This is a genomic window from Streptomyces sp. NBC_00122 (assembly GCF_045160845.1).
Taxonomy (GTDB): Bacteria; Actinomycetota; Actinomycetes; order Streptomycetales; family Streptomycetaceae; genus Streptomyces.
Genome location: NZ_CP108191.1, coordinates 2,817,893 through 2,865,000 on the forward strand (window position 1 = coordinate 2,817,893; position 47,108 = coordinate 2,865,000).

General features: G+C 68.8%; 41 protein-coding genes and 5 rRNA genes (2 of these 46 running past the window's edge). 23 read left to right on the forward strand and 23 right to left on the reverse strand.

Features of this window, described 5'->3' with window-relative positions:
* The 5 genes from OG737_RS13250 to OG737_RS13270 form a co-directional block, all read left to right on the forward strand.
* On the forward strand, positions 1-420 hold the 3' portion of the coding sequence (locus OG737_RS13250) for a response regulator transcription factor (protein WP_328926397.1). The gene continues 408 nt to the left of window position 1, outside the view; only the last 420 of its 828 coding nucleotides appear in the window; the start codon falls outside the window, past its left edge; its stop codon occupies positions 418-420.
* A 23-nt stretch (positions 421-443) separates the two neighbouring features.
* Entirely contained in the window at positions 444-1,466 is a 1,023-nt protein-coding gene (locus OG737_RS13255) for a LacI family DNA-binding transcriptional regulator (protein WP_328926398.1), read from the forward strand.
* A gap of 139 nt (positions 1,467-1,605) precedes the next feature.
* Positions 1,606-2,790, forward strand: coding sequence for a S1C family serine protease (locus OG737_RS13260; RefSeq protein ID WP_405921544.1), 1,185 nt, complete (start codon positions 1,606-1,608; stop codon positions 2,788-2,790).
* 51 nt (positions 2,791-2,841) lie between these two features.
* Positions 2,842-3,576: a response regulator transcription factor gene (locus OG737_RS13265; RefSeq protein WP_328930329.1), complete on the forward strand. Its 735-nt coding sequence runs from the start codon at positions 2,842-2,844 to the stop codon at positions 3,574-3,576.
* Between the two features lie 5 nt (positions 3,577-3,581).
* The gene (locus OG737_RS13270) at positions 3,582-5,021 is read left to right on the forward strand and encodes a HAMP domain-containing sensor histidine kinase (RefSeq protein WP_328926400.1); all 1,440 of its coding nucleotides are present in this window, start codon (positions 3,582-3,584) and stop codon (positions 5,019-5,021) included.
* Here OG737_RS13270 and OG737_RS13275 read toward each other — a convergent pair.
* Together OG737_RS13275 and OG737_RS13280 are read right to left on the reverse strand one after the other, a co-directional pair.
* Entirely contained in the window at positions 5,001-5,876 is an 876-nt protein-coding gene (locus tag OG737_RS13275; protein WP_405921545.1) for a phosphatidylinositol-specific phospholipase C, read from the reverse strand. The two genes, OG737_RS13270 and OG737_RS13275, sit on opposite strands and share 21 nt — an antisense overlap.
* A 78-nt stretch (positions 5,877-5,954) precedes the next feature.
* Positions 5,955-6,524: a TetR/AcrR family transcriptional regulator gene (locus tag OG737_RS13280; protein ID WP_405921546.1), complete on the reverse strand. Its 570-nt coding sequence runs from the start codon at positions 6,522-6,524 to the stop codon at positions 5,955-5,957.
* Between the two features lie 123 nt (positions 6,525-6,647).
* Here OG737_RS13280 and OG737_RS13285 point away from each other — a divergent pair, with 123 nt between their 5' ends.
* The gene (locus OG737_RS13285) at positions 6,648-7,433 is read left to right on the forward strand and encodes an alpha/beta hydrolase (RefSeq protein ID WP_328926403.1); all 786 of its coding nucleotides are present in this window, start codon (positions 6,648-6,650) and stop codon (positions 7,431-7,433) included.
* A gap of 114 nt (positions 7,434-7,547) precedes the next feature.
* On the opposite strand, the gene OG737_RS13290 is transcribed toward OG737_RS13285, so the two are convergent.
* Positions 7,548-9,362 (reverse strand): bifunctional metallophosphatase/5'-nucleotidase, encoded by a 1,815-nt coding sequence (locus tag OG737_RS13290; protein WP_405679599.1) that lies wholly within the window; start codon positions 9,360-9,362, stop codon positions 7,548-7,550.
* Between the two features lie 169 nt (positions 9,363-9,531).
* Between OG737_RS13290 and mshD the strand changes: the two genes are divergently transcribed.
* The 7 genes from mshD to pstB all read left to right on the forward strand — a co-directional run bounded on the left by mshD (position 9,532) and on the right by pstB (position 18,363).
* Positions 9,532-10,464: a mycothiol synthase gene (gene mshD, locus OG737_RS13295; protein ID WP_328926405.1), complete on the forward strand. Its 933-nt coding sequence runs from the start codon at positions 9,532-9,534 to the stop codon at positions 10,462-10,464.
* Between the two features lie 295 nt (positions 10,465-10,759).
* Positions 10,760-13,039 carry an RNA degradosome polyphosphate kinase gene (locus tag OG737_RS13300; protein ID WP_328926406.1) on the forward strand — a complete coding sequence of 760 codons (2,280 nt, stop codon included), beginning with the start codon at positions 10,760-10,762 and terminating at the stop codon, positions 13,037-13,039.
* Positions 13,020-13,967, forward strand: a complete 948-nt coding sequence (locus tag OG737_RS13305; RefSeq protein ID WP_405921547.1) for a CHAD domain-containing protein — start codon at positions 13,020-13,022, stop codon at positions 13,965-13,967. Before OG737_RS13300 ends, OG737_RS13305 begins: the two co-directional genes overlap by 20 nt.
* Positions 13,968-14,211: 244 nt before the next feature.
* Complete coding sequence (gene pstS / locus OG737_RS13310) at positions 14,212-15,348, forward strand: phosphate ABC transporter substrate-binding protein PstS (protein WP_328926408.1); 1,137 nt, start codon at positions 14,212-14,214, stop codon at positions 15,346-15,348.
* 136 nt (positions 15,349-15,484) lie between these two features.
* On the forward strand, positions 15,485-16,474 hold the full coding sequence (pstC, locus tag OG737_RS13315) for a phosphate ABC transporter permease subunit PstC (protein WP_328926409.1): 990 nt from the start codon (positions 15,485-15,487) through the stop codon (positions 16,472-16,474).
* A complete protein-coding gene (gene pstA, locus OG737_RS13320; protein WP_405679595.1) occupies positions 16,474-17,556 on the forward strand; it encodes a phosphate ABC transporter permease PstA in 1,083 nt (360 codons plus the stop codon). Before pstC ends, pstA begins: the two co-directional genes overlap by 1 nt.
* Before the next feature lie 30 nt (positions 17,557-17,586).
* Positions 17,587-18,363, forward strand: coding sequence for a phosphate ABC transporter ATP-binding protein PstB (pstB, locus tag OG737_RS13325; protein WP_328926411.1), 777 nt, complete (start codon positions 17,587-17,589; stop codon positions 18,361-18,363).
* 237 nt (positions 18,364-18,600) lie between these two features.
* Here the strand turns inward: pstB and OG737_RS13330 are convergent, their stop codons facing one another.
* Both OG737_RS13330 and OG737_RS13335 read right to left on the reverse strand, forming a co-directional pair.
* The gene (locus OG737_RS13330; RefSeq protein WP_328926412.1) at positions 18,601-19,599 is read right to left on the reverse strand and encodes an inorganic phosphate transporter; all 999 of its coding nucleotides are present in this window, start codon (positions 19,597-19,599) and stop codon (positions 18,601-18,603) included.
* Between the two features lie 5 nt (positions 19,600-19,604).
* Positions 19,605-20,225, reverse strand: a complete 621-nt coding sequence (locus tag OG737_RS13335; RefSeq protein WP_008742369.1) for a DUF47 domain-containing protein — start codon at positions 20,223-20,225, stop codon at positions 19,605-19,607.
* Positions 20,226-20,441: 216 nt separating this feature from the next.
* Between OG737_RS13335 and OG737_RS13340 the strand changes: the two genes are divergently transcribed.
* A complete protein-coding gene (locus tag OG737_RS13340) occupies positions 20,442-20,756 on the forward strand; it encodes a metal-sensitive transcriptional regulator (RefSeq protein ID WP_030009310.1) in 315 nt (104 codons plus the stop codon).
* A gap of 22 nt (positions 20,757-20,778) precedes the next feature.
* Here OG737_RS13340 and OG737_RS13345 read toward each other — a convergent pair whose 3' ends face one another.
* Together OG737_RS13345 and OG737_RS13350 are read right to left on the reverse strand one after the other, a co-directional pair.
* Positions 20,779-20,976 carry a hypothetical protein gene (locus tag OG737_RS13345; RefSeq protein WP_328926413.1) on the reverse strand — a complete coding sequence of 66 codons (198 nt, stop codon included), beginning with the start codon at positions 20,974-20,976 and terminating at the stop codon, positions 20,779-20,781.
* Positions 20,977-21,096: 120 nt separating this feature from the next.
* Positions 21,097-21,930, reverse strand: coding sequence for a hypothetical protein (locus OG737_RS13350; protein WP_405921548.1), 834 nt, complete (start codon positions 21,928-21,930; stop codon positions 21,097-21,099).
* Positions 21,931-22,385: 455 nt separating this feature from the next.
* Between OG737_RS13350 and OG737_RS13355 the strand changes: the two genes are divergently transcribed.
* The gene (locus OG737_RS13355; protein ID WP_328926415.1) at positions 22,386-22,640 is read left to right on the forward strand and encodes a hypothetical protein; all 255 of its coding nucleotides are present in this window, start codon (positions 22,386-22,388) and stop codon (positions 22,638-22,640) included.
* A gap of 166 nt (positions 22,641-22,806) precedes the next feature.
* Here OG737_RS13355 and OG737_RS13360 read toward each other — a convergent pair whose 3' ends face one another.
* The 4 genes from OG737_RS13360 to OG737_RS13375 all read right to left on the reverse strand — a co-directional run bounded on the left by OG737_RS13360 (position 22,807) and on the right by OG737_RS13375 (position 26,461).
* Entirely contained in the window at positions 22,807-23,535 is a 729-nt protein-coding gene (locus OG737_RS13360) for a phosphatase PAP2 family protein (protein ID WP_328926416.1), read from the reverse strand.
* A gap of 205 nt (positions 23,536-23,740) precedes the next feature.
* Positions 23,741-24,748, reverse strand: coding sequence for a bifunctional lytic transglycosylase/C40 family peptidase (locus OG737_RS13365; RefSeq protein WP_328930331.1), 1,008 nt, complete (start codon positions 24,746-24,748; stop codon positions 23,741-23,743).
* A 213-nt stretch (positions 24,749-24,961) separates the two neighbouring features.
* A complete protein-coding gene (locus OG737_RS13370; protein WP_405679584.1) occupies positions 24,962-25,756 on the reverse strand; it encodes a thioesterase family protein in 795 nt (264 codons plus the stop codon).
* 96 nt (positions 25,757-25,852) lie between these two features.
* Entirely contained in the window at positions 25,853-26,461 is a 609-nt protein-coding gene (locus OG737_RS13375) for a LysE family translocator (protein ID WP_405679582.1), read from the reverse strand.
* Between the two features lie 63 nt (positions 26,462-26,524).
* On the opposite strand from OG737_RS13375, the gene OG737_RS13380 reads away from it, so the two are divergent.
* The gene (locus OG737_RS13380; protein ID WP_405679580.1) at positions 26,525-27,019 is read left to right on the forward strand and encodes a GNAT family N-acetyltransferase; all 495 of its coding nucleotides are present in this window, start codon (positions 26,525-26,527) and stop codon (positions 27,017-27,019) included.
* 2 nt (positions 27,020-27,021) lie between these two features.
* Positions 27,022-27,858 carry a pentapeptide repeat-containing protein gene (locus OG737_RS13385; RefSeq protein WP_405679578.1) on the forward strand — a complete coding sequence of 279 codons (837 nt, stop codon included), beginning with the start codon at positions 27,022-27,024 and terminating at the stop codon, positions 27,856-27,858.
* Between the two features lie 30 nt (positions 27,859-27,888).
* On the opposite strand, the gene OG737_RS13390 is transcribed toward OG737_RS13385, so the two are convergent.
* Positions 27,889-29,043 carry an alpha/beta fold hydrolase gene (locus OG737_RS13390; protein ID WP_405921549.1) on the reverse strand — a complete coding sequence of 385 codons (1,155 nt, stop codon included), beginning with the start codon at positions 29,041-29,043 and terminating at the stop codon, positions 27,889-27,891.
* 316 nt (positions 29,044-29,359) lie between these two features.
* Between OG737_RS13390 and OG737_RS13395 the strand changes: the two genes are divergently transcribed.
* The 6 genes from OG737_RS13395 (at position 29,360) to OG737_RS13420 (ending at position 36,413) form a co-directional block, all read left to right on the forward strand.
* Positions 29,360-29,668, forward strand: coding sequence for a hypothetical protein (locus OG737_RS13395; RefSeq protein ID WP_008742356.1), 309 nt, complete (start codon positions 29,360-29,362; stop codon positions 29,666-29,668).
* 73 nt (positions 29,669-29,741) lie between these two features.
* A complete protein-coding gene (locus tag OG737_RS13400; RefSeq protein ID WP_405921550.1) occupies positions 29,742-30,548 on the forward strand; it encodes a hypothetical protein in 807 nt (268 codons plus the stop codon).
* Positions 30,538-31,857: a hypothetical protein gene (locus OG737_RS13405; RefSeq protein WP_405921551.1), complete on the forward strand. Its 1,320-nt coding sequence runs from the start codon at positions 30,538-30,540 to the stop codon at positions 31,855-31,857. Before OG737_RS13400 ends, OG737_RS13405 begins: the two co-directional genes overlap by 11 nt.
* The gene (locus OG737_RS13410) at positions 31,854-33,416 is read left to right on the forward strand and encodes an SCO6880 family protein (protein ID WP_328926424.1); all 1,563 of its coding nucleotides are present in this window, start codon (positions 31,854-31,856) and stop codon (positions 33,414-33,416) included. The genes OG737_RS13405 and OG737_RS13410 overlap by 4 nt, the downstream gene beginning before the upstream one ends.
* Before the next feature lie 19 nt (positions 33,417-33,435).
* Positions 33,436-34,857: an ATP-binding protein gene (locus OG737_RS13415; protein WP_328926425.1), complete on the forward strand. Its 1,422-nt coding sequence runs from the start codon at positions 33,436-33,438 to the stop codon at positions 34,855-34,857.
* 2 nt (positions 34,858-34,859) lie between these two features.
* Positions 34,860-36,413, forward strand: coding sequence for a type VI secretion protein (locus OG737_RS13420; protein WP_405921552.1), 1,554 nt, complete (start codon positions 34,860-34,862; stop codon positions 36,411-36,413).
* On the opposite strand, the gene OG737_RS13425 is transcribed toward OG737_RS13420, so the two are convergent.
* From OG737_RS13425 to OG737_RS13475, 11 genes are all read right to left on the reverse strand, one after another.
* Positions 36,410-36,832: a hypothetical protein gene (locus tag OG737_RS13425; protein WP_328926427.1), complete on the reverse strand. Its 423-nt coding sequence runs from the start codon at positions 36,830-36,832 to the stop codon at positions 36,410-36,412. The genes OG737_RS13420 and OG737_RS13425 overlap by 4 nt on opposite strands.
* On the reverse strand, positions 36,829-37,401 hold the full coding sequence (locus OG737_RS13430) for a GNAT family N-acetyltransferase (RefSeq protein ID WP_328926428.1): 573 nt from the start codon (positions 37,399-37,401) through the stop codon (positions 36,829-36,831). Before OG737_RS13430 ends, OG737_RS13425 begins: the two co-directional genes overlap by 4 nt.
* Before the next feature lie 136 nt (positions 37,402-37,537).
* Positions 37,538-37,654 (reverse strand): 5S ribosomal RNA (gene rrf / locus OG737_RS13435).
* A 76-nt stretch (positions 37,655-37,730) separates the two neighbouring features.
* Positions 37,731-40,853: ribosomal RNA gene (locus OG737_RS13440) — 23S ribosomal RNA — on the reverse strand.
* A gap of 284 nt (positions 40,854-41,137) precedes the next feature.
* Positions 41,138-42,662, reverse strand: a 16S ribosomal RNA gene (locus OG737_RS13445).
* Together the 16S, 23S and 5S rRNA genes form the textbook arrangement of a ribosomal RNA operon.
* A gap of 519 nt (positions 42,663-43,181) precedes the next feature.
* Positions 43,182-43,775, reverse strand: coding sequence for a GNAT family N-acetyltransferase (locus OG737_RS13450; protein WP_405921553.1), 594 nt, complete (start codon positions 43,773-43,775; stop codon positions 43,182-43,184).
* Entirely contained in the window at positions 43,772-44,719 is a 948-nt protein-coding gene (locus OG737_RS13455; protein WP_405921554.1) for a MerR family transcriptional regulator, read from the reverse strand. The genes OG737_RS13450 and OG737_RS13455 overlap by 4 nt, the downstream gene beginning before the upstream one ends.
* Before the next feature lie 67 nt (positions 44,720-44,786).
* Positions 44,787-45,077 carry a hypothetical protein gene (locus OG737_RS13460; protein ID WP_328926431.1) on the reverse strand — a complete coding sequence of 97 codons (291 nt, stop codon included), beginning with the start codon at positions 45,075-45,077 and terminating at the stop codon, positions 44,787-44,789.
* A complete protein-coding gene (locus OG737_RS13465; RefSeq protein ID WP_328926432.1) occupies positions 45,074-45,430 on the reverse strand; it encodes a hypothetical protein in 357 nt (118 codons plus the stop codon). The genes OG737_RS13460 and OG737_RS13465 overlap by 4 nt, the downstream gene beginning before the upstream one ends.
* 116 nt (positions 45,431-45,546) lie before the next feature.
* Positions 45,547-45,663, reverse strand: a 5S ribosomal RNA gene (gene rrf / locus OG737_RS13470).
* A gap of 76 nt (positions 45,664-45,739) precedes the next feature.
* Positions 45,740-47,108 (reverse strand): 23S ribosomal RNA (locus OG737_RS13475) (it continues 1,754 nt past the right edge of the window).

Genomic DNA, 47,108 nt, shown 5'->3' on the forward strand with positions numbered 1-47,108 from the left:
GCGACGTACTCCGCCAAGCTCAAGGGGCGGGTGCTGGACCTCACCTTCAAGGAGTTCGAGCTGCTCAAGTACCTCGCGCAGCACCCGGGCCGGGTCTTCACCCGGGCCCAGCTGCTGCAGGAGGTGTGGGGCTACGACTACTTCGGCGGTACCCGGACGGTCGACGTGCACGTACGGCGGCTGCGCGCGAAGCTCGGTCCCGAGCACGAGTCGCTGATCGGCACGGTCCGCAACGTCGGCTACCGCTTCGTCACGCCGGAGAAGGTCGAGCGGGCCGCGGCGGAGGCGGCGGCGAAGGCAGCGGCGAAGGCCGCCGCACAGACGGGCGCGCAAACGGGCGCGCAGACCGGGGCGGCCGTCACCCAGTCGGCGGAAGACCCTGTGAGCATCCAGTCGGCAGGACGCCCTGCCCAGAGGTAGGTCACCCCGCGTAGACTTCGCGCGTGGCCAAGGTGACGCGGGATGACGTGGCGCGACTTGCGGGTACCTCTACCGCCGTCGTGAGCTACGTCATCAACAACGGACCCCGGCCGGTTGCCCCGGCCACGCGCGAGCGTGTCCTCGCCGCGATCAAGGATCTGGGCTACCGCCCGGACCGGGTCGCCCAGGCGATGGCCTCGCGGCGCACCGATCTCATAGGCATGATCGTCCCCGATGCCCGTCAGCCGTTCTTCGCGGAGATGGCGCACGCGGTCGAGCAGGCCGCCGCCGAGCGCGGAAAGATGGTGCTCGTCGGGAACTCCGACTACCGCGACGAGCGCGAGGTCCACTACCTGAGGGCCTTCCTCGGGATGCGGGTTTCGGGCCTGATCCTGGTCAGCCAGGGCATGAGCGAGCGCGCGGCGTCGGAGATCGAGGCGTGGGACGCCCGGATCGTGCTGCTGCACGAACGCCCCGAGGCCATCGACGACGTCGCGGTGATCACCGACGACATCGGCGGCGCGCAGCTCGCGACCCGGCACCTGCTGGAGCACGGGCACGCGTACGTGGCATGCATCGGCGGGGTCGAGAACACCCCGTCGGTCGGCGACCCGGTCGCGGACCACGTCGAGGGCTGGAGGCGGGCGATGCTGGAGGCCGGCCGCTCGGTGGAGGGCCGGCTCTTCGAGGCCCCGTACAACCGCTACGACGCCTACACCGTGGCCCTGGAGGTGCTGTCCGGCCCGGACCGCCCGCCGGCGATCTTCTGCGCCACGGACGACCAGGCCATCGGCGTGCTGCGGGCCGCGCGCGAGCTGCGGATCGACGTGCCCGGGGAGCTGGCCGTCGCCGGCTTCGACGACGTGAAGGAAGCGGCCCTGACGGACCCGCCCCTCACCACCATCGCCTCGGACCGCCCGGCCATGGCCCGCGCGGCGGTGGACCTGGTCCTGGACGACGCCCTGCGCGTGGCCGGCTCCCGCCGGGAACGGCTCAAGCAGTTCCCGTCGGCGCTGGTGATCCGCCGGTCCTGCGGCTGCCGTTAGGGCGTCGAGCCGGACGGCATGCCCGGCCCGGTCGGCGCCGGGCACCTCCGCCGGGATTCATATCGGGCATACGCGGTTCTGTCGGGCTTCTCAGCGGGGACTCAGGAAGCTCTCATGAACCGCGGACAGAGTCATCACCATGACCGACAGCTTCCGCCGCGAAGGCGAGTACCCGCAGGAGAACCGCCCGACCCGGCCGGCGCAGGGCGCCGCGGCAGGCGGCTACCCGCCGCCGCCCGTGTACCCGCCCGCCGCGCCGGGGTGGCACGAGGCTCACCAGCCCCCGGTCGTCATCCAGGGGGAGACCGTCCCGGCGGCCCCGACGGCCCAGGTCCCCGCGACGCACGCCGCCCCCCGCGCCAAGCGGCCGGTCGCGCTGCTCGCCGCCGTCGCCCTCGCCGCGGCCGTGGTCGGCGGCGGCACCGCGGCCGCCGTCCAGCAGCTGATGGGCTCCCACGACGCCGCCGGGGGCCGCGGCGTCAACGGCACCAACGTCTCGCAGTCCAGCAACGGCACCGTCGCCGGCGTCGCCGAGCAGGTCAGCCCCTCCGTGGTCCGCATCGACACCCGCACCGGCTCCGGCCAGGGCACCGGCTCCGGCATCGTCGTCACCGCCGACGGCGAGGTCGTCACCAACAACCACGTCGTCAGCGGCGCCACCGAGATCCAGGTGACGATGAGCGACGGCAAGAAGTACAAGGCCAAGATCGTCGGGACCGACCCGGGCAAGGACCTGGCCCTGATCAAGCTGGAGGGCGCTGGGGGTACCTCCCAGGCCGAAGGCCTAGGGGGAAGTCTCCGGGCCGCCAAGCTCGGCGACTCCGGCAGCCTGAAGGTCGGCGACCAGGTCGTCGCCATCGGCTCCCCCGACCGCCTCACCGGCACGGTCACCAGCGGCATCGTCTCCGCACTCGACCGCGAGGTGAACGTCCCGAAGTCCGAGCAGCGGTCGCCGCAGCGCCAGGGCGGCAACGGCGGCTGGCCGTTCTCGTACGACGGACAGCAGTTCAACGGGAACACGGGGTCGGAGACCACCTCGTACAAGGCCATCCAGACGGACGCCTCCCTCAACCCCGGCAACTCCGGCGGCGCCCTCGTCAACCTGAACGGCGAGATCGTGGGCATGCCCTCCGCGATCTACTCCCCGGCCGGCGACAGCTCCACCGCCGGCAGCGTCGGCCTCGGCTTCGCCATCCCGGTCAACACGATCAAGGCCGACCTGGACTCCCTCCGCAAGGGCGGCCCCGGCGGCACCGGCACCGGCACGGGCTCCGGGAGCAGCCGCTCCGGCAGCGCCGCCAACGGCTTCGGCACCTCCTACTGAGACCCTGGATCCTGGTACGTGCCACCCGAAAACCACCCCTGGGGGACCGAGATGAATCCGGCCGAAGGCGACCAGCAGCGGATCCTCGTCGTGGACGACGAGCCGGCCGTACGCGAGGCCCTGCGCCGCAGCCTCGCCTTCGAGGGGTACGCCGTACAGACCGCCGTCGACGGGCTCGACGCCCTCGACACGGCGGACTCGTACGCCCCCGACCTGATCGTCCTGGACATCCAGATGCCCCGGATGGACGGCCTCACGGCGGCCCGCAGGCTGCGCGCCGCAGGCAGCGTCACCCCGGTCCTGATGCTCACCGCCCGCGACACCGTCGGCGACCGCGTCACCGGCCTCGACGCGGGCGCCGACGACTACCTCGTCAAGCCCTTCGAGCTCGACGAGCTCTTCGCCCGCGTCCGCGCCCTGCTGCGCCGCAGCTCCTACGCCGTCCCGCAGGCCGGCGAGGTGGCCCACGAGAACGCGCTGACCTTCGGCGACCTGCGCATGGACCTCACGACCCGCGAGGTCACCCGGGCCGGGCGCCCGGTGGAGCTGACCCGTACCGAGTTCACCCTGCTGGAGATGTTCCTCGCGCACCCGCGCCAGGTCCTGACCCGCGAACAGATCCTCAAGACCGTCTGGGGCTTCGACTTCGAGCCGAGCTCCAACTCCCTGGACGTCTACGTGATGTACCTGCGCCGCAAGACCGAGGCCGGCGGCGAGCCGCGCGTGGTCCACACCGTGCGCGGGGTGGGCTACGTCCTGCGCGCCGGCGAGAGCGGGCCCGAGTGAGCCGCATGAACCCGGCCGCCAGATTCCGCGCCCTCCCGCTGCGCTCCCGCCTGGCGCTGCTGGTCACGGTGGCGGTGGCGCTCGCGGTGGCCGCGGTCGCGGCGGTGTCCTGGGTGATGGTGCGCACCCAGCTCCGCAACCAGCTGGACCAGTCCCTGCGGGCGACGAACCCGAGCGAGCAGGTGGTCCGCCGCCTGAACCAGGGCTGTGCGTCGCCGCCGGCCCAGGCTCAGCCGGACATCGCCGGAAACCTCAACCCGACGGTCCAGATCCTCGCCGCCGACGGCAGTCACTGCTGGGTGAGCGGCCGGACCGACCTGCCGGTCACCCAGACCGACAAGGACGTGGCGGCCGGACGCCTCGGCCGGGTCCTGCACGACGAGACCACGGACGACGGCGTCGGCATGCGCGTCTACACCATCCCCGCGCGGGCCCAGCCCGGCGGCCCGCTCTTCGCGATCGCGGTCGCCAAGCCGCTCGCCGACATCGACAAGCCGCTGTCCACCCTGGCCTGGATCCTGCTGTTCGTCTCCGGCATAGGCGTCCTCGGCGCGGGCGCGGCCGGGCTGTGGGTGGCCCGTACGGGGCTGCGGCCGGTCGACGAACTCACCGGCGCCGTCGAGCACATCGCCCGGACCGAGGACCTGACCGTACGGATCCCCGACGAGGGCGACGACGAGATCGCCCGCCTGTCGCGGTCCTTCAACTCGATGACGGCGGCCCTGGCCTCCTCCCAGGAGCGCCAGGCGCAGCTGATCGCGGACGCCGGGCACGAGCTGCGCACCCCCCTCACCTCGCTCCGTACGAACATCGAGCTGCTCGCGCGCAGCGAGGAGACCGGCCGGGCCATCCCGCCCGACGACCGCAGGGAGCTGCTGGCCTCGGTCAAGGCGCAGATGACGGAGCTGGCCGCGCTGATCGGGGACCTCCAGGAGCTGTCCCGCCCGGACGCCGTGTCCCCGGGCCCGCTCCAGGTGGTGGCCCTGCACGAGATCGCCGGGGCCGCTCTGTCCCGGGCCCGGCTGCGCGGTCCGGAGCTGAGCTTCAGCTCCGCCCTGGAGCCCTGGTACGTACGGGGCGAGGCGGCGGCCCTGGAGCGGGCCGTGGTCAACGTCCTGGACAACGCGGTGAAGTTCAGCCCGCCGGGCGGCGCGGTCGAGGTGACGCTGCGGGCCGGCGAGCTGACCGTACGGGACCACGGTCCGGGCATCCCGGCCGAGGACCTGCCGCACGTCTTCGAGCGGTTCTGGCGCTCCCCGTCGGCCCGTGCCCTGCCCGGCAGCGGCCTGGGCCTGTCGATCGTGGCCCGTACGGTGGCACGCGCGGGCGGGAGCGCCGAGCTGCGGGCGGCGGCCGGCGGCGGCCCGGGCACGGAGGCGGTGCTCCGCATCCCGGGGGCGCCGACGCCGCCGCCGCCCGAGCCGTCAGTTGTGCCGGATCAGTGAGGCGACGAGGCCGGAGCGGGTGTTCGGGAAGTCCATCGGGACGATCCCGAGCCCGGTCCGGCCGGCCAGCTCCCCGCCGTCGACGAAGGCGTGGACCTGCGGGCCCAGCCGGTCGGAGTTCCAGCGGGGCGGCATGTACGCCGAGGTGCTGGTGTAGTTCACGAAGAGCTTGCCGGGCTGCTGGACGGCCTTGCGGAAGTGGTTCTCGATCTTGCCGCGCTTGGCGAACGGTTCGGCGTTCCAGTCGTCCTGGATGTCGAAGACGTTGCCGTCCCCGTAGCGCAGGCCGGGCAGGCCGCCGTTGTCCGCGAGCAGGACGACCTTGCCGCGGGCCTGGCCGAGCGAGGGCAGGGTGTCGGCGATCCGGAACAGCGGGCGCCAGCCGCGGTGGTCGAGGTAGTCGTCGAAGACGGCGCGGAAGGTGGCGTCGCTGTCCGTCGAGTACTCCTGCTTGAGCCGCATCAGCACGGTCTCGGTGGGATGCGCGGCGAGGAAGTTCCAGCAGGCCACGAGCACGTCGCCGAACATCAGGTTCTGGAAGAAGGACCCGTGGTGGATGGCGAAGGAGCCGCCCGCCACGCGGCAGCGGACGTCGAGGAACCGGATGCCCGAGTCGAGCTGTTCGGCGATCGAGGTGTTCTGGCAGGCGACGTAGAGCCCGCCCTGGCGGGCGCCGGAGTCGTGCGTGCCGGGGATGGTCATCCGCTGGAGGGCGGTGGAGTCGGCCAGACCCGCCATCCAGTCCTGGGTGCCCAGCGTGCCGGCGGCGGCGGGCGTCGCCACCGCCGTCCCGATCACCGCCCCCGCGCCCGCCGCGGCCGCTCCGATCAGAAATGCCCGACGATCCAGTGCCATGCCCGCCCCTTTGCCGACCCGGTTGGTGGCACCGGATTATGGCGTGCGGCACCGGGCTTTACTACCCGTCGGTAGAGGTCAGCTTTCTAGCAACTCGGCCATCCTGCGCAGCCCTTGGGCGAGCTCACGGCCGTTCGGGGCCTGCTCCGGGTCGGTCAGGCTCTGCACCATCACCCCGGTCAGCAGCGCGATGTGCAGCGAGCCGAGGGCGCGTACGTCCTCCTCGGTGACCTCCTCCTCGGACACCCCGGCCAGCACGGCGGCCACCATGCGCCGGTTGCGCCGCTGCCCCTCGGCCAGGATCGCGAGCAGCTCCGGCTGGGACTGCGCGTGCACGAAGGCTTCGACGGAGGCGGTCCAGAGCCAGCGCATCTCGCCGAAGTCCCGGATCTTGCGGTCCCAGGTGTCGGCGTACCGCTCCTCGGCGGTGTCCCCCTGTCCGCGCAGCCGGCCCGACCCGGCGGCCCACTCCTCCATGGCGTCGAACAGCGCCTGGTTGAGCAGGGCGTCGCGCGATCCGAAGTGGTAGCCGATCGCGGCCATGCTCACGTTCGAGGCCGTGGCGATATCGCGCACGGTCGTGCGCAGATAGCCCTTCTCCTCCAGGCAGCGCCGGGCTCCGGCCAGCAGGTCCTCGCGATTTCCCATGCCGGGATCGTATCCGCGCCCCCCTTTTGGGCAAGCGCGCTAGACGATCGTATTGCGCGCTTGCCCAACTCCTGGCAAGCTGATGACCGACCCACCGACCAGCGCCCAGGGGAGAGCAACGCCATGCGCCACGAGCTGAAGATCGACGACCGCACGCTGTCCTACGTGGACTTCGGCGGCACCGGCCGCCCGCTGCTCGCCCTGCACGGCGGGATGTCCGAGGGCCTCGCCTTCGCCGGCCTGGCCGAGCACCTCGGCGACACCTGGCGGGTCATCGCCCCCGACCAGCGCGGCCACGGCGACTCCGACCGCGCCCCCGAGTACACCCGCGAGGGCTACGTCGGCGACGCCGTCGCCCTGCTCGACCACCTGGGCCTCGACGCCCCCGTAGCCCTCCTCGGCTACTCCCTCGGCGGGCTCAACGCCTACCACCTGGCCGCCGCCCACCCCGGCCGGATCGCGGCCCTCATCGGCATCGACGCCGGCGTCGAGATCAACCCGAACACCGAGGGGGCCCTCTTCGGCTTCCTCCGCGGCATGCGGTACACCGCGCCCACCCGCGAGGAACTCCTCGGCGCGGCCGGGCCCGTGGGCTCCCTGTTCGTCGCCCAGGCCCTGCGCCCGCTCCCCTCCGGCGAGGGCTGGCGGCTGCCGTTCCACCCGCAGGACATGCTCGACTCCATCGAGGCCTGCCGCGGCGACCACTGGAACGCCTGGCTCGCGAGCACCTGCCCGGCCGTACTGATCCACGGGACCCGCAGCCAGGGCCTCCCGCAGGGCACGGCCGACGCGATGGTCACACGGCGCCCCAAGACCTCGTACACCCCGCTGGACGGGGACCACTTCGTGCCCTTCACCGACCCGCAGGGCGTCCACGAGGCCGTCGCGGCGTTCCTGTCGGCCCTCTGACCGCCCGTCCGACCGCTCCGGTACGGGGGTGCGGAGCGGGGTACGGAGCGGGAAAGCCGGAGGGGCGGCGGGCCGACGGGCCCACCGCCCCTCCGGGCGTGCTGTACGCGGGTGTTACTTGACGACCGTGATCCGGCCCGGCGCCGGCGGGGCGATCGGGCTCGTCGCCGTCGACTTCGCCAGGAAGGCGTTGAAGCACTCCAGGTCGGGCGCGCCGACCAGCTTGTTCTTGTGCTCCTTCAGGACGGTGAAGCCGTCACCGCCGCCCGCGAGGAACTCGTTCATCGCGACCCGGTAGGTCTTGGCGGGGTCGATCGCCGCGCCGTTCAGCTTCACCGAGTCCACGACGATGCGGTCCGTACCCGTCTTCGTCATGTCCAGGGTGTAGGTGAAGCCCTTCGACACCTGCAGGATCTTCGGGTTCGGACCGTTGACCGGCCCGCTGACCTGCTGCTGGAGCGCGGTGATCAGCTGCGCGCCGGTCAGGTCCACGATGTTCATCAGGTTGTTGAACGGCTGGACCGTGTAGGACTCGCCGTACGTCACGACACCGTCGCCCTCGGCCCCCGAGGCCTTGTACGCGAGGTCGGCACGGATGCCGCCCGGGTTCATGATGGCCAGCTGCGCGCCGCCCTTGTCTGCCGGAGCCAGCGCTTCGAGCTGCGCGTCGGCGATCAGGTCGCCCAGCGGCTTCTCGTACGCCTCCGAGCCGCGGCCCGGGATGTCCGCGGAGATGAAGCCCTGCGGGCGGTTGGCGACCGGCGCCGCCAGCGCGCTCCAGCGCTGGATCAGCTCGGTCATGTCCGCGGCCTTGGGCTGGTCCCGGGTGACGACCTTGTTGACCGGCTTGGGCGCGCTGACCGGCGTACGGACGATGTCCTTGGTCTGCCGGTCGTAGGTGAGGGCGGTGTCCGTGAACAGCCGGCCGTAGGAGGCGGCCGAGGTCACCATGCGCGGGTTGCCCGCCGGGTCGGGGATGTTGCAGGCGTACGCCTGGTGCGTGTGGCCGGTCACCAGGGCGTCGACCTTCGGGTCCACGTTCTTGGCGATGTCCACGATCGCGCCCGAGATGCCGGCGCCGGCGCCCGGGGCGTCGCAGTCGTAGTTGTAGGCACCGCTCGCGGGCAGACCGCCCTCGTGGATCAGCGCGACGATCGACTTCACGCCCTGCTTGTTCAGCTCGGCGGCGTACTTGTTGATCGTCTCGACCTCGTCGCCGAACTTGAGGCCCTTGACGCCCTCGGCGGTCACGACGTCCGGAGTGCCCTCAAGGGTGACGCCGATGAAGCCGATCTTCACGTCCCCCTTCTTCCAGATGAAGGTGGGGTTCATCAGCGGACGCTTGGTCTTCTCGTCCGTGACGTTCGCGGCGAGGTACTTGAACTCGGAGCCCGTGAACTCCTTGCCCATCTCGAAGCAGCCCTCGACCGGGTGACAGCCGCCGTACGCCATGCGGCGCAGCTCGGTCTTGCCCTCGTCGAACTCGTGGTTACCGACGCTGGTGACGTCCAGCTTCAGCTTGTTCAGCGCCTCGACGGTGGGTTCGTCGTGGAAGAGACCGGACAGCATCGGGCTGCCGCCGATCATGTCACCGGCCGCTGCGGTGACGGAGTATTCGTGGCCCTTGCGGGCTTCGCGCAGGCTGGTCGCGAGGTACTCGACCCCGCCCGCGGGTATGGCCTTGGTGGTGCCGTCGGCCTGACGTTCGGTCACATTGCCGGAGGAGCCCTGCGGGGGCTCGAGCGTGCCGTGGAAGTCGTTGAACGACAGCAGCTGCACGTCGACGGTCCGGCTCTTGGCGGCACCGCCACCACTCGCGGCTCCGGCCGGCAGTGCGGCGGCGACCATCGCCCCGGCCCCGGCCGTGACGGCGAGGGCGGTGAGGGTCAACCGGCGGGCGCGGAGGTGCCGTTGTGGCGTCGCTGACATTTATTCCCCTTTGCGGACAGCGAGACAAACTTGGGAGGTCCGCCGCAGCCTATTGTCAACGCGCGTAGCACGACAGGGGGTAGCCGGTATCGAGCTGGTTACGCGCAGAAGACGGATCGCCGCTGGGGCGCACTCCGCCATGCACCCCCGGCGGTCGTAGGCTCGGGGTATGACTGACGCAGCAGCAGCGGCCCTGGAGCCGGGACGGCAGATCGAGACCCTCGACGAGCTGACGGAAGAACAGGCAGAAGCCGTGCTCGCCCTGATCGAGGACGCGGCGCGTACCGACGGGACCACGGCCGTGTCCGAGCAGGGGCGGCTCCAGCTGCGCGGAGGGCCGCGCGAGGGCATCCGGCACTTCCTGCTCACCGAGAGCGGCCGGCTCGCCGGATACGGGCAACTGGAGGACACCGACCCGGTGGAGGCCCCGGCCGCCGAGCTCGTCATCCACCCGGCGCTGCGCGGGCGGGGCCACGGACGGGCGCTCGGCACGGCCCTGCTGGCCGCCTCCGGCAAGCGGATCCGGGTGTGGGCCCACGGCGGCAAGTCGGCCGCCCGGCACCTGGCCCAGGTGCTCGGCCTGACCCTCTTCCGCGAGCTGCGCCAGCTGCGCCGGCCGCTCGGCCCGGACGCGGGCCCGCTGCCGGAGCCGGTGTTCCCGGCGGGTGTCACCGTACGGACCTTCGTGCCCGGCACCGACGACGCGGCCTGGCTCGCGGCGAACGCGGCCGCCTTCGCCCACCACCCCGAGCAGGGCGCGCTGACCCAGCGGGACCTGGGCGACCGGATCGCCCAGCCGTGGTTCGACGCCAAGGGCTTCTTCCTCGCCGAGCGCGAGGGAGAGCTGGTCGGCTTCCACTGGACGAAGATCCACACGGCCGAGCAGCTGGGCGAGGTCTACGTGGTCGGCGTACGCCCCGGCGCCCAGGGCGGCGGCCTCGGCAAGGCCCTCACGGCGATCGGCCTGCGCCACCTCGCCGCGGCGGGCCTGCCGACGGCGATGCTGTATGTGGACGCTGACAACCCGGCGGCCCTCGCCGTCTACGAGGGCCTCGGCTTCACCACCCACGAGGTCGACCTGATGTACCGCACGGAGAGCTGAGCGGTGCCGCGGCGCCGGATCCGGCCCCGCCCGGGCCCGTCCCCGCAGGTCCCCCGGAGCCCGGGGGAGGGTCCGGGGGCGGCGCCCGCGGCGACAGCGCCGCACCGGCACACGCTCCGGCACGCCCCACGCCCGCCAGGACGCAGTCGTGCACCCCGGCAGACCCGGGAAGCCACACGCCATTAACCGGGCATTCAGACGCGCTTGCGACCCTCCCCGCATGTACCCCCGACTCCGACTGACGGCCGACACTTCCGACGCGCCTGTCCTCCCGCTTGCGCGGAAGAATGGAGTCATGAGCCACAAGTCCAGCGCAGGCCCCACCGAGGTCCCCGCCCAGCACCCGTCTCACACGTCCGGCGCCACAGGCAACACGGCCGCAGGCAACACGGCCGTCACCGGCGCACACGCGCGGATAGGCTCCATCTCCGCGCACCGCCCGCACGTCGATCTCGAGCCCGATCTCGACGCCGACCTGGACGCCTACGACGACAAGGACGGCGGCGAGCTCCCGCCCGGCCGCTTCCTGGACCGCGAGCGCAGCTGGCTGGCCTTCAACGAGCGGGTGCTGGAACTCGCCGAGGATCCGACGACCCCGCTCCTGGAGCGCGCCAACTTCCTGGCGATCTTCGCGAGCAACCTCGACGAGTTCTTCATGGTCCGCGTGGCAGGCCTCAAACGGCGCATCGCGACCGGCGTCGCCACCCGTTCGGCCTCCGGCCTGCAGCCCCGCGAGGTGCTGGACCTCATCTGGACCCGCTCGCGCGAGCTCATGGCCCGCCACGCCGCCTGCTTCCAGCAGGACATCTCCCCGGCGCTGGCCGAGGAGGGCGTCCACCTCATCCGCTGGCCGGACCTCACCGAGAAGGAGCAGGCCCGCCTCTTCACGCTGTTCCGCAACCAGATCTTCCCGGTGCTGACCCCGCTGGCCGTGGACCCCGCGCACCCGTTCCCGTACATCTCCGGCCTCTCCCTGAACCTGGCCGTGGTCGTGCGCAACCCGGTCAGCGGCCACCGCCACTTCGCCCGCGTCAAGGTCCCGCCGCTCCTCTCCCGCTTCCTGGAGGCCTCCCCGCACCGGTACGTCCCGCTGGAGGACGTCATCGCCGCGCACCTGGAGGAGCTGTTCCCCGGCATGGAGGTGCTCGCGCACCACATGTTCCGGGTGACCCGCAACGAGGACCTGGAGGTCGAGGAGGACGACGCCGAGAACCTCCTCCAGGCCCTGGAGAAGGAGCTCATGCGGCGCCGCTTCGGCCCGCCCGTGCGCCTGGAAGTCGAGGAGTCCATCGACCCGGGCGTACTGGACCTCCTGGTGCAGGAGCTGAAGGTCAACGCCTCCGAGGTGTACCCGCTGCCCGGCCCGCTGGACCTGACGGCGCTCTTCGGGATCGCCTCCCTGGACCGGCCCGAGCTGAAGTACCCCAAGTTCATCGCCGGCACCCACCGGGACCTGGCCGAGGTCGAGTCCGCGTCCGCGCCGGACATCTTCGCCGCGCTGCGCGAGCGGGACGTGCTGCTGCACCACCCGTACGACTCCTTCTCCACGTCGGTGCAGGCCTTCCTGGAGCAGGCCGCGGCCGACCCGGACGTCCTCGCGATCAAGCAGACGCTGTACCGGACCTCCGGCGACTCCCCGATCGTGGACGCCCTGATCGACGCCGCCGATTCCGGCAAGCAGGTCCTCGTACTGGTCGAGATCAAGGCCCGCTTCGACGAGCAGGCCAACATCAAATGGGCCCGCAAGCTGGAGGAGTCCGGCTGCCACGTCGTCTACGGCCTGGTGGGCCTCAAAACCCACTGCAAGCTGTCGCTCGTGGTCCGCCAGGAGGGCGACACGCTGCGCCGCTACTCGCACGTGGGCACCGGCAACTACCACCCCAAGACCGCCCGGCTCTACGAGGACCTCGGCCTGCTCACCGCCGACCCGCAGGTCGGCGCGGACCTCTCCGACCTGTTCAACCGGCTGTCCGGCTACTCGCGCCGCGAGACCTACCGCCGGCTGATGGTGGCGCCGCGCTCGCTGCGCGACGGGCTGATAGCCCGGATCGACAAGGAGACCGCCCACTACCAGGCCGGCCGCCCCGCCTACGTGCGCCTGAAGATGAACTCGATCGTCGACGAGGCCCTCATCGACTCGCTGTACCGGGCCTCGCAGGCGGGCGTCCCGGTCGACATCTGGGTCCGCGGCATCTGCGCGGTGCGCCCCGGAGTCCCCGGGCTCTCGGAGAACATCCGGGTCCGCTCGATCCTCGGCCGCTTCCTGGAGCACTCCCGGGTCTTCGCCTTCGGCAACGGCGGCGAGCCCGAGGTGTGGATCGGCAGCGCCGACATGATGCACCGCAACCTCGACCGTCGTATCGAGGCACTGGTCAGGGTCGCCGACCCGGCCCACCGCGCGGCCCTGGACCGGATGCTGGAAACCGGGATGTCCGACGCCACCTCCTCCTGGCACCTGGGCCCGGACGGCGAGTGGACCCGGCACAGCACGGACGCGGAAGGCCAGCCGCTGCGGCACGTACAGGAGATGCTCATAGACGCCCGGAGGCGCCGGCGTGGCTCAGCCAAACCATGAATCGACGGCATGCGCGGGTGACGTGCTCGGCGCGTACCTGCGCGCCCAGGCCACCGCTTTCCTCCGCGGGCTGCGCCTGCACGAGGAAAGCGGGGCGGATGCCGCGGAGGGCAGTGATGCGGCGCGCAGCCTGCGGGGGGCTGCGCGCCGGATCAGCGGATCCCTGGCCACCTTCCGGGTGGTGACCGAGTCCTCCTGGGCGGACGGACTGCGCACCGAGCTGGTGTGGCTGTCCTCGACCCTGGCCGACGAGCACGCGTACGCCGCCCGGCTGGACCGGCTGATGGACGCGCTGCACCGGCTGTCGGGGAGCTCCGAGGTCCCGGCGCCGCGCGGCTCGGCCGGCGCGCTCACGGTGGGCTCGGCACGGGCGGGCGCGCTGCTGGAGCGCCAGCTGACCCTGGCCCGGACCCGCTCCCACTCGGCCACGCTCCAGGCACTCGGTTCCGCCCGCTTCCACGCGGTGGCGGACGCGGTCGCGGTACTCGCCTCCGAGGTCCCGTTGAACGTGGTCGCGGCCCGGGGGCGGGTGGACGACGTCCTGGTCCCCCTCGCGGCAGTGGCCGAAACCCGCCTGTCGGCCGCGGTCACGACATTGCCGCCGGCCGAGGACACGCACCCGTACAACGCGGACCACGACGGCCGCTGGCACGAGGTACGCCGCCTCCTGCGGGTCCACCGTTACGCCCGGGAAGCCCTGGGCGAGGACGTGACGCGGGCCGCGGCGGCGGGCGAGGCCCTGGACCGCCACCGCGACGCGGCCGAGGCGGCGGCCGCCTCGGCGACCGCGGCGCGCACCCCCCGCATCACCCCGGCCACGGCGTACGCCCTGGGCGTCCTGCACGCGGACCAGCGCCACGAGGCCGGGGCCGCGCGCTTCGATTTCCGGCAGATCTGGCTCCCTGAGCCCGCGGTCACGCCGAGATAACGGCAGGGTAACGGATGATGACGCCTGTGTATGGAGCCGCCGGAACGCACCGGGTCGTCCGCCACGGTTCACCATCCGTTCACTCTCCCCGGTCGGCCGCTTCACCTGTTCTGCCTAATTTCAGTCGTGCACGGAGCGGGTCGCCGAACGGAACAGCGGCTCACCCGGGCAACCGACGCAGTCCTCTTCGCACGCCGCCCCGATCCAGAAAGCGGCCGGCGGCTTCTGGAAGGAACACCCGAAAGTGAAGCTTCAGCGCAAGAACATGCTTCGTGCCTCCGCCCTCGGTGCGCTTGTCGTGTCCGGCGCCCTGGTCCTCACGGCGTGCGGCTCGGACGACAACACCAAGACCGCCGACGGCACGACGAAGCCCTCCGCGGCCGCCGCGGGCGACATCAAGTGCGACGATGCCAAGGGCAAGCTCCTGGCGTCCGGCTCCTCCGCGCAGAAGAACGCGGTCGAGCTGTGGGTGAAGAACTACATGGCCGCCTGCTCCGGCGTCGAGGTGAACTACAAGTCCTCCTCCTCCGGTGAGGGCATCGTCGCTTTCAACCAGGGCACCGTCGGTTTCGCCGGCTCCGACTCGGCGCTGAAGCCGGAGCAGGTCGAGGAGTCGAAGAAGGTCTGCACCGGTGGCCAGGGCATCGACCTGCCGATGGTCGGCGGCCCCATCGCCCTCGGCTTCAACGTCGCCGGTGTGGACAAGCTGAACCTCGACGCCGCCACGGTCGCCAACATCTTCAACGACAAGATCAAGAAGTGGGACGACGAGGCGATCAAGAAGCTGAACCCGGGCGTCACGCTTCCCTCCACCGCCATCCAGGCGTTCCACCGCTCCGACGACTCGGGCACCACCGAGAACGTCACCAAGTACCTCAAGGCCGCCGCGCCCGACGCCTGGCCGCTCGAGCCCGCCAAGAAGTGGGCTGCCCAGGGTGGTCAGGCCGCCTCCGGCTCCGCCGGTGTCGCCGCCCAGGTCAAGCAGGTCGACGGTGCGATCGGCTACTTCGAGCTCTCCTTCGCCAGCTCGCAGGGCATCAAGACGGTCGACCTGAACACGGGCGCCTCCGCCCCGGTCAAGGCCACCGGTGAGAACGCCTCCAAGGCCATCGCCGCCGCCAAGATCGCCGGCACCGGCTCCGACCTGGCGCTGAAGCTCGACTACACCACCAAGGCCGAGGGTGCCTACCCGCTGGTCCTGGTGACGTACGAGGTCGTCTGCGACAAGGGCAACAAGGCCGAGACGCTCCCGACCGTCAAGTCCTTCCTGAACTACACCGCCTCGGACGCGGGCCAGAAGGTCCTCCTCGAGAACGGCTACGCGCCGATCCCGGCCGAGATCAACGCCAAGGTCCGCGAAGTCATCAAGTCGCTGGGCTAAATCCTGACCCCGAGGTGTCGGCCCGCCCCCGTCCGGGCAGCCGACACCTCGGGGGCCCTCCCCCACTTCACCCGGTGGGGGCGAATCCGGTGCATCGCCGCCAGGGGGCCTGCCCCCCACACAGACCGGAAAGACCATGGCTTCCACCACACCCACCCAGACAGACGCGGCTCCGCCCGTCGCCAAGAGCGGAAGGTCCACCGGCCGCGCCGGTGACAAGATCTTCTCCGGGCTCTCCAAGGGATCCGGCATCCTGCTCCTGGTGATCATGGCGTCGATAGCCGCCTTCCTCACCTACCGCGCCTCGATCGCGCTGTCGAAGAACGAGGGGAACTTCCTCACCACCTTCGACTGGAACGCGTCGGCCAACCCGCCCGTCTTCGGCATCGCCGTCCTGCTCTTCGGCACCGTCGTCAGCTCGATCATCGCGATGGCCATCGCGGTTCCGATCGCTGTCGGCATCGCCCTGTTCATCTCGCACTACGCGCCGCGCAAGCTGGCCGCGCCCCTCGCCTACGTGGTCGACCTGCTGGCCGCCGTGCCGTCGATCATCTACGGCATCTGGGGCGCCCTCTTCCTCGTCCCGCAGCTGAACGGCCTGAACCTCTGGCTCGACGAGTACCTGGGCTGGACGTACGTCTTCGACAAGACCCAGGTCGGCGTCGCCCGCTCGCTCTTCACCGTCGGCATCCTGCTCGCGATCATGATCCTGCCGATCGTGACCAGCGTCAGCCGCGAGGTCTTCCTCCAGGTCCCGCGCATGAACGAGGAGGCCGCCCTGGCCCTCGGCGCGACCCGCTGGGAGGTCATCCGGATGTCGGTGCTGCCCTTCGGCCGCTCCGGTGTCATCTCCGCCTCGATGCTCGGCCTCGGCCGCGCACTCGGCGAGACCATGGCCGTCGCGACCGTCCTCTCCCCGAGCTTCCTGATCTCGTTCCACGTCCTGAACCCGGGCGGCGGCACCTTCGCGCAGAACATCGCCGCGAAGTTCGACGAGGCCAACGAGTTCGGCCGGGACGCGCTGATCGCCTCGGGTCTGGTCCTCTTCCTGCTCACCCTGCTGGTCAACGGTGCAGCTCGCCTGATCATCGCTCGCCGCAAGGACTTCTCGGGGGCGAACGCCTGATGAGCCACGCACTCCAGGACCAGCGGCCCGCACGGGCCCCCAAGTCCGCCGCCCCCGCCAGCCTCACGCGAGGCGGCCTGCCCCGCTGGGCACCGACCGGCATCGCGGCCCTCTCGATCGCCCTCGGCATCGGCATCGGCCTCGCCTTCGGCCTGCAGAGCAAGGTCCAGTGGGGCCTGCTCGCGGCCGTCCTGTTCGTCGTCATCACGTACACCGCGAGCGCGGTGATCGAGAACCGGCGTCAGGCCAAGGACCGCATCGCGACCTCCCTGGTGTGGGTCTGCTTCGTCCTCGCCGTCATCCCGCTGCTCTCGCTGATGTGGACCACGATCAGCCGCGGCCTCAAGATGCTCGACGGGAACTTCCTCAGTCACTCCATGAACGGCGTGACCAGCTTCGACGAGGGCGGCGGCGTCTACCACGCCCTGCTCGGCACCATCGAACAGGTCGCCCTGGCCACCCTGATCGCGGCTCCGATCGGCCTGCTGACCGCCGTCTACCTGGTCGAGTACGGCCGGGGCCCGCTCGCCAAGGCCGTGACCTTCTTCGTCGACGTCATGACCGGCATCCCCTCCATCGTCGCGGGCCTGTTCATCCTGACGACCTGGAACCTGATGCTCGGCTTCGGCCCCTCCGGCTTCGCCGGCGCCATGGCCCTGTCGATCCTGATGATGCCCGTCGTGGTCCGCTCCACCGAGGAGATGCTCAAGCTCGTCCCGAACGAGCTGCGCGAGGCCGCCCTCGCCCTCGGCGTACCGAAGTGGCGCGTGATCCTCAAGGTCGTGCTCCCCACCGCCATCGGCGGCATCGCCACCGGTGTCATGCTGGCCGTGGCCCGCATCGCCGGTGAGACCGCGCCGATCATGCTGCTGGTCTTCGGTACCCAGCTGATCAACGGCAACCCCTTCGAAGGCGCGCAGTCCTCGCTCCCGCTGTACATCTGGGAGCAGTACAAGGTCGGCAGTGAAGCCTCCTACGACCGGGCATGGGGCGCAGCGCTCGTCCTGATCGCCTTCGTCATGATCCTCAATCTGGTGGCCCGCGGTATCGCCCGCTGGAAGGCCCCGAAGACCGGTCGCTGACGCGACTGTATGAAAGCGAAGTGACCCCTCATGGCGAAGCGAATCGACGTCAGCGGACTGTCCGCCTTCTACGGCGCCCACAAGGCCATCGATGACATATCGATGACCGTGGAGCCCCGCTCCGTGACCGCCTTCATCGGCCCCTCCGGCTGCGGCAAGTCCACCTTCCTGCGCACCCTCAACCGCATGCACGAGGTCACCCCCGGTGGCCGCGTCGAGGGCAAGGTGCTCCTGGACGACGAGAACCTGTACGGCGCCGGCGTGGACCCGGTCGCGGTCCGCCGCACCGTCGGCATGGTCTTCCAGCGCCCGAACCCCTTCCCCACCATGTCGATCTTCGACAACGTGGCGGCGGGCCTGCGCCTGAACGGCAGCTTCAAGAAGTCCGAGCTCACGGACATCGTGGAGCGGTCCCTCAAGGGCGCCAACCTCTGGAACGAGGTCAAGGACCGTCTGAACAAGCCGGGCTCCGGCCTCTCCGGCGGCCAGCAGCAGCGTCTGTGCATCGCCCGCGCCATCGCGGTCGAGCCGCAGGTCCTGCTGATGGACGAGCCCTGCTCGGCCCTCGACCCGATCTCCACCCTCGCGATCGAGGACCTTATCGGCGAGCTCAAGGAGCGCTTCACGATCGTCATCGTGACGCACAACATGCAGCAGGCGGCCCGCGTCTCGGACCGCACCGCCTTCTTCAACCTCTCCGCGGTCGGCCAGCCCGGCAAGCTCGTCGAGATCGACGACACGGACCGGATCTTCTCGAACCCGTCCGTCCAGGCCACCGAGGACTACATCTCGGGCCGCTTCGGCTAAACCCCGAGGTCACAGACGTCCTGCGGTGCTGCATGGCGGTGCCACCGCAAGGCGAAAGAAAAAGAAAGGGCCGGCTCCCCCTGGGTGGGGGGAGCCGGCCCGCTTTCGTTCAGGGGCTGGACGAACGCCAGGTCCACGACCCGGAAGCACAGCGCGGCGACCACGGCCGCGGCCGGCATCGTGGTACCGCATCCCCCGGGGGACACCCCCCGGACCCCCGGCAGGGGGCAGCTCCGGCTAGACGAACGCCAGGTCCACGACCCAGAAGCACAGCGCGGCGACCACGGCCGCGGCCGGCATCGTGATGAACCAGCCCAGGACGATGTTCTTGGCGACGCCCCAGCGGACCGCGTTCACGCGCTTGGTGGCGCCCACACCCATGATCGCCGAGGTGATCACGTGGGTGGTGGAGATCGGCGCGTGGAAGAGGAACGCCGAACCGAACATGATCGAGGCGCCCGTGGTCTCGGCCGCGAAGCCCTGCGGCGGGTCCAGCTCGATGATCTTGCGGCCGAGGGTGCGCATGATGCGCCAGCCGCCCGCGTACGTACCCAGCGACAGCATCACGGCACACACGATCTTGACCCAGACCGGGATCGCGTCCTCGGACGTCTGCACATCGGCGATGACCAGCGCCATCACGACGATGCCCATCGTCTTCTGCGCGTCCTGGAGGCCGTGGCCGAGCGCCATGGCGGCCGCCGACACCGTCTGCGCGATACGGAAGCCGTGCTTCGCCTTGTGCGGGTTGGACCGGCGGAACATCCACAGGATGAGGACCATGACCAGGTACCCGACGACCAGACCGACGACGGGCGAGACGAACATCGGGATGACGACCTTGTCGAGCACGCCCGACCAGATCACCTCCGTGCCGCCGGCCAGTGCCGCGCCCACCATGCCGCCGAACAGCGCGTGCGAGGAGGACGAGGGCAGACCGAAGTACCAGGTGATCAGGTTCCAGACGATCGCGCCGACCAGCGCCGCGAAGAGGATCCACATGCCGGTGGCGCCCGTGGGCGTCTCGATCAGGCCGCTGCTGACCGTCTTGGCCACCCCGCTGCCCAGGAAGGCGCCGGCGAGGTTCATCACGGCGGCCATCGCGAGCGCCGCGCGCGGGGTCAGCGCCCGCGTCGAGACGGACGTCGCGATCGCGTTCGCCGAGTCGTGAAAACCGTTCGTATATGTGAAACCGAGCGCGACACCGATGGTCACGACCAGAGCAAAGGTGTCCACGAGGTTCAGGACTCCTTGACCGCGATGGTCTCCACCGTGTTCGCGACGTGCTCGAACGCGTCGGCCGCCTCTTCGAGCACGTCGACGATCTGCTTGAGCTTGAGCACCTCGATGGCGTCGTACTTGCCGTTGAAGAGCTGGGCGAGCAGCTTGCGGTGGATCTGGTCGGCCTGGTTCTCGAGGCGGTTGACCTCGATCCAGTACTCGGTGAGGTTGTCCATAGTCCGCAGGTGCGGCATCGCCTCGGCGGTCAGCTCGGCCGCGCGCGCCAGCACCTCGATCTGCTGCTCGACGCCCTTGGGGAGCTCCTCCACGTTGTAGAGGACGACCAGGTCGACCGCCTCCTCCATGAAGTCCATGATGTCGTCGAGCGAGGAGGCCAGGTTGTAGATGTCCTCGCGGTCGAACGGCGTGATGAAGGAGGAGTTCAGCTGGTGGAAGATCGCGTGGGTCGCGTCGTCCCCCGCGTGTTCCGCTGCCCGCATCCGCTCCGCGATCTCGGCCCGGGCGGAGGAATCCGCTCCGAGCAGTTCCATCAGGAGCTTGGAGCCCGTGACGATGTTGTCCGCGGATGCGGCGAACATGTCGTAGAAGCTCGTCTCCCTGGGGGTCAGACGAAATCGCACGTGAGGTCCTCGGGGTGCATTGGATTCGGTCAGGCTGATGCTAGGCGTATCCCCCGGCCACGGCTAACCGGCGGTTCACCAGTGTCCTCCATCGGGCAGAGTGAGGACCACGGGCCCCTGTCCCTCGCGGCGCGGCCCAGTACCCTATACCCACGAGGGGTATGCGCCAGGTGTGTACCGAGGTGTGCACCGATCGTTCCGACCACGGGAGGAAGCATGACGACCATCGAAGCGGAGGGCTCCGGAGCCGTCCACGGCTACCACCACCAGAAGGACGAGCACCTCAAGCGGCTGCGCCGGATCGAGGGCCAGATCCGCGGCCTCCAACGGCTCGTCGACGAGGACGTCTACTGCATCGACATACTCACCCAGGTCTCGGCGAGCACGAAGGCGCTCCAGTCCTTCGCGCTCCAACTGCTGGAAGAACACCTCCGCCACTGCGTCGCCGACGCCGCCGTCAAGGGCGGCACCGAGATCGACGCGAAGGTGGAGGAGGCCACCAAGGCCATCGCCCGCCTCCTGCGCACCTGATCCGGCCCCGGGCAGCAGCGCGTCAGCCGGACCAGATACCCATCAGAATCTCGTCGATCCGGTCCTGGCTCAACCGCTCCTCGGCCGCCGTCGACGCCGCGATGATCAGCTCACCACACAGTTCGATCTCGGCGAGCGCCACGTGGTCCTGCACCGTCGTACCGCCTGCGGGAGTCACGCGTGTCACCTCAATCAGCCGTCTTCGGTCTTCGGTCGTCATTCGCCGCGCGCTCGGCTTCTCAGCGTAGGGAGGACGGGGCATCCGGCACATGACACGGATGGACCATTTCCGGATACCCGGCCATGACCCGATCGCGCCGCCCGCCCCGGCCCACCCCCGCTACTCGGCGATCTTCCCGGCGTAAATGTCCCCGCTTGCGGGCAATACGACGGTCACCGGCGTCCCGAATCCGTACAGCAGCGTGGTCGACGAGACATCGATCACGCCATTGTTGACGTACGTGAAGCGGTGGCGGACCTTCCGCAGCCGCCCCTCCTCGTCCAGGTACGCGTCGAACGGAACGGTGTCCGTGCTGAACCCTTTCGCCGCCGCCTCCAGTGCGCCCCTGGCCTCCGGTGACGCGCTCCCCGCGGCCCGCCCGATGTCGGTGGTCCCCCGGTAGTGCCGCACCTTGGTGCCGGCCACCTCGGTCTCCCCGACGTACGTGACCTCCCGCGCGCCCCGCAGCAGCTCGGCCGCGATCAGCGGATCGGTGGCTCCGCCCGTGACCAGGTTCCCGTCGGCGAGGGCCGTCGTGTCGACCCGGACCCACTTGTCGTCGGGAACGCCCGCGCCCCGGTTCTTCATGTAGAGCGCGCCCGGCACCAGCAGCTCGGTGATGGGCCGGTGCTCGGCCTTGCCCTTCACGTCGGCCGGCAGCATGACCAGCAGCTGGCCCATCCGGTTCTTGAAGTCGACCCCGCCCTCGCCGCGGATGGTGACCCGCGTGCCGCCGGTGGCCATCTCCATGGCCGTACGGGCCTGGGCGCTGCCCGTCCTCGCGAGCACGTCGGCGGCCCCGCGGACCACCGCCGCCGCGTCCGCCGGGGGCCGGTCGTCGCTCGCGCCGCCGACCGCGCAGCCGCTCAGCGCCGTGACCGCCAGGGTGACCCCGGCGGCGAGCAGCGCCTCACCCGCACGTCCGCGCGGCCGCCTGTGCTGGTGAACCACCATCGCCTGCCAACCCCCAACGCGTGACCGCTGCTTGCCCGAGGCCCCCACCCGCTCCGCTTAACGAGGTCAGGGGTTTCCCGTCACGGCCCGAACACCTCCCCGGCCCGCGTCCGGCCCGGGTACGGTGGTGGAGTGGAAACGCACACCGAAGCGACGCTGCCTCCTCCGCTTGCCTTCTCCGTGCCGCTCCAGCCGCCGCGGCCCGCCCCGGGAGGCTCGGCGCCGCCATCCCAGCCGCCGCAGCAGCCCACCGGACACTCCACCTCCACCGCCGAACGCGGCTCGTTCTGCCTGGCCGTCTGCAGTTGCGGATGGACCGGGCCGGCCCGCCGCTCCCGCGATCTGGCGCGCAGGGACGCCTCCCGGCACACAGCGGGGTAGCGGGCGAGGGCGGGGGTCGCCCGTTCGGACGGCTCCGGCTGGCCGGGGCCCCGCGCAGCGGATGCCCTTGACTCATGTCAGGACCCGCAGCCCGCCCCGCGGCCCTCCTCTGGGCCCTGCTCATCGCTCTCGACATCCTGGGGGCCACGGCCGCCACGGCCTGGGCCCGGCCCCTGGGCTCGGCGGACGGACCGGGCGATGTGGCCCTGGCCATCGGGCTGACGACCGTGGCGGCCGTGGCCACCGGGCTATGGCTGCGCTCCCACCACCGCCGCGGCGACGGCGCGGACGGGGCGGGTAGGCGGCGCGTCGAGGGCGGCGACCCGTGACGCCCCCCAGGAATCGTCCTACGGCGGTGCGGATCTGCTTCGGGGTGGCGGGGCTGTGCCTGCTGGCGGCCCTGCTGCTCGCCGTATGGAAGTCGTACGCCCACGCCTGAACGGCCCGCGGACAGGCCGGGACATCAGTACTTCAGGGGACCGGCGGCCGGGGGCTTCAGGCGGCGAGGTCGTTCTCGTGCGTGCGCTGCCCGGCCGGCGGGGTCTGCGGCTGGGCCAGGCCGACGGGCCGGGGCCAGGTCCGGCCCTTGGCGCGTACGAGTCGGCCCAGGCGCGGCGATCCGGCCACCGCCCGCACCACCGGGGTCAGCAGCGCCATCGCGAGCGGCGCGAGGACCAGGACCACGGCGGTGCCGAGCGCGAACCCGCCGATCACGTCGGTGGGGTAGTGGACGCCCGTGTACACACGGCACACCCCCTCGGCGAAGGCCAGCCCGATCCCGATCAGGCCGAGCCTGCGGCTGGCCACGAACAGGCCGACGCCCAGGGCCATCGCGAGGGTGGCGTGATCGCTGACGAAGGAGAACTCCGGCCGCGCGAGGTGGGCGCCGAGGGCGGGTTCGAGCACCTGCAGGCCCTCGTGCTGGAGGAACGGCCGTGGCCGTCCGACCAGTTCGCGCAGCGGCGCGTTCACGAGCAGCGCCAGCCCGGCGGCCAGCGGGGCCCAGACCAGCGCGGCGAAGGACTCCACGGCCGTGCTCTCGTCCTGGTGGCGGGCACCGTGCCAGCACCAGAGGATCAGGAGCACCAGGGCCAGCGGGATCCCGTACTCACCGGCCAGGACCACGATCCGGTCCAGCCAGTCCGGGGCGTGCCGGGCCGCTCCGTTGATCTCGTACAGCAGGCTGACATCCACGTTCGGCCCACCGGTTGTGAGTCCAGCCATGGTGATGCGGCCCCTTGCCCTTGCCGTGGTTCGCCTGCGGGCGCACGCCGGTGTGCGCCCCTTCGACCCCCGTTTTGATCAACCCCCGCGTCCATGGAACGCCCGTTCTGGCGACTACGTTCCACTCTCCACTGAATGATCACTCCAACGTTATCGAAGAGAGACTCGTCGTCGCAGCTCAGGGCCTTTGCCTAACGGGGAGTTACTAAGGCGCCTTGCTCGCCGCCGCGCGCTCCGGAAGGGCCTGCGCGCCGTCCTTCGTCACGCGCGTCGCACCGAAGTAGTCGGGCGTGTCGATCTTGTCGAAACGGATCACGGCACCGGTGTACGGGGCATTGATCATATAGCCGCCGCCCACGTAGAGCCCGACGTGCCGGATCTCCCGGGAGTTCGTCAGATCATCGGAGAAGAACACCAGGTCACCGGGGAGCAATTGGTCGCGCGAAGGATGCGGACCGGCGTTGTACTGGTCGTTGGCCACACGCGGCAGCTCGATCCCCACCGTCTCGTACGCGGCCTTGGTCAGCCCCGAGCAGTCGAACCGCCCGTCCTGGTCGGGCGTTCCGTTGCCGCCCCACAGGTACGGGGTACCGAGCTGCTTCTGCGCGAAGTAGATGGCCCCGGCGGCCTGTTGCGAGGGCGCGACCCGGCCGACGGGCCGCTCGAAGCTCTTCGCCAGCGTCGTGATCGCCTTCACGTAGCCCTGGGTCTCCTTGTACGGCGGCACGCCCGCGTACTTGATGACCGCGTAGGCACCCGCGTTGTAGGCCGCGAGCATGTTGGACGCCGCGTCACCCGGCACGCTCGCCACGTCCTTGGCCAGCTCGCAGTCGTACGAGGCCGCCGAGGGGATCGCGTCGTTCGGGTCCCAGATGTCCCGGTCCCCGTCGCCGTCACCGTCGATGCCGTGCCCCGCCCAGGTACCCGGGATGAACTGCGCGATCCCGCGCGCGTCGGCGGGGCTGACGGCGCTCGGGTTCCAGCCGCTCTCGGAGTACAGCTGGGCGGCGAGCAGCGGCGGACTGATGGCCGGGCAGAGATTGCCCCATTTCTCCACCAGCACCTGGTACTTGGCGGGGACCGCCCCCTTCGCGAGGCCGACGGCACGACCGCCCGCCCCCGCACCCACCAGGCCCGCGGCCGCGGAGTACGTCCCCACGACGAGCAGCACCACGAAGGTCAGACACAGCCCGATCCCGATCCCGCCGGCCATCCAGAATCTACGCACCCGTCAACCCTCCCCCATCCACGTCACTTCAACGTGTGATTCGGCCGTGTCGCAGTCGTACTACCCCACTCAGAAGCCCGAACAGGCGATGCCCGCGTACTTCGTGGGGTCATCCTCGACGCGGCAGAAGACCGCAGTCCAGTCCGCACGACCGGCGGCCGGGGGCACGGCGGCCCGGCTACGCGCCCGGGCCGGCCGCTACCGGGGGGCGACGAAAAGGCTCTGCGCGCTGCGCCCGATGGGGCCCTTCTCGTCGTGGAGCCGGGCGTCGACGAGACCGATGCCGGCCGCGTCCACACTCGTACGGGACTCCACGCAGGCCCATTCGCCGACCGGATGGCGGTGCAGGTGGACCGTCAGGTCGCCGTTGACGAACACGAACCGGCTGAAGTCCATCACCGAGCTGATGCCGTTGCCGGAGTCGGCGGCGACCAGCACCCGGTCCAGCGGACGGATCTCCTCCCCGGCGACGAGCGGCACCCTCATCCGCATCCAGCAGGTGCCGGGGCCCAGCTCCATGAAGGCGCCCTCGGTGAAGCGGGCTTCCATGGCGGTGTGGTAGCCGGTGTCCCACGGCACCGGGAAGAAGGACATGACGACGGCCTCGCCGGGCGTCGGCAGCTGCGGCCCCGGCACGACGGCCGGCACCGCCTCCTCGGCCACCCGGATCCGCAGGGCGCGCGCCAGCATCACCGGGGCGTCCGCGCCCGCCGGGGTGAGGGCGGCCTCCACGACCTCCGTACCGCGCCCGGCCCGCAGCACGCTGGTGGTGACCTCCAGCCCGCCGATCGGCACCGGGCGCAGGATCTCGTACGTGATCCGGGCGATCCGCATGTCCGCGCGCGCACCCGGCCGCTCCTCGACGGCCCGGCCGAGCAGGGCCGCCGGCGGACCGGCGTGCTGCGAGCCCGGGTCCCACGGCCCGCGCGTGTACTCGGTGGCGGTGAACCGCCCGGTGTCCACCCGTTCGAAGAACCCCTCGACAGCACCCATACCCCGCACGCTACCGACAGGTAACCACGGATACCAGCCCCGCGGCGGCCGGGCGTCGACCCCTCGGCGACCGCTCGGCGACCGCCCGCCGCCCGCTCAGCGCGCGAATCCCAGCCCCACCCCCAGCCCCACCAGCACCGTGCCGATGGCCCGGTTCAGCGCCTTCTGCGCCTTCAGCATCCGGTCCCGCAGCCGGGAGTTCGAGAAGAACAGCGCGACCGCCCCGAACCAGCCCAAGTGCGCCGCCGACATGAACAGCCCATAGCCCGCCTGCTGCCACACCGGCGTGTCCGGGCCGACCACCTGCGTGAAGGTCGACACCACGAACAGCGTCGTCTTGGGGTTCAGCACATTGGTCAAGAACCCCGACCGCATCGCCCCCAGCGGCGTCAGCCCCGGCCCGGACTCCAGATCCACGGCCACCTCGCTCCGCGCCCGGAAGGTGCGGATCCCGATCCACACCAGGTAGGCCGCACCCGCCAGCTTGATCACGGTGAACAGCGCGGTGGAGGAGGCGATCAGCAGGCCGACCCCGAGCATCGTGTACGAGACGTGGACCAGGACCCCGGCCGCGACCCCGGCGGCGGCGAACAGCCCGGTGGGCCGCCCGTAGAGGTAACTGTTGCGGACCACCATGGCGAAATCGGCGCCGGGACTGATCACGGCGAGAAGGGTGATGACGGCGACTGCGATCACTTCTGTCATACCGGCATGCTCACCGGGCCGGGCTCCCCGATCAACACCGTTCGCCACGCGGATACTTCAGAGATGACCTTCCCCTACCTGCTCTCCCTGTACCCCTACCGGCCCGCCGAGGACGCCCCGCTGCTGCGCGCGTGGGTGACCACCCCCGCCGAGCTGATGACCTGGGCGGGCCCCTCCTTCACCTGGCCCCTGGACAACGCGCAGCTCGCCGCCTACGCCGCCGAGCCCGGCCGCCGCATCTGGACCGCCGTGACCCCCGACAAGTACCGCGTCGGCCACGTCTCGGTGGCCGGCACCCGCCTCGGCCGCGTACTGATCGCCCCCGACACCCGCGACATGGGCTACGGCCGGGCCCTCGTCACCCAGGCCGTCGAACTCTGCTTCGGCGAGCTGGGCCTGCCGGAACTCAGCCTCGGCGTCTGGGCCCACAACACCGCGGCGATCCGCATCTACGAGCGGCTCGGATTCCGTACCGAGGAGATCATCAAGGACGTCGAGGAGGTCGACGGGGTCCGCTGGACCGCTGTCCAGATGCGGCTCACCGCCCCCGAGCGGTGACAATGGACGACGTGTCCATTACCCCCGCCGCCCTGCCCGCCCTGCCCGTCCTGCAAGCCGACTGCGCGAACTGCTTCGCACTGTGCTGCGTCGCCCTGCCGTTCGCCAAGTCCAGCGACTTCGCCGTGAACAAGCCCGCCGGAACCCCCTGCAAGAACCTCCGGGAGGACTTCCGCTGCGGCATCCACACCCGGCTGCGCGACTCGGGCTTCCAGGGCTGCACCGTCTTCGACTGCTTCGGCGCGGGCCAGCAGGTCTCCCAGGTCACCTTCGGCGGACGCGACTGGCGCTCCGACCCCGGCACGGCCCGCCGGATGTTCGACGTCTTCCCCGTGATGCGGCAGCTGCACGAGCTCCTCTTCTACCTCGCCGAGGCCCTGACCCTCCCCGACGCCGCCCCGGTCCACGCGCAGCTGCGCGACGCGCTCGCGGAGACCGAAGCGTGGACGCGCGCCGAAGCCGGGTCCCTCGCCGACCTCGACGTGGGCGCGCTGCGCCAGAAGATCAACACCCTGCTGCTCAAGACCAGCGAGCTCGTACGGGCCAAGGTGCCGGGCCGCAAGAAGAACCACCGCGGCGCCGACCTGATGGGCGCCCGCCTCTCCGGCGCGGACCTGCGCGGCGCGAACCTCCGCGGCGCCTACCTGATCGCCGCCGACCTCAGCCGCGCCGACCTCCGCACGGCCGACCTGATCGGCGCGGACTTCCGCGACGCCGACCTGCGCGGCGCGGACCTCCGCGGCGCCGTCTTCCTCACCCAGCCCCAGCTCAACGCGGCCCAGGGCGACCCCACCACCCGCATCCCCTCCTCCCTCACCCGCCCCTCCCACTGGACCTGATACCGGCCCGGGCCGGGCCGGAACCAGCCCTCACACCCGCGCCAGGAACCCCCGCACAGCGGCGTAGAAACCCTCCGGGTCCCCGGCCCGCACCCCGTGCCCGGCCGGCAGCTCGGCCAACCGCACCCCGGCCCTCCGCAAGGTCATCTCCCGCGCGTGCTCGGCGGACAGCACCCCGCTCCGGTCCCCCCGCACCAGCAGCGTCGGCTTCCGCACCGCCAGCCAGTCCTCCCAGTGGTCCCCGTTCAGCGCCCGCTGCGACTCCACCACGTCCTCGACGTCGCTCGCGGTCCCCCACCCGTCCGGGTACTCCCGAAGGACACCCGCCAGGTGCGGCGCCGCGCTCCCCAGCCCCGCCAGGAACCCCGCCCGGGTCGCGGCCCGCCTCGGCCAATCCCGCGCGTACGGCAGGTCGCCCTCGACCACCGCCCCGATGTCCTCGACCACCACCGCCCGCACCAGATCCGGCCGCCGCGCCGCCAGCTGGTACGCGTTGACCCCGCCCAGCGAGTGCCCCACGACCACCGCGGGCCCCAGCCCCAGGTGCTCCAGGACGGCCGCCGCGTCCGCCACGTACCCCTCCCGGGTGTACTCCGCGGCCCGGTCCGACGCCCCGTGCCCCCGCTGGTCGAGGCCGATCACCCGCCACGCCGGCCCCACCTCCCGGGCCAGCTCCTCGAAGCTCCTGCCGTCCTGGAAGTGCCCGTGCAGCGCGAGCAGCGGCGCCCCCGGCCCGCCGAAGTCCGTGTACACCAGCCGCCGCCCGTCCGCCGTCCGCATCACACCCGGCAGCGGCCCCAGCTTGTCGATGACCCGCCTGCGCAGCAGCTGGTACTCCTCCCAGCGCCTCGGCAGCCGCCCCGGCGGCCGCTGCACGACCCGCCCCGGCGTCACGGTCTCGCCCCGCCGGAACTGCTCCCGCGTCAGGTCGATCCGTATCCCCCCGGGCAGCTGGTTCCACCAGTGGTACCCCTCCTGCCGGCCGCCGTGGAACACCTCGCCCAGCACCAGCTCCCCGCCCACGATGTCCTGCACGACCACGGCAGTGATGTCGCACTGCCCCCAGGCCGGATTCTCGGCCGACCAGGGGATCCGCGACGTGTCGGCCGGCTCGGAGGTCTCGGCCGACCAGCCCGCCCGGATGGCCGCCTCTACATCGGCAAGGGTCCACGGAGTCGTCGTCATGCTCCCCAGCCTGCCGGACCCCACTGACAACGCCCGTGACAACGCCCCCACTGACGAGGGACGCCACCCCCCGTACGCCGAGACGACAATCATTGCCCGGGGTCACCCCCCGTGATACACAGAGTGACCATGCGTTCTTTCGCATACTCACCGCCCCTGCCCAGGTCAGAGCGCAGGGGCGGGGCGCGGACCGGAGGATCGGGTAAAGAGAGCCGTCAAGTCGACGACGGCGGCGGTTTCATCAGCGAAGATAGTGCGTGACCCCTGCCGTCGGGCACGGGCTTTCGGAACTACCCATACAGGGGCGGTGAGTTACATGATCCTGGCAGCCGAAAAGGGCGACATCACCACCATCATCGGCGGAATCGCCCCGAACTGGGGGCCGTTCGGCAGTCTCGGCAACGAAGCGAAGGTCATGATCGAGGTGGTCATGGCCGTGGCGATCCTCCTCTGCCTCGGCATCGCCATCTGGGGCGCGGCCAAGCAGCGCATCGGCGCGACCGCCCTGCGCGACACGTTCAGCGCGGAACAAGGCAAGGGCCTGATCGTGGCCGGCCTCACGGGCGTCTTCATCATCGGCTCCCTGGGCACCCTCTTCACCATCGTCTACGGAATGGCCGTCTAGCGGGCCACCGCGGCCGTACTTGATGAGGAATCACCACACCGCGCCTACGCGGGAACGAGGGGGCCGAAACGGAATGAGCAACGACGACCAGTACGGCGGTACGGGCCAGACCCGTACCCGCCTCCCGGACTCCCCCGCCGACCCGTACGGCCCCACCCGCCGCACGCCCCGCACCTCCCGCAGCCTGATCACGGTGGTCGGCGTGGTGGTCCTCCTGATCGCCGCAATCGCGTTCGCGAACCAGGGCCCGGACACCCCGCAATCCCCCACGGCGGACAAGCCCCCGACCACCACTTCCACGTCCCCGACGGGCACGGACCCTGTCACGGGCAAGACCTCGGGCATCCCCAAGGGCTTCGCCCACGACGAACAGGGAGCCCAGTCGGCGGCCGCCAACTACGCGGTGGCACTCGTTTCCGCGGACATCCTGAAGCCGCAGATGCGACGCCAGATCGTCCGCCAGGTCATCGTCGCGGACAAGGTGTCCGAACTCGAGACCCGGCTCGACCAGGCATACGGCAAGCCCTTCCTGGACCAGGCCGGACTCGACGCCAACGGAAATGCGGCGCAAGGCCTGACGTACATCTCGCGGACCGTGCCGGTCGGCACCAAGACGACCAAGTACTCCGACAGCTCCACGTCCATCGACGTGTGGTGTACAGGCGTGTTCGGCACCGCAGGTGTCGGCTCGACCAACCCGGTCAGCAACGACTGGTTCACCATGACGCTGACTCTCCGGTGGGCGGAGAACGACTGGAAGGTCGAGAGCTTCGCCCAGAAGGACGGGCCGGCCCCGGTCAACACGGACCGCACGGCCTCCACCGCCGAGGACATCACAAAGGCCGCAACGGAGTTCGGAGGGTTCACCTATGCCCGGTAGCCGCACCCTCCGCCTCCTCGGGGCCCTGGCCTCTGTACAGACGACAGCCGTGCTCCTGTCGGCGCGCGCCGTCGCCGCACCCACCCCATCGCCGTCCCCGTCGGCCTCGCAGCCCAACGACAACCGGTGCGACCTGATCGTGGGCCCGGCCAAGGACTACTGCGAGCGCGGCAGCGGAGCCTCCGGCCAAGCCCCCCGCACCGGCCTCGCCCCCAGCGACCCCTCCGACGCCCTCAACCCCCTCGCCTCCCTCGCCAAGGGCTGCGCCGACGCCGCGGCCTGGATCGTCGGCAAGCTCAGCGAAGCGGTCAAGGGCAGCGCCAACGTCGACTTCACCAACCCCGCCTTCCTCAAGCAGTACGCCGTCGTCTTCGCCGCCTCCACCATCCTCACGCTCGTCCTCTGGCTCTTCGCCGTCGCCAAGCGAGCCGTCCGCGGCGTCCCCCTCACCACCGCCCTCTCCGAAGCCGTCGGCTTCCTCTGGCTCACCGTCCTCGCCTCCGCCTTCACCCCCCTGATCCTCTACACCGTCGTCTCCGCCACCGACGGCGTCACCGAGGTCATCGCCGCCGCCAGCGGAGGCCAGACCGACGTCTTCTTCGGCTCCTTCTCCGAGGCCCTGAAGAAGGGCGACGACATCGGCGGCGGCCCGATCATGCTGATCGTCGTCGCCCTCGTCACCGTCCTCGCCGCGGGCGTCCTGTTCCTGGAGCTGTTCATCCGGGCCGCCCTCCTCTACGTCGGCGCCCTCCTCGGCGTCGTCGTCTACGCGGGCCTCGTCGACCGGAACCTATGGGGCCACGTCCGCCGCTGGGCCGGCATCATGATCGCCGTCATCCTCGTGAAGCCGGTCATCGTCATCGTCCTCGGCCTCGCCGGAGCCCTCGCCGGCGAAAAGGGCCAGGGCGCCTTCTCCGCCGTCGTCACCGGCCTCGCCATCATCCTCCTGGCGATCTTCGCCTCCGCGATGATCTACCGCTTCGTCCCCGGCTTCGGCGACGAGATCGCCTCCGCCCGCTCCAACCGCAGCAAGGCCACCGACGGCGCCCAGGCCGCCGCCGTCATCAGCTCTCCGGCCTCCCTCGTCTCGCAGGGCATCAAGACCCACAGCAGCCGCGGCGCCCACCGCGGCGGCGACGGCGGCGCTGGCAGCGCGCCCCGCCCCGCCAACCCCATCTCCGGAGGCGTGGCCGCCCACAGCAGCCGCCCCACCTCCGGCGGCGGATCCGGCGGCGGATCTGTCCCGTCCGCCGCACCCCCGCCCCGCACGAGTTCGAGCACGAGGAACACAGGAGGTGACGGGCGTTGACGACCCAGTCCCATCAGCTGCACCCGGTCGCGCCCCGCCGCACGTATCTCATCGGCCGGGCCCGGCCGAACGCGATCGTCGGCAAGAACCGCGAGACCGGCGAGATCGCCCTGATCATCACGGGGGCCTTCTTCGGCATGATGAGCGGACTGCTCGTCCCCGACCTCACCCTGCGCATCGTCAGCCTCGCCGGCTTCCCCATGCTCGCGCTCGCCGCCGTGTACGTCCCGTACAAGGGCCGCACCTTCTACCGCTGGTTCGAGATCAGCCGCAGCTACAAGCGCACCCTGCGCCGCGGTACGACCTACCGCTCCGGCGCCATGGAAGCCGGCGTACGCGGCTCCGACGGCCGCGAGGTCGAGGTCGGACCGCCCCCGGGCATCGGCCGCATCAGCTGGCTCGCCGCCCCCTTCGGCCCCGACGAGATCGCCGTCCTCCTCCACGCCGACCGCAGAACGGTCACCGCGGCCATCGAGATCGAGGGCCCCGGCGTCGGCCTGCGCGACAGCGAGGACCAAGAAGCCCTCGTCGACCGCTTCGGCACCCTCCTCAAGCACGTGGCCAACGGCGACGGCTTCGTCACCCGCCTCCAGATGCTCGCCCGCACGCTGCCCGCCGACCCCGACGCCCACGCCAAGGACGTCGCCCAGCGCGGCGACACCCAGGCCCCCGGCTGGCTGCGCGACTCCTACGACCAGCTCCAGTCGATGGTGTCGACCTCCTCCGAGCAGCACCGCGCCTACCTCGTCGCCTGCATGCACTACACCCGCGACCTCGCCGCCGAGGCCCACACCATCGCCCGCGCCGGCACCCCCCACAAGGGCCGCAAGCTCGACCGCGACGCCGGCCTCGCCATCGTCATGGCCCGCGAGCTCACCGACATCTGCGCCCGCCTCGCCGAGGCCGACATCCGCGTCCGCCAGCCGCTGGGCCAGGGCCGCCTCTCCTCCCTCGTGCACTCCATGTACGACCCGGACCACCCCATCGACCACATCCAGGCCATGACCAAGCGCAACGCCTGGCCGGCCGAACTCGACGCGGTCGAACCCACCTACCTCCAGGCCAAGACCCGCGAGTCCTCCACCCGCGCCCCCTGGTGCCACGCCACCGCCTGGGTGAAGGAATGGCCGATGACCCCCGTCGGCGTCAACTTCCTCGCCCCCCTCCTCGTCCACACCCCGGACGTCATCCGCACCGTCGCCGTCACCATGGACCTGGAGCCCACCGAGGTGGCCATCGAGCGCATGCTCACGGAGAAGACCAACGACGAGGCCGACGCCTCCCGCGCCGCCAAGATGAACCGGACCGTCGACCCCCGCGACATCGCCGCCCACGGCCGGCTCGACCAAAGAGGTGAAGATCTCGCGAGCGGTGCAGCGGGAGTCAACCTCGTCGGGTACATCACGGTGTCCTCCCGATCCCCGGAAGCCCTCGCCCGCGACAAGCGGACCATCCGCGCCTCGGCCGGCAAGTCCTACCTGAAGCTGGAGTGGTGCGACCGCGAGCACCACCGCGCCTTCGTCAACACCCTGCCGTTCGCCACCGGCATCCGACGCTAGCTGGAGGGAAGTGCCGCCCATGCGAGATCCCATGTCCGCGCTGACGGACGCCTTCACCAGCTTCCTCTTCGGCAAAGTCGAAACCACGCGCCTGCCCGTACGCACCTCCACCGGGCAGGCGCAGGCCGTCTACCTGCCCACCGCCGCCCCCGGCCTCGGCGACTCCGGCGTCATCATCGGCCGCGAGGTCTACAGCGGCAAGGGCTACATCTACGACCCCTTCCAGCTGTACGGCCAGCAGCTCCCGGCACCCCACTGGCTCGTCCTCGGCGAATCCGGCAACGGCAAGTCCGCCCTGGAGAAGACCTACGTACTGCGCCAGCTCCGCTTCAAGGACCGCCAGGTCGTCGTCCTCGACGCCCAGGGCGAGGACGGCGTCGGCGAATGGAACCTCATCGCCCAGCAGCTGGGAATAACCCCCATCCGCCTGGACCCCATCGCCGCCAACGACGCCGGGATCCGCCTCAACCCCCTCGACCCGGCGATCACGACGACCGGACAGCTCGCGCTGCTCCGCACCATCATCGAAGTCGCCATGGGCCACGGCCTCGACGAGCGCGCCGGCTTCGCGCTCAAGGTCGCGCACGCCTACGTCGTCGACACGATCCGCGACCGCCAGCCGGTCCTCACCGACATCGTCGACCAACTGCGCCACCCCGAAGCCGAATCCGCCGAAGCCATGAACGTCGACATAGACGATGTCCGGGCCTGGGGCCTCGACGTGGCACTCGTCCTCGACCGCCTCGTCGACGGCGACCTGCGCGGCATGTTCGACGGCCCCACGACCGTCGGCATCGACCTCGACGCCCCGCTGATCGTCTTCGACCTCTCCCACATCGACCGCAACTCCATCGCGATGCCGATCCTCATGGCGATCGTCGGCGTCTGGCTGGAGCACACCTGGATCCGGCCCGACCGCAAGAAGCGCATCTTCCTCGTCGAAGAGGCCTGGCACATCATCAACAGCCCCTTCGTCGCCCAGCTGTTCCAGCGCCTCCTGAAGTTCGGCCGCCGCCTCGGCCTGTCCTTCGTCGCCGTCGTCCACCACCTCTCGGACGTCGTCGACGGCGCGGCCGCCCGCGAAGCCGCGGCCATCCTCAAGATGGCCTCCACGCGCACCATCTACGCCCAGAAGGCGGACGAAGCGCGCGCGACCGGCCTCGTACTCGGACTCCCCCGCTGGGCGGTCGAGATCATCCCGACCCTTACCCCCGGCATCGCCGTGTGGGACGTCAACGGCAACGTGCAGGTCGTCAAACACCTCATCACCGAGGCCGAACGCCCCCTCGTCTACACGGACCGCGCCATGACCGAGTCCTCCGCCCCCGCCCTGCTCCACGACGACATGCTCGCCGCCGAACTGGAAGCGGAGGAACGGGCCCTGTCCATCGAACGCCGCCGCGGCAACGGCGGCCCGGGTTCCGCGACCACGGTGGCCTGACCATGCACGACGCAAGACGTACGGAGCCCCGCGCGGCCGGCGGCGTACCGGACGGCCTGCTGGTCGGCCTCCTGGCCTTCCTCCTCGGCCTCGCCGTCCTGGTCTGGTCCGCCACCGGCCTCGCCGCCTTCTTCGCCAAGGGGGCCTGGCCGGACACGGTCACCTTCGCCCGTACCCCGGGAGCCGTCCGCGCCCTGATAACGCAACCGCACGACGTCGCGGGCGCCTGGCCGGACACCGACCCGGCGGCCCTGTCCGGCTGGGGCCTGTTCTGGGGCCTGTTCATCAGCCAGCTGCTGGTCTTGTTCGTGCTCATCGTCTTCGCGATCGGCGTGTTCGCCCGCACCAAGTCCCGCCGCGCCCTCGCCAAACAGGCCGCGGCGGACCACGCGGCACCGCCACGACCCCGGCATCCGGACCCCGCGGCCATCCCTGCGCCTCTCGCCGCTCCCCTCGACACGCCTCTCGCCACGCCCCTTCCCGCGCCCGCGAACTCGCCCGCACCCGCGGATCCGCAGTTCGCGGCGTCCCCGGCCGGACCGACGCCACCAGCCCCCGTACGCGCAGCGGGCCGTACGGCTCCCCCGGCGGACGAGGCCTACCGCTACGGTTTCGGCTACGCACCGGCCGCGCCCGCGACCCGGCAGCCCCGCATGGGCTACGGCGGCCCGAACGACAGGTTCCGCGCGGCGGCACGGCGCATCCAGGAGACGGAGGGCGCCTCGCTCATCGTGACCTCCTCCCCCACCCTCTGGGCCGAGACCAAGGACGCCCGGGCCAAACTGGGCCCGGTCCTCCTCTACGACCCGTCGCACCTGTGCGACACCCCGGCCCGCATGCACTGGAACCCGGCCGAGGGCTGCGCCGAGCGCGACACCGCCGCCGCCCGCGCGACCGCCCTGCTGGCCCCCGTACGCCCGCAGGCCCGTCTGGACGCGGCCGTCGCGGACACCGCGGAAACGCTCATGCGGAGCTGGCTCCAGGCGGCCGCCCTGGACGACCGCCCCTTCAAGCAGCTCCACCGCTGGACCCAGGGCAACGGGGCCCAGGAGCCGGTCCGCATCCTGCGCACCCACCCCCAGGCCGCCCCCGGCGCGGCCGGCGAGCTCGAAAGCGCCCTGACCGCCCACCCCGAACGACGCGAGCAGGCACAGCACCTGACGGCCCGTGCCCTCTCCAGCCTGACCTCGATCCACATCCGTGAGGCCTGCAACCCGAACCGAAGTGATTCCCTCGCTCTGGCTTCGTTCCTGGGCGAAGGGGGCAGCCTGTACGTGGTGGGCGAACCTCTGGAAGACCCCCGCACCCACCCGGGTGCGATGCCGTTGCTGACCGCACTCGCCGCTCACGTGGTCGAGCACGGCCGTCGCATGGCCGCACGGTCATCCCACGGTCGGCTCGACCCACCACTGTCCCTGATCCTGGACGACGTGGCGGCCGTGGCCCCCGTCCCCCAGCTCCCGGAGCTCCTGACCGACGAGACGCTCCCCCTCCTCGCCCTGTGCCGCAGCCGCGAACAGGCCCACAGCCGCTGGCCGGAGGCGGATCTCCCCTAGGCCGTCTGTTGCGCCTCCCACGTGTCCGTGTCCGCGACACACACCGAGGCGCGATGGTCGTACCACACACCGCCCTGCGGCAGGTCGTGCACCATCGCGGGGATCCCGGGCTCGAACCTCAACACCGCCAACGTCTTCCACCCGTGGGGGATGTGGTCCCAGGCGTGCCCGAACTGCTGCGTCACCGCGACCACGGTCGCGGTCACCAGCTCGACGTCACTCGGGTCGTCACGCCGGAAGCAGCACGCGAACCGCCTGCCCACGGGGACGTCTGCGTAGCAGAACCCAAGGAACACGGCCGCCTCGTTCGCGGCGAGGGGTGGCAGCGCCTGCCCGAAGGCCGCCAGTGCGGTCTCGTCGGCATGGCACTCGACGAACAGGCGTCGCTCCTCGACGGGTGCGTCCGCCTCCCTCCTCATGCGCCCGCGACGGGTCCGTCCGGCTTCGCGAAGACGTATTCCCGCTCCTTCGCGCCGGTCTCCAGCGGTATCAGCAGACCGCTCGCTTCGAACCCGTACCGCCGGTAGAAGGCCTCGGCCCTCGCGTTGTCCTCGTGCACGAACAGCCGCACCCGCTCGGTCACCGGCTCCTCCAGCGACCAAGCCCACTCCAGCGCGGCATCGAACAGCCTCTCCACGAGCCCGCTGCCCCGCTGCTCGGGCCGTACGAACACCCCGACCACGTGGCCCTGCTGCTGCTCGACGACCTCCCCGAAGAAGTCGCTACTGCCCTGCGCCTCGATGAGTACGGTCACGGACCCGACCCACCGCCCGTCGCCCGCCTCGGCGACGAGCTGCCTGGCACCGCGCCCCTCGGCAGCCCCCGCGGCACGCTGCTGCCAGTACGCGTCGTCCTGGGCGAGCGCGTTCTCCTCCGTTTCGAGAAAGGCCACGGCCGCGGCCGGATCCCTCAAGGCGGCCAACCGCAGCTCCTTGACCTTCTCCCACTCGTCGCCCCGTACGGCCCTGATCACGTAGTCATTGCTCATGGCTGGATCCTAACGACGCCCCACCGCCGGCTCACTCGCATTTCTGGCTCCGCAGCCGGCCCGGATTCGGCCGGTGAACGCAGAAAAGCCCCGCACCGGACCCGTAAAGGTCTGGTGCGGGGCTTCCGCAATGATTGTTCGGCGGCGTCCTACTCTCCCACAGGGTCCCCCCTGCAGTACCATCGGCGCTGAAAGGCTTAGCTTCCGGGTTCGGAATGTAACCGGGCGTTTCCCTAACGCTATGACCACCGAAACACTATGAAATTTGAACGCTGGTGTTTTCACAGCCGTTCGTTATTTCAGAACTAACACAGTGGACGCGAGCAACTGAGGACAAGCCCTCGGCCTATTAGTACCAGTCAGCTTCACCCGTTACCGGGCTTCCACATCTGGCCTATCAACCCAGTCGTCTACTGGGAGCCTTACCCTCTCAAGGAGGTGGGAATACTCATCTTGAAGCAGGCTTCCCGCTTAGATGCTTTCAGCGGTTATCCCTCCCGAACGTAGCCAACCAGCCATGCCCTTGGCAGGACAACTGGCACACCAGAGGTTCGTCCGTCCCGGTCCTCTCGTACTAGGGACAGCCCTTCTCAATATTCCTACGCGCACAGCGGATAGGGACCGAACTGTCTCACGACGTTCTAAACCCAGCTCGCGTACCGCTTTAATGGGCGAACAGCCCAACCCTTGGGACCGACTCCAGCCCCAGGATGCGACGAGCCGACATCGAGGTGCCAAACCATCCCGTCGATATGGACTCTTGGGGAAGATCAGCCTGTTATCCCCGGGGTACCTTTTATCCGTTGAGCGACGGCGCTTCCACAAGCCACCGCCGGATCACTAGTCCCGACTTTCGTCCCTGCTCGACCCGTCGGTCTCACAGTCAAGCTCCCTTGTGCACTTACACTCAACACCTGATTGCCAACCAGGCTGAGGGAACCTTTGGGCGCCTCCGTTACCCTTTGGGAGGCAACCGCCCCAGTTAAACTACCCATCAGACACTGTCCCTGATCCGGATCACGGACCGAGGTTAGACATCCAGCACGACCAGAGTGGTATTTCAACGGCGACTCCACAACCACTGGCGTGGCTGCTTCAAAGTCTCCCACCTATCCTACACAAGCCGAACCGAACACCAATATCAAACTGTAGTAAAGGTCCCGGGGTCTTTCCGTCCTGCTGCGCGAAACGAGCATCTTTACTCGTAGTGCAATTTCACCGGGCCTATGGTTGAGACAGTCGAGAAGTCGTTACGCCATTCGTGCAGGTCGGAACTTACCCGACAAGGAATTTCGCTACCTTAGGATGGTTATAGTTACCACCGCCGTTTACTGGCGCTTAAGTTCTCAGCTTCGCACACCCGAAAGTGCACTAACCGGTCCCCTTAACGTTCCAGCACCGGGCAGGCGTCAGTCCGTATACATCGCCTTACGGCTTCGCACGGACCTGTGTTTTTAGTAAACAGTCGCTTCTCGCTGGTCTCTGCGGCCACCCCCAGCTCACGGAGCAAGTCCGATCACCAGTGATGGCCCCCCTTCTCCCGAAGTTACGGGGGCATTTTGCCGAGTTCCTTAACCATAGTTCACCCGAACGCCTCGGTATTCTCTACCTGACCACCTGAGTCGGTTTAGGGTACGGGCCGCCATGAAACTCGCTAGAGGCTTTTCTCGACAGCATAGGATCATCCACTTCACCACAATCGGCTCGGCATCAGGTCTCAGCCTTAATGAGGGACGGATTTGCCTACCCCTCGGCCTACACCCTTACCCCGGGACAACCACCGCCCGGGCTGGACTACCTTCCTGCGTCACCCCATCGCTTACCTACTACAAGTCTGGTTCGTCGGCTCCACCACTTTCCTTTCCCCGAAGGGTCCGGAACGGCTTCACGGACTTAGCATCGCCTGATTCGATATTGGGCGTTTCAAAGCGGGTACCGGAATATCAACCGGTTGTCCATCGACTACGCCTGTCGGCCTCGCCTTAGGTCCCGACTTACCCTGGGCAGATCAGCTTGACCCAGGAACCCTTAGTCAATCGGCGCACACGTTTCTCACGTGTGTATCGCTACTCATGCCTGCATTCTCACTCGTGAACCGTCCACAACTAGCTTCCGCTGCTGCTTCACCCGGCACACGACGCTCCCCTACCCATCACAGCGGGCGTTGGCCCTATTGCTGCAATGACACGACTTCGGCGGTACGCTTGAGCCCCGCTACATTGTCGGCGCGGAATCACTTGACCAGTGAGCTATTACGCACTCTTTCAAGGGTGGCTGCTTCTAAGCCAACCTCCTGGTTGTCTCTGCGACTCCACATCCTTTCCCACTTAGCGTACGCTTAGGGGCCTTAGTCGATGCTCTGGGCTGTTTCCCTCTCGACCATGGAGCTTATCCCCCACAGTCTCACTGCCGTGCTCTCACTTACCGGCATTCGGAGTTTGGCTAAGGTCAGTAACCCGGTAGGGCCCATCGCCTATCCAGTGCTCTACCTCCGGCAAGAAACACACGACGCTGCACCTAAATGCATTTCGGGGAGAACCAGCTATCACGGAGTTTGATTGGCCTTTCACCCCTAACCACAGGTCATCCCCCAGGTTTTCAACCCTGGTGGGTTCGGTCCTCCACGAAGTCTTACCTCCGCTTCAACCTGCCCATGGCTAGATCACTCCGCTTCGGGTCTAGAGCGTGCAACTCAATCGCCCTATTCGGACTCGCTTTCGCTACGGCTTCCCCACACGGGTTAACCTCGCTACACACCGCTAACTCGCAGGCTCATTCTTCAAAAGGCACGCAGTCACGACCGTTGTTCCGAAGAACAACGGCGACGCTCCCACGGCTTGTAGGCACACGGTTTCAGGTACTATTTCACTCCGCTCCCGCGGTACTTTTCACCATTCCCTCACGGTACTATCCGCTATCGGTCACCAGGGAATATTTAGGCTTAGCGGGTGGTCCCGCCAGATTCACACGGGATTTCTCGGGCCCCGTGCTACTTGGGAGATGAGCAAGCAAGCCGCTGATGTTTCGTCTACGGGGGTCTTACCCTCTACGCCGGACCTTTCGCATGTCCTTCGACTACATCAACGGTTTCTGACTCGCCGACCGGCCGGCAGACCGGTCAAGCTCATTCCCACAACCCCGCATGCGCAACCCCTGCCGGGTATCACACGCATACGGTTTGGCCTCATCCGGTTTCGCTCGCCACTACTCCCGGAATCACGGTTGTTTTCTCTTCCTGAGGGTACTGAGATGTTTCACTTCCCCTCGTTCCCTCCACACTGCCTATGTGTTCAGCAGTGGGTGACAGCCCATGACGACTGCCGGGTTTCCCCATTCGGACACCCCCGGATCAAAGCTCAGTTGGCAGCTCCCCGGGGCCTATCGCGGCCTCTCACGTCCTTCATCGGTTCCTGGTGCCAAGGCATCCACCGTGCGCCCTTAAAAACTTGGCCACAGATGCTCGCGTCCACTGTGTAGTTCTCAAACAACGACCAGCCACCCATCACCCCACCAGACAAGCTGACGAGTTCACTGGGGCCGGCACTGAAGATCTCAACCTCACGGCCGTACCTTCAGGACCCAACAACGTGCCAGGCACGATCCCGTCCACTGTCACTGTGTTCCACGCCGAAGCAGTACTTACAGGAAGTTTCAGAAACCGTGCCAACTAATCAACGTTCCACCCATGAGCTGACCGTGCAGAACGTTTGTCTGCAATCGGTACTGTGCTCCTTAGAAAGGAGGTGATCCAGCCGCACCTTCCGGTACGGCTACCTTGTTACGACTTCGTCCCAATCGCCAGTCCCACCTTCGACAGCTCCCTCCCTTACGGGTTGGGCCACCGGCTTCGGGTGTTACCGACTTTCGTGACGTGACGGGCGGTGTGTACAAGGCCCGGGAACGTATTCACCGCAGCAATGCTGATCTGCGATTACTAGCAACTCCGACTTCATGGGGTCGAGTTGCAGACCCCAATCCGAACTGAGACCGGCTTTTTGAGATTCGCTCCACCTCACGGTATCGCAGCTCATTGTACCGGCCATTGTAGCACGTGTGCAGCCCAAGACATAAGGGGCATGATGACTTGACGTCGTCCCCACCTTCCTCCGAGTTGACCCCGGCGGTCTCCTGTGAGTCCCCATCACCCCGAAGGGCATGCTGGCAACACAGGACAAGGGTTGCGCTCGTTGCGGGACTTAACCCAACATCTCACGACACGAGCTGACGACAGCCATGCACCACCTGTATACCGACCACAAGGGGGGCACTATCTCTAATGCTTTCCGGTATATGTCAAGCCTTGGTAAGGTTCTTCGCGTTGCGTCGAATTAAGCCACATGCTCCGCTGCTTGTGCGGGCCCCCGTCAATTCCTTTGAGTTTTAGCCTTGCGGCCGTACTCCCCAGGCGGGGAACTTAATGCGTTAGCTGCGGCACCGACGACGTGGAATGTCGCCAACACCTAGTTCCCAACGTTTACGGCGTGGACTACCAGGGTATCTAATCCTGTTCGCTCCCCACGCTTTCGCTCCTCAGCGTCAGTAATGGCCCAGAGATCCGCCTTCGCCACCGGTGTTCCTCCTGATATCTGCGCATTTCACCGCTACACCAGGAATTCCGATCTCCCCTACCACACTCTAGCTAGCCCGTATCGAATGCAGACCCGAGGTTAAGCCTCGGGCTTTCACATCCGACGTGACAAGCCGCCTACGAGCTCTTTACGCCCAATAATTCCGGACAACGCTTGCGCCCTACGTATTACCGCGGCTGCTGGCACGTAGTTAGCCGGCGCTTCTTCTGCAGGTACCGTCACTTTCGCTTCTTCCCTGCTGAAAGAGGTTTACAACCCGAAGGCCGTCATCCCTCACGCGGCGTCGCTGCATCAGGCTTTCGCCCATTGTGCAATATTCCCCACTGCTGCCTCCCGTAGGAGTCTGGGCCGTGTCTCAGTCCCAGTGTGGCCGGTCGCCCTCTCAGGCCGGCTACCCGTCGTCGCCTTGGTGGGCCATTACCCCACCAACAAGCTGATAGGCCGCGGGCTCATCCTTCACCGCCGGAGCTTTCAACCCCCGCCCATGCAGGCAGGAGTGATATCCGGTATTAGACCCCGTTTCCAGGGCTTGTCCCAGAGTGAAGGGCAGATTGCCCACGTGTTACTCACCCGTTCGCCACTAATCCACCCCGAAGGGCTTCATCGTTCGACTTGCATGTGTTAAGCACGCCGCCAGCGTTCGTCCTGAGCCAGGATCAAACTCTCCATGAATGTTTACCCGTAATCGGGTGCACACATCACTTAGAGCGGGCACGTCATGTCGGAATATGACCGACGCGCCACAACGTCCTCGCTGTGTTGTTGCCTGCAAGTGCTCCACAAGGAAGCCTCACAGGTCTTTTTCAAAGGAACCTCATCCACCGAAGTGGACGGGGTATCAACTTCTGGCGTTGATTTTTGGCACGCTGTTGAGTTCTCAAGGAACGGACGCTTCCTTTGTACTCACCCTCTCGGGCTTTCCTCCGGGCTTTCGCTCTGTGTTCTTGCGTTTCCGACTCTATCAGACTCTTTCGTGTCCGACTTCCTCGGTGCTTTCCAGGTTCTGCGCTTTCGCGCTTTCCCTTTCCGGCGATTCCGACTCTATCAGAAGTTCTCCACCGGATTTACCGGCTTCGATTCCCGAATGAAGAGTCGAGTCCCCGCGCCGAATTGCATTCCTTGCGGGGTGGTGCTGCCGAGCTTGTCCAGCTCCAGGCAACTGCTCAACCCTACAACCGTGTCCAGGCAGAGTCAAAACGGGGCCGGACCAGGGGCCCGCGGGTCGAGGCGTACGTGCAGATGGCCGTCGAGGGGGTACAGGGGTGGCGCCGCCGGCAGGGTCGCGGCGTACTCGTAGTGGCTCTTCCGTGCCACGCCGCAGGATGCGAGGTTGTCCACCTGGTGCAGGAGTTCGAGGCGTGCCAGGCCCTCGGCCCGGAACGCATCGAAGGCCCAGGTGGTGAGAGCCTCCAGGGCTCGGGAGGCCACGCCCCGTCCCCGGGCGTGCGCCGCCGTCCAGTACCCGACCTCGGCGGACGGCCCGTCCGGCGTCACTCGCTTGAGGACCACATGGCCAGCCAACTTCCGCGAAGCCTGCTCCGGGTGCATTTCGTGGACGGCGAAGGCGAACGAGTCCCCCGCCAGCCGTTCCTGTTGCCGGGCCTGCACCCAGTGCAGCCCCTCGGCCTCGCTGTCGACCGGTTCGCTCGTCCACCGGCGAAGCGTCGGATCCCGGTACGCCTCGACGAGGGCGCCGACATCCTCCCTACACCACGGTCGGAGAACCAGCGCGCTCCCAACAGCCGTCGCCGGCGACTCAAGCCCCACGGGCTCCTGGCCCCTCATCGAGGCATCCCGGCACGGACGGCCTGGACGGCCTGGACCGCCCAGTCGAGGACCGGCGTCAGACTCTCCGGCGCCTCCCAGCCGTTGATCACGGCCAGCAGCCGGAAGTACTGCTCTCTACGCGGATCGTTCATCCTCTCCAGCCTGCTCACCAGCCGTCCGCGGAGCTCCATGTCGTCCGGCAGGCCGAGGAGTCGCGCGTAATGGGCTGTGAGCGTGGACGCGATCTCCGCTCCCCGGGACGATGTCGGCCCGATGCGGGCTGCCACGGCTGGGGCGACCTCGCCGCAGACCGTCGCGGCGAGATCCCGTTTCGGCACCGTGGCCTCGCCCGGGCCGCGCTCGGCAGCCTGCTCCTCCGCCATGCGCCGCACCGTCACGCGGAAGTCCGGATCCTGCGCGAGCTCGGCCAGCTCCACCCACGCCTGGACCTGTTCCGCCTCCGGATCGTCCGGCAGCTCCGGAGTCATGGAGCGCGTGATCCCCGCCCACGAGGCGTCCGCTTCCAGATCGCCGAAGACGGCCTCCAGGAACCCGCCGACCAGCCTCTGGCGTTCCTCCTCCGACAACCTGGCCAGCTTGTGCAAGAGATGCATCTCCTCAGGGGTGGATCCGCGCTGCGCCACTGCCGTCAGCACGGCACGCCGCATCCGCAGGATGCGTATCTGGACGTCGAGGGCCTCGGCGTGCGCCGCGGCGACACTGGGAAGCAGCAGCTCCCGGTCGATCACCTTCCCGACGGTCTCCAGGTCGAGCCCGAGCTCACGGAGGGACCGTACGAGGTCAAGGCGTGCCACGGCGTCGAGGTCGTAGAGGCGGTAGCCGCCAGGACTACGGCCGACGGGCACCACGAGTCCGTGGTCGGAGTAGAACCGGATGGTTTTGACCGTGACACCGGTGAGCCGAGCCAGGTCGCCGATCCGATAGAGGGGTGCGCCGTCCATGCGCCTACCTTGCAGTCTCCTCCCACGGGAGACTCAAGTACGTCCGTCCCCGGGCATCGGCGGGCTTTCAAAGGTTGACCCGCTTCAGGTAGACCCGGCGGCGGTGCGGGATCGTCTGGTACCAGAGCATCAGGTGCTCGTCTTCGTACGTACGGAGCCGCATGGGGTGCGGGTCCTCGTAGAGGCTGCCGTCCTTGGGGTCGATCGCCATCGCCGCCAGGTCGGTCAGGCCGTCCATCACGGCGCTGACAAGGTGCTGTTGCTCCGCGGGCATGTCGCCGAGCACCCACAGCCGGCCGGGATCGCATTCCCAGGCCCAGCCGCTGTCGTTCTCGACGCCTTCGCCCCTCGGAGTCACTGACCGATCTCGCGCTGGGCCTCGGCCAGGATGCGGCTGCTGGTCTCCATCGCGGCCCGGAACTCCGGCTCCGTAGCGGCGGGGTCTCCCGCGACACGTTCCGCCTCGTGGAGGGCCGCCGCCCGCGCCGGCCAGCGGTGGATCGCCACGTGCGTGGCCCACTTGATCAGGAAGAACCGCAGCGGGTTGATGGCACCCGTCTCCGCGGCACGGTCGAACGCCTCGTTGCATTCCTTGTCGAGCACGGCCAGGCTGGCCATGTCGATGCGGCGCACGGCGTCCCGCAGGGCTTCCCGCGTCATGGCCGGCTGGGGAATGAGGGGCCCGTCGTCTTCCAGCTGCTGTGCTGTCATCGCGTCCTCCAGGGGAACGCGGCCAGGATACCCAGCCGGCCCGTATTCGGCCGGTGAACGCAGAAAAGCCCCGCACCGGACCCGTAAAGGTCTGGTGCGGGGCTTCCGCAATGATTGTTCGGCGGCGTCCTACTCTCCCACAGGGTCCCCCCTGCAGTACCATCGGCGCTGAAAGGCTTAGCTTCCGGGTTCGGAATGTAACCGGGCGTTTCCCTAACGCTATGACCACCGAAACACTATGAAATTTGAACGCTGGTGTTTTCACAGCTGTTCGTTATTTCAGAACTAACACAGTGGACGCGAGCAACTGAGGACAAGCCCTCGGCCTATTAGTACCAGTCAGCTTCACCCGTTACCGGGCTTCCACATCTGGCCTATCAACCCAGTCGTCTACTGGGAGCCTTACCCTCTCAAGGAGGTGGGAATACTCATCTTGAAGCAGGCTTCCCGCTTAGATGCTTTCAGCGGTTATCCCTCCCGAACGTAGCCAACCAGCCATGCCCTTGGCAGGACAACTGGCACACCAGAGGTTCGTCCGTCCCGGTCCTCTCGTACTAGGGACAGCCCTTCTCAATATTCCTACGCGCACAGCGGATAGGGACCGAACTGTCTCACGACGTTCTAAACCCAGCTCGCGTACCGCTTTAATGGGCGAACAGCCCAACCCTTGGGACCGACTCCAGCCCCAGGATGCGACGAGCCGACATCGAGGTGCCAAACCATCCCGTCGATATGGACTCTTGGGGAAGATCAGCCTGTTATCCCCGGGGTACCTTTTATCCGTTGAGCGACGGCGCTTCCACAAGCCACCGCCGGATCACTAGTCCCGACTTTCGTCCCTGCTCGACCCGTCGGTCTCACAGTCAAGCTCCCTTGTGCACTTACACTCAACACCTGATTGCCAACCAGGCTGAGGGAACCTTTGGGCGCCTCCGTTACCCTTTGGGAGGCAACCGCCCCAGTTAAACTACCCATCAGACACTGTCCCTGATCCGGATCACGGACCGAGGTTAGACATCCAGCACGACCAGAGTGGTATTTCAACGGCGACTCCACAACCACTGGCGTGGCTGCTTCAAAGTCTCCCACCTATCCTACACAAGCCGAACCGAACACCAATATCAAACTGTAGTAAAGGTCCCGGGGTCTTTCCGTCCTGCTGCGCGAAACGAGCATCTTTACTCGTAGTGCAATTTCACCGGGCCTATGGTTGAGACAGTCGAGAAGTCGTTACGCCATTCGTGCAGGTCGGAACTTACCCGACAAGGAATTTCGCTACCTTAGGATGGTTATAGTTACCACCGCCGTTTACTGGCGCTTAAGTTCTCAGCTTCGCACACCCGAAAGTGCACTAACCGGTCCCCTTAACGTTCCAGCACCGGGCAGGCGTCAGTCCGTATACATCGCCTTACGGCTTCGCACGGACCTGTGTTTTTAGTAAACAGTCGCTTCTCGCTGGTCTCTGCGGCCACCCCCAGCTCACGGAGCAAGTCCGATCACCAGTGATGGCCCCCCTTCTCCCGAAGTTACGGGGGCATTTTGCCGAGTTCCTTAACCATAGTTCACCCGAACGCCTCGGTATTCTCTACCTGACCACCTGAGTCGGTTTAGGGTACGGGCCGCCATGAAACTCGCTAGAGGCTTTTCTCGACAGCATAGGATCATCCACTTCACCACA

Coding starts and splice junctions, on each gene's coding strand:
- OG737_RS13370 (WP_405679584.1), bottom strand. CDS start 25,756: ATGGGTGCTGTCGAGGGGTTCTTCGAACGGGTGGACACCGGGCGGTTC.
- OG737_RS13265 (WP_328930329.1), top strand. CDS start 2,842: ATGAATCCGGCCGAAGGCGACCAGCAGCGGATCCTCGTCGTGGACGAC.
- OG737_RS13395 (WP_008742356.1), top strand. CDS start 29,360: ATGATCCTGGCAGCCGAAAAGGGCGACATCACCACCATCATCGGCGGA.
- OG737_RS13275 (WP_405921545.1), bottom strand. CDS start 5,876: ATGGCACTGGATCGTCGGGCATTTCTGATCGGAGCGGCCGCGGCGGGC.
- OG737_RS13375 (WP_405679582.1), bottom strand. CDS start 26,461: ATGACAGAAGTGATCGCAGTCGCCGTCATCACCCTTCTCGCCGTGATC.
- OG737_RS13355 (WP_328926415.1), top strand. CDS start 22,386: ATGTCAGGACCCGCAGCCCGCCCCGCGGCCCTCCTCTGGGCCCTGCTC.
- OG737_RS13260 (WP_405921544.1), top strand. CDS start 1,606: ATGACCGACAGCTTCCGCCGCGAAGGCGAGTACCCGCAGGAGAACCGC.
- OG737_RS13455 (WP_405921554.1), bottom strand. CDS start 44,719: ATGGACGGCGCACCCCTCTATCGGATCGGCGACCTGGCTCGGCTCACC.
- OG737_RS13400 (WP_405921550.1), top strand. CDS start 29,742: ATGAGCAACGACGACCAGTACGGCGGTACGGGCCAGACCCGTACCCGC.
- OG737_RS13430 (WP_328926428.1), bottom strand. CDS start 37,401: ATGAGCAATGACTACGTGATCAGGGCCGTACGGGGCGACGAGTGGGAG.
- pstB (WP_328926411.1), top strand. CDS start 17,587: ATGGCGAAGCGAATCGACGTCAGCGGACTGTCCGCCTTCTACGGCGCC.
- OG737_RS13360 (WP_328926416.1), bottom strand. CDS start 23,535: ATGGCTGGACTCACAACCGGTGGGCCGAACGTGGATGTCAGCCTGCTG.
- OG737_RS13465 (WP_328926432.1), bottom strand. CDS start 45,430: ATGACAGCACAGCAGCTGGAAGACGACGGGCCCCTCATTCCCCAGCCG.
- OG737_RS13345 (WP_328926413.1), bottom strand. CDS start 20,976: ATGACGACCGAAGACCGAAGACGGCTGATTGAGGTGACACGCGTGACT.
- OG737_RS13385 (WP_405679578.1), top strand. CDS start 27,022: ATGGACGACGTGTCCATTACCCCCGCCGCCCTGCCCGCCCTGCCCGTC.
- OG737_RS13350 (WP_405921548.1), bottom strand. CDS start 21,930: ATGGTGGTTCACCAGCACAGGCGGCCGCGCGGACGTGCGGGTGAGGCG.
- OG737_RS13365 (WP_328930331.1), bottom strand. CDS start 24,748: ATGGCCGGCGGGATCGGGATCGGGCTGTGTCTGACCTTCGTGGTGCTG.
- OG737_RS13390 (WP_405921549.1), bottom strand. CDS start 29,043: ATGACGACGACTCCGTGGACCCTTGCCGATGTAGAGGCGGCCATCCGG.
- OG737_RS13420 (WP_405921552.1), top strand. CDS start 34,860: ATGCACGACGCAAGACGTACGGAGCCCCGCGCGGCCGGCGGCGTACCG.
- OG737_RS13425 (WP_328926427.1), bottom strand. CDS start 36,832: ATGAGGAGGGAGGCGGACGCACCCGTCGAGGAGCGACGCCTGTTCGTC.
- OG737_RS13415 (WP_328926425.1), top strand. CDS start 33,436: ATGCGAGATCCCATGTCCGCGCTGACGGACGCCTTCACCAGCTTCCTC.
- pstA (WP_405679595.1), top strand. CDS start 16,474: ATGAGCCACGCACTCCAGGACCAGCGGCCCGCACGGGCCCCCAAGTCC.
- pstC (WP_328926409.1), top strand. CDS start 15,485: ATGGCTTCCACCACACCCACCCAGACAGACGCGGCTCCGCCCGTCGCC.
- OG737_RS13280 (WP_405921546.1), bottom strand. CDS start 6,524: ATGGGAAATCGCGAGGACCTGCTGGCCGGAGCCCGGCGCTGCCTGGAG.
- OG737_RS13285 (WP_328926403.1), top strand. CDS start 6,648: ATGCGCCACGAGCTGAAGATCGACGACCGCACGCTGTCCTACGTGGAC.
- OG737_RS13450 (WP_405921553.1), bottom strand. CDS start 43,775: ATGAGGGGCCAGGAGCCCGTGGGGCTTGAGTCGCCGGCGACGGCTGTT.
- OG737_RS13405 (WP_405921551.1), top strand. CDS start 30,538: ATGCCCGGTAGCCGCACCCTCCGCCTCCTCGGGGCCCTGGCCTCTGTA.
- OG737_RS13290 (WP_405679599.1), bottom strand. CDS start 9,362: ATGTCAGCGACGCCACAACGGCACCTCCGCGCCCGCCGGTTGACCCTC.
- OG737_RS13340 (WP_030009310.1), top strand. CDS start 20,442: ATGACGACCATCGAAGCGGAGGGCTCCGGAGCCGTCCACGGCTACCAC.
- OG737_RS13270 (WP_328926400.1), top strand. CDS start 3,582: ATGAACCCGGCCGCCAGATTCCGCGCCCTCCCGCTGCGCTCCCGCCTG.
- mshD (WP_328926405.1), top strand. CDS start 9,532: ATGACTGACGCAGCAGCAGCGGCCCTGGAGCCGGGACGGCAGATCGAG.
- OG737_RS13380 (WP_405679580.1), top strand. CDS start 26,525: ATGACCTTCCCCTACCTGCTCTCCCTGTACCCCTACCGGCCCGCCGAG.
- OG737_RS13300 (WP_328926406.1), top strand. CDS start 10,760: ATGAGCCACAAGTCCAGCGCAGGCCCCACCGAGGTCCCCGCCCAGCAC.